47 protein-coding genes and 2 pseudogenes (2 of these 49 only partly in view) are annotated in these 57,671 nt (G+C 43.8%); 5 read left to right on the forward strand and 44 right to left on the reverse strand.

What is annotated here, in order from left to right:
* On the reverse strand, positions 1–18 hold the beginning of the coding sequence (locus NST45_RS19910; RefSeq protein ID WP_339823592.1) for an endo-1,4-beta-xylanase. It extends 4,560 nt beyond the left edge of the window; the window shows 18 of its 4,578 coding nt (coding positions 1–18); the start codon lies at positions 16–18; the stop codon falls past the left edge of the window.
* A 405-nt stretch (positions 19–423) separates the two neighbouring features.
* Positions 424–1,311, reverse strand: coding sequence for a LysR family transcriptional regulator (locus NST45_RS19915; protein WP_076098884.1), 888 nt, complete (start codon positions 1,309–1,311; stop codon positions 424–426).
* Positions 1,312–1,422: 111 nt separating this feature from the next.
* Between NST45_RS19915 and NST45_RS19920 the strand changes: the two genes are divergently transcribed.
* Positions 1,423–2,829, forward strand: a complete 1,407-nt coding sequence (locus NST45_RS19920) for an MFS transporter (protein ID WP_076098885.1) — start codon at positions 1,423–1,425, stop codon at positions 2,827–2,829.
* 60 nt (positions 2,830–2,889) lie between these two features.
* Here the strand turns inward: NST45_RS19920 and NST45_RS19925 are convergent, their stop codons facing one another.
* The 3 genes and pseudogenes from NST45_RS19925 to NST45_RS19935 form a co-directional block, all read right to left on the reverse strand.
* Complete coding sequence (locus NST45_RS19925; RefSeq protein ID WP_076098886.1) at positions 2,890–3,408, reverse strand: DUF6622 family protein; 519 nt, start codon at positions 3,406–3,408, stop codon at positions 2,890–2,892.
* Positions 3,409–3,639: 231 nt separating this feature from the next.
* Positions 3,640–4,307 (reverse strand): annotated as a pseudogene (locus tag NST45_RS19930) (response regulator transcription factor).
* 5 nt (positions 4,308–4,312) lie between these two features.
* Positions 4,313–5,494, reverse strand: coding sequence for a sensor histidine kinase (locus NST45_RS19935; protein WP_036675782.1), 1,182 nt, complete (start codon positions 5,492–5,494; stop codon positions 4,313–4,315).
* Positions 5,495–5,717: 223 nt separating this feature from the next.
* Between NST45_RS19935 and NST45_RS19940 the strand changes: the two genes are divergently transcribed.
* Positions 5,718–8,390 (forward strand): cation-translocating P-type ATPase, encoded by a 2,673-nt coding sequence (locus tag NST45_RS19940; protein ID WP_036675784.1) that lies wholly within the window; start codon positions 5,718–5,720, stop codon positions 8,388–8,390.
* 102 nt (positions 8,391–8,492) lie between these two features.
* On the opposite strand, the gene NST45_RS19945 is transcribed toward NST45_RS19940, so the two are convergent.
* The 8 genes from NST45_RS19945 to NST45_RS19980 form a co-directional block, all read right to left on the reverse strand.
* A complete protein-coding gene (locus tag NST45_RS19945; RefSeq protein ID WP_036675786.1) occupies positions 8,493–8,702 on the reverse strand; it encodes a helix-turn-helix transcriptional regulator in 210 nt (69 codons plus the stop codon).
* A gap of 1 nt (position 8,703) precedes the next feature.
* Entirely contained in the window at positions 8,704–9,030 is a 327-nt protein-coding gene (locus tag NST45_RS19950) for a DUF6442 family protein (protein WP_036675787.1), read from the reverse strand.
* Between the two features lie 129 nt (positions 9,031–9,159).
* Complete coding sequence (locus NST45_RS19955; protein WP_249267681.1) at positions 9,160–10,248, reverse strand: nucleotidyltransferase domain-containing protein; 1,089 nt, start codon at positions 10,246–10,248, stop codon at positions 9,160–9,162.
* 168 nt (positions 10,249–10,416) lie between these two features.
* Complete coding sequence (locus tag NST45_RS19960; protein WP_036675789.1) at positions 10,417–11,289, reverse strand: YitT family protein; 873 nt, start codon at positions 11,287–11,289, stop codon at positions 10,417–10,419.
* A gap of 28 nt (positions 11,290–11,317) precedes the next feature.
* Positions 11,318–12,622: an ectonucleotide pyrophosphatase/phosphodiesterase gene (locus NST45_RS19965; RefSeq protein WP_076141181.1), complete on the reverse strand. Its 1,305-nt coding sequence runs from the start codon at positions 12,620–12,622 to the stop codon at positions 11,318–11,320.
* Positions 12,619–13,878 carry an MFS transporter gene (locus NST45_RS19970; RefSeq protein ID WP_076141180.1) on the reverse strand — a complete coding sequence of 420 codons (1,260 nt, stop codon included), beginning with the start codon at positions 13,876–13,878 and terminating at the stop codon, positions 12,619–12,621. The genes NST45_RS19965 and NST45_RS19970 overlap by 4 nt, the downstream gene beginning before the upstream one ends.
* Positions 13,879–14,027: 149 nt before the next feature.
* Positions 14,028–14,474 (reverse strand): V4R domain-containing protein, encoded by a 447-nt coding sequence (locus NST45_RS19975; protein WP_036675792.1) that lies wholly within the window; start codon positions 14,472–14,474, stop codon positions 14,028–14,030.
* A 183-nt stretch (positions 14,475–14,657) separates the two neighbouring features.
* A complete protein-coding gene (locus NST45_RS19980) occupies positions 14,658–15,839 on the reverse strand; it encodes an ATP-binding protein (RefSeq protein WP_076098893.1) in 1,182 nt (393 codons plus the stop codon).
* Between the two features lie 284 nt (positions 15,840–16,123).
* On the opposite strand from NST45_RS19980, the gene NST45_RS19985 reads away from it, so the two are divergent.
* A complete protein-coding gene (locus tag NST45_RS19985; protein ID WP_249267680.1) occupies positions 16,124–18,055 on the forward strand; it encodes an ATP-dependent DNA helicase in 1,932 nt (643 codons plus the stop codon).
* Positions 18,056–18,121: 66 nt separating this feature from the next.
* Here NST45_RS19985 and NST45_RS19990 read toward each other — a convergent pair whose 3' ends face one another.
* The 18 genes and pseudogenes from NST45_RS19990 to NST45_RS20075 form a co-directional block, all read right to left on the reverse strand.
* Complete coding sequence (locus tag NST45_RS19990; RefSeq protein WP_076141178.1) at positions 18,122–18,892, reverse strand: ABC transporter permease; 771 nt, start codon at positions 18,890–18,892, stop codon at positions 18,122–18,124.
* A pseudogene (locus tag NST45_RS19995) lies at positions 18,893–19,650 on the reverse strand (ATP-binding cassette domain-containing protein). It lies immediately after the preceding gene.
* A gap of 76 nt (positions 19,651–19,726) precedes the next feature.
* Positions 19,727–20,593 carry a pentapeptide repeat-containing protein gene (locus NST45_RS20000; protein WP_076206819.1) on the reverse strand — a complete coding sequence of 289 codons (867 nt, stop codon included), beginning with the start codon at positions 20,591–20,593 and terminating at the stop codon, positions 19,727–19,729.
* A 14-nt stretch (positions 20,594–20,607) separates the two neighbouring features.
* Positions 20,608–20,937, reverse strand: coding sequence for a PadR family transcriptional regulator (locus NST45_RS20005; RefSeq protein ID WP_036675798.1), 330 nt, complete (start codon positions 20,935–20,937; stop codon positions 20,608–20,610).
* Between the two features lie 165 nt (positions 20,938–21,102).
* Positions 21,103–22,386: a DUF1963 domain-containing protein gene (locus NST45_RS20010; RefSeq protein WP_076179002.1), complete on the reverse strand. Its 1,284-nt coding sequence runs from the start codon at positions 22,384–22,386 to the stop codon at positions 21,103–21,105.
* 265 nt (positions 22,387–22,651) lie between these two features.
* Positions 22,652–24,385, reverse strand: a complete 1,734-nt coding sequence (locus NST45_RS20015; RefSeq protein ID WP_339823602.1) for a family 10 glycosylhydrolase — start codon at positions 24,383–24,385, stop codon at positions 22,652–22,654.
* A gap of 38 nt (positions 24,386–24,423) precedes the next feature.
* A complete protein-coding gene (locus NST45_RS20020) occupies positions 24,424–26,070 on the reverse strand; it encodes an extracellular solute-binding protein (protein ID WP_076141175.1) in 1,647 nt (548 codons plus the stop codon).
* A gap of 33 nt (positions 26,071–26,103) precedes the next feature.
* On the reverse strand, positions 26,104–26,994 hold the full coding sequence (locus tag NST45_RS20025) for a carbohydrate ABC transporter permease (protein WP_036675805.1): 891 nt from the start codon (positions 26,992–26,994) through the stop codon (positions 26,104–26,106).
* Positions 26,995–27,053: 59 nt separating this feature from the next.
* Positions 27,054–27,980, reverse strand: coding sequence for an ABC transporter permease subunit (locus tag NST45_RS20030; protein WP_036675807.1), 927 nt, complete (start codon positions 27,978–27,980; stop codon positions 27,054–27,056).
* 24 nt (positions 27,981–28,004) lie between these two features.
* Positions 28,005–29,303: a 6-phospho-beta-glucosidase gene (locus NST45_RS20035; protein ID WP_036675809.1), complete on the reverse strand. Its 1,299-nt coding sequence runs from the start codon at positions 29,301–29,303 to the stop codon at positions 28,005–28,007.
* A 43-nt stretch (positions 29,304–29,346) separates the two neighbouring features.
* A complete protein-coding gene (locus NST45_RS20040; RefSeq protein WP_076141174.1) occupies positions 29,347–30,327 on the reverse strand; it encodes a BadF/BadG/BcrA/BcrD ATPase family protein in 981 nt (326 codons plus the stop codon).
* Positions 30,328–30,348: 21 nt separating this feature from the next.
* Positions 30,349–31,350, reverse strand: a complete 1,002-nt coding sequence (locus tag NST45_RS20045) for a LacI family DNA-binding transcriptional regulator (protein WP_036675812.1) — start codon at positions 31,348–31,350, stop codon at positions 30,349–30,351.
* Between the two features lie 297 nt (positions 31,351–31,647).
* The gene (locus NST45_RS20050) at positions 31,648–35,451 is read right to left on the reverse strand and encodes a GH32 C-terminal domain-containing protein (RefSeq protein WP_339823605.1); all 3,804 of its coding nucleotides are present in this window, start codon (positions 35,449–35,451) and stop codon (positions 31,648–31,650) included.
* Positions 35,452–35,537: 86 nt separating this feature from the next.
* Positions 35,538–36,431, reverse strand: coding sequence for an ROK family protein (locus NST45_RS20055; protein WP_076141173.1), 894 nt, complete (start codon positions 36,429–36,431; stop codon positions 35,538–35,540).
* Between the two features lie 21 nt (positions 36,432–36,452).
* Positions 36,453–37,934 carry a glycoside hydrolase family 32 protein gene (locus tag NST45_RS20060; protein WP_076141172.1) on the reverse strand — a complete coding sequence of 494 codons (1,482 nt, stop codon included), beginning with the start codon at positions 37,932–37,934 and terminating at the stop codon, positions 36,453–36,455.
* Between the two features lie 57 nt (positions 37,935–37,991).
* Complete coding sequence (locus NST45_RS20065; RefSeq protein WP_051490876.1) at positions 37,992–39,605, reverse strand: ABC transporter substrate-binding protein; 1,614 nt, start codon at positions 39,603–39,605, stop codon at positions 37,992–37,994.
* 64 nt (positions 39,606–39,669) lie between these two features.
* Entirely contained in the window at positions 39,670–40,551 is an 882-nt protein-coding gene (locus NST45_RS20070) for a carbohydrate ABC transporter permease (protein ID WP_036675818.1), read from the reverse strand.
* Positions 40,552–40,568: 17 nt separating this feature from the next.
* Positions 40,569–41,489 carry an ABC transporter permease subunit gene (locus NST45_RS20075; protein ID WP_339826208.1) on the reverse strand — a complete coding sequence of 307 codons (921 nt, stop codon included), beginning with the start codon at positions 41,487–41,489 and terminating at the stop codon, positions 40,569–40,571.
* 465 nt (positions 41,490–41,954) lie between these two features.
* Here NST45_RS20075 and NST45_RS20080 point away from each other — a divergent pair, with 465 nt between their 5' ends.
* Entirely contained in the window at positions 41,955–42,992 is a 1,038-nt protein-coding gene (locus NST45_RS20080; protein ID WP_036675820.1) for a LacI family DNA-binding transcriptional regulator, read from the forward strand.
* A gap of 104 nt (positions 42,993–43,096) precedes the next feature.
* On the opposite strand, the gene NST45_RS20085 is transcribed toward NST45_RS20080, so the two are convergent.
* The 6 genes from NST45_RS20085 to NST45_RS20110 form a co-directional block, all read right to left on the reverse strand.
* Entirely contained in the window at positions 43,097–43,903 is an 807-nt protein-coding gene (locus NST45_RS20085; protein WP_170914189.1) for an ATP-binding protein, read from the reverse strand.
* Positions 43,904–44,225: 322 nt separating this feature from the next.
* The gene (locus tag NST45_RS20090; RefSeq protein ID WP_038569377.1) at positions 44,226–45,623 is read right to left on the reverse strand and encodes an MATE family efflux transporter; all 1,398 of its coding nucleotides are present in this window, start codon (positions 45,621–45,623) and stop codon (positions 44,226–44,228) included.
* Positions 45,624–45,904: 281 nt separating this feature from the next.
* Positions 45,905–46,774: a carbohydrate ABC transporter permease gene (locus tag NST45_RS20095; RefSeq protein ID WP_036675824.1), complete on the reverse strand. Its 870-nt coding sequence runs from the start codon at positions 46,772–46,774 to the stop codon at positions 45,905–45,907.
* Positions 46,771–47,694, reverse strand: a complete 924-nt coding sequence (locus tag NST45_RS20100) for a sugar ABC transporter permease (protein ID WP_036675826.1) — start codon at positions 47,692–47,694, stop codon at positions 46,771–46,773. Before NST45_RS20100 ends, NST45_RS20095 begins: the two co-directional genes overlap by 4 nt.
* 78 nt (positions 47,695–47,772) lie before the next feature.
* The gene (locus NST45_RS20105) at positions 47,773–49,173 is read right to left on the reverse strand and encodes a sugar ABC transporter substrate-binding protein (RefSeq protein ID WP_076098906.1); all 1,401 of its coding nucleotides are present in this window, start codon (positions 49,171–49,173) and stop codon (positions 47,773–47,775) included.
* Between the two features lie 567 nt (positions 49,174–49,740).
* The gene (locus NST45_RS20110; protein WP_076141170.1) at positions 49,741–50,790 is read right to left on the reverse strand and encodes an NAD(P)-dependent alcohol dehydrogenase; all 1,050 of its coding nucleotides are present in this window, start codon (positions 50,788–50,790) and stop codon (positions 49,741–49,743) included.
* A gap of 120 nt (positions 50,791–50,910) precedes the next feature.
* Between NST45_RS20110 and NST45_RS20115 the strand changes: the two genes are divergently transcribed.
* A complete protein-coding gene (locus NST45_RS20115; protein ID WP_036675831.1) occupies positions 50,911–51,327 on the forward strand; it encodes a MerR family transcriptional regulator in 417 nt (138 codons plus the stop codon).
* A 55-nt stretch (positions 51,328–51,382) separates the two neighbouring features.
* Here NST45_RS20115 and NST45_RS20120 read toward each other — a convergent pair whose 3' ends face one another.
* The 7 genes from NST45_RS20120 to NST45_RS20150 all read right to left on the reverse strand — a co-directional run.
* Positions 51,383–52,042, reverse strand: a complete 660-nt coding sequence (locus tag NST45_RS20120) for a hypothetical protein (protein WP_235219370.1) — start codon at positions 52,040–52,042, stop codon at positions 51,383–51,385.
* Positions 52,043–52,320: 278 nt separating this feature from the next.
* Entirely contained in the window at positions 52,321–52,797 is a 477-nt protein-coding gene (locus NST45_RS20125; protein ID WP_076141168.1) for a hypothetical protein, read from the reverse strand.
* 439 nt (positions 52,798–53,236) lie between these two features.
* Positions 53,237–53,887, reverse strand: a complete 651-nt coding sequence (locus tag NST45_RS20130; protein WP_076141167.1) for an ABC transporter ATP-binding protein — start codon at positions 53,885–53,887, stop codon at positions 53,237–53,239.
* A gap of 12 nt (positions 53,888–53,899) precedes the next feature.
* Complete coding sequence (locus NST45_RS20135; RefSeq protein WP_339823611.1) at positions 53,900–54,877, reverse strand: hypothetical protein; 978 nt, start codon at positions 54,875–54,877, stop codon at positions 53,900–53,902.
* The gene (locus NST45_RS20140) at positions 54,852–55,445 is read right to left on the reverse strand and encodes an RNA polymerase sigma factor (RefSeq protein WP_076125358.1); all 594 of its coding nucleotides are present in this window, start codon (positions 55,443–55,445) and stop codon (positions 54,852–54,854) included. The genes NST45_RS20135 and NST45_RS20140 overlap by 26 nt, the downstream gene beginning before the upstream one ends.
* 26 nt (positions 55,446–55,471) lie before the next feature.
* Positions 55,472–56,164, reverse strand: coding sequence for a hypothetical protein (locus NST45_RS20145; RefSeq protein ID WP_076141165.1), 693 nt, complete (start codon positions 56,162–56,164; stop codon positions 55,472–55,474).
* On the reverse strand, positions 56,161–57,671 hold the 3' portion of the coding sequence (locus NST45_RS20150; protein WP_076141164.1) for a hypothetical protein. The gene runs 949 nt beyond the window's last position; only the last 1,511 of its 2,460 coding nucleotides appear in the window; its start codon lies beyond the right edge, outside the window — the gene reads right to left on this strand; the stop codon is at positions 56,161–56,163. The genes NST45_RS20145 and NST45_RS20150 overlap by 4 nt, the downstream gene beginning before the upstream one ends.

The following is a 57,671-nucleotide window of genomic DNA, read 5'->3' on the forward strand; positions in this document are numbered from 1 at the left end:
TTTAAGCATTCTACTCATTTAATGCATTCCTCCTCTAGTGATTTTCATAAAAATCAGTTAATGACCTACCTTATTAGCACCAGCCCTATATTCCCACGCTAATTTCTTTACCTGCTAAATCCTCAATTTCAACAGTGGCACAATCATTCCGAAGAGCAGTAGAACATCATCACAAATGAATCTTTTTACTTACAGACCCCCTCCTTTTATGTAAACGCTTTCATGTGTACTCACACTATTTTACAGCCTCGCTGCTACGCACTACTACGCTAATATTAAAGGTGTTACCCCCCATAATTATAGGAAAACGTATGTATGATTAAAGATTCTACGTATTTAACCCAAAAGAAAACCCCACTTACGGACCGTTGAACGTAACGGAAGGTAACGGGGACTTGGTTTGTTATTTGTTCTGCGGTGTAATTAAATTGTCTGTTTGGATAACGCTCCAAAATATTCTACAACTACCTCCCGAAATTCCAAAGCAGCCTGAGAAATGTACCGGCTCCTGTGCCACAATAGAGCTATCTCCCTTTCCAATTCGTGATTCTCTACTTGGAGGTATTGGATATCTTCCCGTGAATTCCTTGCCGTGCTTGGTATGAAAGCTAAGCCAATTTCAGCTTCCACAAGAGTGCTAAGCCTTGCAGGTTCATCCCCCTCATACACATATTTAGGCACAAATCCAACCGATTTGCATACAGAGTCTATTAAATCGCGAGTACCATAACCACTCTTTACACCAACAAACCATTCATCCCTTAGCTCTGTCAAAGATACGCTGCTTCGATTAGCCAGCCGATGCCCCTTTGGAACAGCCACAAGGATCGGATCGATAAAGACAATTTGACATTCGATGTCATCCCCTTTTATTGGAGGTGAGGATAAGCAATAATCAACCTCTCCTCTATTAAGAAGTGTAACCATTTCCTGCGTGGTCAACATTTGCACATGGTATTGAATATCAGGCCGCTTTTTCCGAAACTCTCGCAGGATATTGGGTAATGTGCTTGCGGTCGTCACCGCTAATTCGAGTGTGCCCTGTTCAGGACTGGATAAATCGCTAAGCTCCTGTTTTCCCTGCTCCAATTCAAATAATGCCCTTTCAGCTCGGCGAAGAAACCGGCTTCCGGACTCATTCAGTCGCAGCTTTCTTCCTACCCGATCGAATAAAGGTACCCCCAGATCCTCCTCCAAACGCTGAATCGTTTTGCTTAGTGAAGATTGAGTAACGTGTAGATTTCGTGCAGCTTCAGTCATATGTTCCAACCGAGCTACCGCGAGAAAATATTGCAGTTGCAGAAGTTCCATTTCGCACCTCCATTCATTCCCTCAAGTCAATGAGATCATAACATAAAATGCGTTGGAATGAATAATCGATTTCAAGTACGATGACATTAATAAGCTTTAGGGGGATTTAAAATGAGTGTTCGCAACAGGTGGTTAATGATTTCAGTAGGTCTGGGGATTTTATTGAACCCTTTAAATTCTTCGATGGTGTCTGTGGCTATTCCAAGGCTGCAAAATGTATTCCAGCTTGACTATACAGGTGTTTCCTGGATTATTTTTTCTTTTTACATTGCAAGCAGCATCGCTCAACCTGTCATGGGAAAGGCCAGCGATTTATTCGGCCGGAGGAAAATATTTCTTACCGGGCTTGTCGTATCCTTCATTGCAGGTTTATTAGCTCCTCTCTCCCCAAACTTTGGCTGTCTCATCGTGTTCCGTATTGTGCAAGCCATTGGAACTAGCATGATGGTTGCCGTTGGAATGGCCATTGTGCGGATTCATATTACGGAGAAACAAGCGACCGCACTGTCTGTTTTATCCATCTTCCTATCCGGCGCGGCAGCAATTGGACCCTTTATTGGCGGGGTTATTATTCACTGGTGGGACTGGCCAGCTATCTTTTTCGTCAATATTCCATTCGTGGTGGCGAGCTTTCTATTATCTTGGAGGCATATCCCCAAGGACGAACCGTCAACAACCATTACCCGGGGAATGTCCCTGCGCAAATGGTTTGATTTGATTGATGCGTCAGGAATCCTGCTCTTCACTGTGGGGCTGGTTGGCGTGCTCCTTGGATTGCTTTCAGCAAAATCATCCGGACATATCTCATTAATACATGTCATTACCTTGCTAACAGGACTCATTCTGCTGGGGGCATTCGTCCGGCATGAGCTAAAAGCGGCGTCACCCTTTATTCCTTTACGTACATTTGCCAAATATCCGGCAATGACTTGGGTTAATGTTGAATTCATGCTCGTTAATGTACTTTTTTACTCACTCTTTTTCGGGATTCCATCCTACTTGCAAATGGTACGTCATGTCAGTGAATTCCAAACTGGGATTCTCATGCTAACGCTGGGATTATGCTCGCTGGTTACTGCTCCAATAGCAGGACGCTGGATCGATAGATCAGGACCCCGGCCAGCATTGCTGGTGTCCGGGGTCCTGATGACATTGGGATCAGTGTGGCTTGTGACCTTAAATCAGACTTCACCGGTGATCAGTGTATGTGTGGCTTTAGCTGCATTTGGTATTAGCAACGGATTGAACAATGTCGGCCTGCAAGCAGCCTTGTTCCAAAGTTCTCCAAAAGAAATCATCGGTGTTGCCTCCGGATTATTTAATACATCGAGATACCTGGGAACCATTCTCTCTTCATTGTTAATAGGTATCATAATGGGAGGTAAGTTTAGCTTCGCGGGATTTCAAGTCCTTGGGGTTATCCTCACGGTAATTGCATTGTCTTTGGTATTCATGAGTCGGAGGCACCGTGAGTCAGGGCAATTGCATGAGCCGGCTAATTCGGGCGCTAACAAATAGGAAAGTATAGACAAATAAGACCTGTCATCAGACAGGTCTTATTTTGTTCTTTTAACGAGATCAATTGATCCCCCTTCTGCCACTTATAGAGTTTTTAAGCTTACATTGCATATAAAAGGTATATACGATACCTCCAAAAAACAATCCAACAGTTAGCCCATTTGCTGAAGAATAAATGATATGAAATACGCTGCTATGGTAAAAAATCGACATCACATTCAGAATATATTTAACAATAAAATTCAGTAGGACAATAAATAATGGAAGATAACTTTTCTTTTTGAACACTACTGATTCTTTTCTAACAAAGGATTGGTACCTCTTATTTAAAAGATAGCCAATCAGGAAACCTGGAATGATAAAGATCATATAACTCGTCAACGTTAGACCTAATTGAGGAAAAGTAGTTGTTATTGTCCGTAATCCCCATGCCATAAAAATAAGCGGGGCAATAAACATCCGTGAAAAAATAACAGGCCGTTCCTGAGAATTTTTAATCCCCATTATGAACAAAAGAATGAATAATATCCACACCCATGATGGTGTGCTTGAAATTACTTGTGTGACTGTAATGTGCATTATATTTCCTCCTTGTATAGAGCGTTGCAGTTCCACTGTGTTGCCTTACTAATAATAAAAAATCATAGGGACTAACACATCTACACAGCGATTGATTTATAAGCAACGATACCTCTATCTAGAGATATACAATGTTTGAGCAGACCCCACAAACAAAACAAAAAAAGACCGGTTGTGGCCGGTCTTTCTAACTACATGGCTATTTTTTTTATAGAACAACTTCTCCCTCTGTTACTCTACCATCCCTGTCCGTATAGCCAATACAACAGCTTGTGTACGATCTTCGACCTCAAGCTTTTGGAGAATACGATGAATATGAGTCTTAACCGTGCCCTGTGAAATATTCAGAATTTCCGCAATTTCAGAGTTCCTGCGCCCGTATGCCATTTGTTGGAGTACATCAAGTTCACGTTCGGTCAGAGATTCAGAAAAATCATCTGATGCTTGCTCTGTTTTGTTTAGTTTAGCATCACTCGAATGGCTGCTATAAGCGCCTTACTTGCAGTAGGTGTCCTGTAAATTGCATTACCTTGATTCGCCCAGCGTATTCCCGCAAGAACTTCTTGCATATCCGTATCCTTCAACAAGTACCCTACTGCGCCTGCACGTATCCCTTCAATAACATAGGCTTGAACATCAAAAGTGGTTAGAAGTACAATCTTAATTTCTGGACTTACACGGAGAACTTTGCGAGTTGCTTCAAGCCCCGAGGAATTAGGCATTTGAATATCCATTAACACAATATCGGGTTTAGTTTCAAGTGAAACAAGGTAAGCTTCCTCCCCATCACAGGCTTCTCCTACGCATTCCATATCAGGTTGTGAATCTATAATGTACCTTAATCCTTGCCGGACGAAAGGCTGATCGTCAGCAAGTACAATCCTAATTATTTTATCCAAGTGAACTACTCCTTCTCTTCCACAATAGGTCTACATGCAACGGGAACGACTGCCTGCAGGCGAAAGCCATGAGGTTCTATAGACGAAAAAAAACAGTAGCCCCCCGATGCTTTACACCGCTTTGTTACGCCATTTAGACCATACCCTAAATTTAAAGGTTCTTCTTTAGCAGTTACTCCATTGTCTGTGACCGTAAGGTAAATCGTATCGTTTACTTCTTCAATATCAATGCTGGCAATAGTCGCATTTGAATGACGAAGCACATTGGTTAATGACTCCTGCAGAACTCGATATAACACGATACTTGTTTCAATAGGCCACTCTGTGACTTCCGATTTTTGATTAAGTTTGAACTGTATAGAAGATCTGCTTTGAGTTTGGGCTACGAGGCCTTTTAAAGCAACTAGCCCTAAACCCATTTCGTCATTTGACCATTCCTTTACCGCAACTCGAACTTCCGCCATAGCTTGACGAGCAATAGTAATTAACTGGCTGGTGGACTCAGCTGCTCTTTTAGGATCATTTACTTGCATAATCTGAAGGGCTTGCAATTGTACTATCAGTGAAGTCAATTGATGACCCAGTCCATCATGAATTTCGCTGGCAAGCCGGGTTCTTTCTTCTAAAGCTGCATAACGTACCGAATGAACCATAGCTTCTTGAAGTTCGTTATGCGTAGCCTCCAGCTCTTTATGAGTTTTATTTAACTCTTCAAGGTGGAGCGTTGTTAAGTAGTGAGCATCTCTTCTGATTTTTATACTTCGCGCTACGAGGATTACACAAAGCAGCCCTAAAAAACTGCTTAAGGACAATGAATAAATCAGAAAAACAGCAGTAAGTGTAGTGATTCCAACAATAAAAGAAACACGGGGATAAACTCGATTCATAAATAGGATAATAAAATAAAGCGGCCATAGTAAACTTGTATTCGGTGAGCCAAAAACATAATGAAGCACTAATATAATCAAAATCATTATAAAAGTAACAGCATAATATTTCACTTCAGTCCACCAAGCGTTTTTTGCCCAAATCAACACCATATATAGCAACAACACGATCAGACCACCTAGAAGGTTAATGAATCCTTGACCGCTATAATCTTTGTAATAGGAAATTGCTAAGAGCAATGACCCAACGAAACGAACCAGATTTACATATATTTTTTCTTCCTTGAATGTAAACTTCACGAGGTTCCTCCAAATTTCTATCTAGTTCAGAACTCAATTTATTACAAGATTCGACAGTATTAATACTATACGTCAAGCTCAATGCTCAGTCCAGTTTCAAGCTCAAAAGACACATTTATAATGTGAAAACAGTTTATGCAGCTCGATATTTTGAAACTTGTCCCGGCTTGAACCGTAATTTTTAAGAACAAAGACACAGCACAGCAGAGAGGAGCTATCATTAGTGGAATATTACCGCAACAATGTAGCCGACAGTTTACAGGATGTTCAGAGTTCAGCTAACGGGCTTACTTCGGCAGAAGTCGACAATCGTCTAAAAGATTATGGTTTTAACGAATTAAAAGGAAAGAAAAAAGATCCTGTTTGGAAGCTTTTTCTTGAAAACTTCAAAGACCCTATGGTAGTCGTACTGCTTATAGCCGCCATTGTCCAGATTGTTATGGGACAAGTTATGGAGTCGCTTATTATTTTCCTCGTGTTGATTCTCAATGCAGTTATAAGTGTCATCCAGACCCGTAAAGCGGAGAGTTCACTTGATGCCTTGCAGCAGATGTCAGCCCCCGAGGCCAAAGTGCTGCGTGATGGAGAATTAAAAACCGTCCCGGCAAGGGAACTTGTACGCGGTGATATCGTCTGGCTGGAAGCCGGCGATTTCGTACCCGCCGATGGCCGGATTATAGAATCGGAAAGCTTAAAAATAAATGAGGGTATGCTAACCGGAGAATCCGAAGCTGTGGAAAAGCATACAAATATCATCGCGAAAGAATCTCCGCTTGGAGACCGGCGTAATATGGCGTTCAGCGGTTCACTAGTTGTATATGGCCGCGGAACGCTAGTAGTAACGGGAACTGCACTCACTACCGAAATCGGAAAAATTGCTGAACTCATTGAAAGCGCCGAAGCCAAGCAAACGCCGCTGCAGCGCAAGCTCGAAACATTCAGCAAGCAGCTGGGGGTAGCAATTATACTCCTGTCCATTGTAATCTTTGCCATCCAGGCCGGACGTGTTTGGTTATCGAATGAGACTGTGGATACAACAGAAGCTATCCTGAATGCGTTAATGTTTGCAGTCGCTGTGGCGGTTGCTGCGATTCCCGAAGCTCTTTCCTCAATAGTAACTATTGTCCTATCCGTAGGTACTAATAAGATGGCTAAGCAACATGCGATTATTCGTAAGCTACCCGCTGTCGAAGCCCTTGGGTCAACCAGTGTCATCTGTACAGATAAAACCGGTACCCTCACCCAGAATAAAATGACTGTTGTAGATTACTTTCTTCCAGAAGGTGACCGTGATCAATTCAATCAAGCGCCTGAAGAATGGTCTGAAGAAGCCCGGCGGCTCCTGCATATTGCCGTGCTCTGCAACGACTCTAACATTAATGAGGATGGTAAAGAGCTGGGTGATCCTACAGAGGTAGCACTTATTGCCTTCAGCAACAGCAAGAATAAAGATTATAAGGAAATACGCGATAATTTCCCTCGCGAAGCCGAACTACCTTTTGACTCGGATCGCAAGCTGATGACGACCTTGCATACTTTTAACGGACAAAAAGCAATGATTACTAAAGGTGGACCCGATGTGCTCTTTGGTCTATGCTCGCATGTACTGTTAAGTGGAAAAGAAGTGTCGATGACACCAGAAGTTCTTGAACGCTTCTTCGAAGCCAATGAGGAGTTCTCCAGCAGAGCACTCCGTGTACTTGCCTATGCCTACAAAACCGTACCAAATACAGTTACTGAAGTCGGATTGGAGGATGAACAAAATCTAGTGCTCGTAGGTTTGACAGCTATGATTGATCCACCTCGGGAAGCTGTCTACGGCGCGATCGCAGAATCTCAGAAGGCTGGAATCCGAACCATCATGATTACCGGTGATCATAAGACAACCGCACAAGCGATCGGCCGCGATATCGGTCTGATGACTGAGAATGAAATTGCCGTAACCGGCCAAGAACTCGATGCCATGTCTGACGAGGAACTTGATCAAAAACTTGAACAGATCGGTGTCTACGCCCGTGTCTCTCCGGAGAACAAGATCAGAATTGTCCGCGCGTGGCAGCGGAAAGGCAAAATAACAGCCATGACCGGTGATGGTGTAAATGACGCGCCTGCTTTGAAACAAGCAGATATCGGAGTTGCCATGGGCAGTGGAACCGATGTTGCCAAAGATGCGGCTGCCATGATTTTGACCGATGATAATTTTGTATCCATTGTCAATGCTGTATCTGTGGGCAGAACGGTATTTGACAATATTAAAAAAGCGATCGCCTATTTGTTCTCAGGTAACCTGGGTGCAATTATCGCCATCCTCTTTGCCCTTATTTTCAACTGGATTAATCCTTTCACAGCGATTCAGCTTCTATTCATCAATCTGGCGAATGATTCTCTGCCCGCCATAGCTCTTGGGATGGAAAAACCTGAACCTAATGTGATGAACAGAAAACCAAGAGAGCTCAAGGAAGGAATATTCGCAGGAGGAATGATGCAGGCCATTGTCACTCGTGGTCTACTCATAGGTATAGCTGTTATCATATCCCTGTATATCGGACTTCAGGATTCGCCTGATATGGGCGTAGCTATGGCATTCACAACCCTGATCTTGTCTCGTACATTGCAGACCTTTGCCGCCCGTTCGAACAGTCAAACTGCTATTGAAGCTGGCCTTTTCAGCAACAAATACGTCATCGGAGCCGTTCTGGTCTGCTTTGCCTTTTACGGCATTGCGGTTCTGCCAGGAGTTAGAGAAATCTTCTCGATTCCGGCTTCATTTGGAATGTCAGAGTGGCTGATTGCAGCAGGCTTAGCCCTCGGCTCCCTCATCCTAATGGAATTAACGAAGGTTGTTCGAAGAGCTTTTACACCCAAATCTGTTGAACAGAACCCTGTAAATTCCTGAGTAAGCTATAATTGACTGAAAAAAAAAACAGCGATCTCCAATGATGGAGTATCGCTGTTTTTCTGACATCTAGAGTTAAACCCAGAAAAACTTCTGTTGATTTTAATCAAAATAAAATAATTCTTCGAATTTTTTATCCAACGCAATACATAAAATCAAAGCTAATTTTGCAGTAGGGTTAAACTGTCCGGTTTCAATCGAGCTTATAGTATTTCTTGAGACACCCACCATTTCTGCCAATTGTGCTTGCGATAATTTTTGTTCCGTTCTTGCTTCGCGCAGTTTATTTTTTAAAACCAAAGGTTCACTCATACTAATCACTCATCCCATAAAAGTAAATAAACAAAAACGAAACACTTATAATTAATCCTAAAATGAAATTGAGTAAATGCATCTTTTTCTTAGTTACAGAATACATCCCAAGACCTTCACAGCTCAAATATCCAAAAAACATGGCTATCAAGGCTTTTAATGCAAGATTTGTTTCCTGACTATGATTATATAAACTGAAGACACTCAGAATGCAAAATACAATCAACATTCCAATGAATCCGCTTTTTCTGCCTTTAGCAAATACAAATTCTTTTCCTTCGTCTCCTTTTTCATTTCTGCTTTTTTCTAATATTTCTTCCTTTTTCATAAAAATTTCTCCTTTCAAATTGAAAAGATGATGACAAGTTTTCTTGTCATCATTATTATAATACGCCAAGTTTTCTTGTCAAATAAAAAATAGCTCACTCCAATCCAAAGATTGGTAGTGGGCTATTTTCTATACCTTCATATATTGGTTATATAATTGCTCGAAAGTATTGTATCGTTCGACTTTCCTGCCTACCTTGTTGTATTCCTCCAGATATTCATCCATGACCTTCAGAAACTCATTTTTAAAGACTTGAAGATGGTCAGAATCAAAATACTGCATGATATCAAACTTTTTAGTTCCCTTCCATTCTGTCATTTCATCAAGAAAACCTTGTATGCCCATTGCTGCAAGATACGCATACGATCTATCACCCGATTCTACACTTGCTATAATCTTATTGCGGTAGTTGCACCATAATTCCTCATAAGTTCCGCCAAGATTATCATAACTTGGGACAGGCTGCACTACAAAATCCTTATACATTTTATTATATAAATCATTGATGTTTTTAAGGGCCTTATATGCTGCACTTCTGATTTCATCGATAGTCTTCGCCTCTATCACAGCCATATATGTCTTTTCAAAATCATCAGGAACATAACGGTACGTAGCTATTTCCTCTAAATATCTCTTAATTCCCCGTTTGAAATAAGTATTGTTCAAATGAGTTAGCGCATTTAACAAATTGTATAAAACTTCGCTTGAAGCATACCTTACTGCTCCTATATGTTCAGAAAGTAACGTATTCGCATATTCCTGTTTTGCTATGTCTATACACTTTTTCGCTCTACTGATACATTCTCTCCCTATAGGCATTGCCAGAGCATCGAGTGCTCTCTGTTTATATAAATTTAGCTTTTCCAAATATTCGGGTTTTGCACAGTATAACACCTGTAAATCCACCAGACATGAAATCATTGGACTCTCGAGATTGGCTTGATCTTCTATCCTTGTTTCCCATGGCGTACAATATAGATCGTATCCAATATCATCCAAGATAAAACACGAAGATATTCCCCAGCCTTGCTCTGTGTTATTAATTATGATTAGATCAAGATCGCTTTTTTCATGAAAATCCCCAGTACTAAAAGAACCTGTAAGCCCTATAATTGCAATATCATCAGAAAAATCTCTCTTAGCCCGTTCAATGACCATGCTAATAAGCTTTTCATTTTTGATTAAGATCTTTTCTTTATGAACAGCATCCATATCCATGTCCCCTCTCCAACCTTATTAATTCTATTGTATAAGCATATTGTTAGAGTAGGTATTCCAACTTTAATTATATTAAATCTATACCAAGCCTTTCCTCTCCTTCAAAGAAAACAAAAAAACGCGCTGGCAAGAGCATAATTAGCTTCTCTCCAACGCGATTTATAGTCATTAGTGAATATTTTTCTTTTTAAAACTGCCGCCCTTAACTTCTGCAACATCGTAGACTACTACAAAAGCATTCGGGTCAATTTCACGAATAATATCTTTTATTTTACTTTCTTCCAGACGGTTAATGACACAAGTGATTTCTTTGAATTGTTCATTTGAGTAGCCGCCATAAGCATCTGTATAAGTTGCTCCACGACCCAATCGGTCACGAATAGTCTCGACCATGATTTCCGGTTGAATAGTGATGATTTTAAACGTTTTAGAGCCACTCAAACCTTCTTCAATAATATGAATGACCTTAGAAGCAATAAAATAAGCAAGTGCTGATAGAATAGCCCCTTGTAGGCCAAATACTGTTGAAACAACAATAAAGACAAACATGTTTAGAAATAAGATTAAATCACTGGTCCCAAAAGGTAATTTTCGTGAAAGTAAGACAGCTAACATATCTATCCCATCTAATGCTCCACCATTACGTAAGGCTAACCCCATACCAAAACCGATAATAATCCCGCCAACAACGGTAATTAATAAGGTATCACCTTCTATAATCGTCGGTACATGATGCATAAGACTAGTGCCAATAGCCAGTGAAGCAATACCGATAACGGAATAAAGAGCAAAGCTTTTACCAATTTGCTTATATCCTAGCCACACAAAAGGGATATTAATTATGCCAATTAGCAGCCCTAGCGGTAAGCCAAACAGTTCAGAGCCAACGATGCTTAGACCTGTGACACCTCCATCTGAGACGTTGTTGGGTATCAATACGGATTCTAGACCATAGGCAGCTATTAGCGCCCCAATAATAATCATGAATACTTTTGAGAATATCTTGAGTTTATTTGATTTCTGTTTACGCGTTTCAATCATTGAATTTCTCCGTTTCACATTGCTTAATTTAGTCCATAAAAATTTCCTCTAAAGGTCTTCCGTCACCTGGATTAAAATCAATCCCTAAAATTTTTGCCATCGTGGGGGCTATATCTACCATTTCGATGTCCCCTATAGGATACCCATTTCTAATCTTTTCCCCGGAGACAACCAAGTTGCATCTATAGCCGTCTTTATCAGGAGAATAGCCATGCGTGGCAAATTTAACGCCTTGTTTGTCCAAATCAACAATCGTTGGTTCATCCATACTTTCGTCGAAACAATAACCTCTCTTAGCCTCAAGCATATACTTTGTGGTTTGGCCCACATGAACATAATCCAGTTCATCTCTAGCATACAATTTCTCTATACCTGAAGATTCATCTCTCATATTATCTCCAATAACAGCTAATGCTATTTGCTCAGCTTCTTCATCGCCCTGCCGGATATGCAAGTAAGCCGCTCCACCCCCACACTGAAAGTAAGCTCTCCACTTCATTTCGCCGTTCTCTTCATAGATCAGGCCCTTTTCCTGCAAAAGGTTGTTCAAATGCACTCTGTACCTAACATTAAACTGGCCATGGTCCCCCAAAATTAAAAAAATCGTATCATCCTTCATCCCCGCTTCATCCACTGCCTGCATAATATCGCCTAACCTTTTATCCATACGTGTGATTACCTGCTTCACTTCGTCACTGTCAGTTCCATAAGCATGTTTGGCATCATCCAGATCGATCAGATGCATCATTAGAAGATTAGGTTTTTTGCGCTTAATCGTGTCTATAGCACATTTGGTCGTGAAGTCATCCAGATAGGGCTGCTCAATCCCTTTGCGGATCCGGCCATATTTCAGCTCCATATCCACGCAGTATAAGGGGCTTCCGCTTTTTAATATCTTCAGTGCCTGATTTTCGTTTTTGATGGCTCTGATTTCAGGTATATTGTATTGGATGGAGGATTTACCCGATACTGGCCATAGGATTCCGGCTGTGCTCATCTTATGCTCGCGCGCAACATCGTAAATCGTTGGCACCTTGATCGCATTTCTAAACCAGAACCAATTCTGCTCCTCTTCCTTAATAAAAGGCTGAAACGGATTGTTGTGATGGATGCCATGCTTATCCGGATATACACCGGTTGCTATGGTCGTGTGCACTACATATGTGAGTGTCGGATACACACTTTTCAATTTATGGCTATGAGCTCCGTTTTTAATTAATTTACTTAAGTTTGGAAGCCGGCTGGCCAATGCCCAGTGGTCTTCTGAAAAGGCATCGTAAGAGATGACGATCAAATGCTTGGCCATAGCCGTTTGTGCTTTAATTGACTTCATAGAATAAGCCCCTTAGGTTCGTCATGTTCAGGCTGCTCTTTAGGTAAAGTTATAAATACGAATAATCCAATAATAAAAAGTGGGATAATCGCTAAAATACTAAATTTAGCATTACCTGTTAAGGTTGTTGTTAAAGACATTACAGCAGGACCAACAATGGCCGCGAACTTGCCAAAAATATTGTAAAAACCAAAGAATTCATTGGAATTCTCCTTTGGAATGATCTTCGCATAATAAGACCTGCTGAGCGCCTGAATGCCTCCCTGAGCGGAACCAATTAGCGCACCTAAAATAAATATATGCCACACTGAAGTGATAAAAAAAGCCGCGATGCAGGAAATGATATATGTAACAATCCCCACGATTATCAAAGTCCTGGCGGAGTATTTTTTGGCGAGATTACCATACAGGATTGCACAAGGAAAAGCGATGATCTGGATAACTAATAATATCCCCAGTAAGGTAAAGGTGTCAAAAGCATCCGCACCCAGAACCGATGTGGCATAGGGCACCACCATTTTAATAATCGTATCTACCCCATCAATATAAAGAAAGTACGCAATTAAGAAAACAAATACAACTTTATGCTGTCTAACATTCCTAAAGGTGTCTCCCAGTCTTTTAAAACTGTTGATTACAGGTCTTGGTTCAGGCTCAATATAATATCTCTGCTTCACATCTCTGATCATGGGTATGGTCAACAGCCCCCACCAAAGGGCAGTAATGATAAACCCAATCTGATAACCGATCGACTTATCCATCCCCATAAACAGAATCAATAGCAGGCTGATGCCAAATGGAATGACGCTGGCGATATATCCATAAGCAAAACCTTTTGTGGATACCTTATCCATCCTTTCATCAGTGGTTATATCCACAAGAAAAGAGTCATAAAAAATATTGGCTCCGGCAAAACCTATAACAGACAGGATATAAAACACAATCAATAACTGCCACTGCCCGCTCGCAGGTGCAACGAATGCCAACGAAGCCGTAGCCATCACACCTATCAAAGAGAAAAATAAGAAAAAGCGCTTTTTCTTATCCTTGTAATCTGCGATCGTGCCTAAAATCGGACTAAGGATAGCCACTAGAATACTCGCAATGGAATTAAAGTACCCTAAATCCATGCTGCTGTTAACATTTGAAAACATGCCAAATACAATAGGCAATAAAGCAGTTGTAACCGCCATCGAATAGGCCGAATTCCCACAGTCATATAAAATCCATGATTTTTCCTCTTTGCTAAGTTTCATCTAACAGCCACCTTTTCACCTATTTGTAACTGTTATATCATTTCAGCATAAGAGGCATGTTAAATGAATGTTAATTCCATCACAACTTCTTCATAAAAAAAACGACCTTTTAAAATCGAAAGGTCGCTTACTCGCATTTATATATGAATTTAATATTTGACGAGATATTCGCAATATTCATCCCCATTAACATTACATTTTATTTCCCGGACGGAAACCCGCTTTCCACGAATTTTAGTAAGTGCTCCTTCAATAATGGCCCCCTCCAGGTCACAAACCATTTTTCCTTCCATAATAGGTAACCCTTCGCAGAAACAATCGTGTACTGCAATCGTCATCCCCTTGTCATCTTCATGGGTTATTATAGGAATCCCTATCTTCAATTCTTCGAATAACTCGAATAGTTCATTAACCGAGGTAACACCAAATTCTTCCCCAATTTTTCTTCCTATAGTCAACGTTGTACCCTTACCATTCATGGGTAACGCTTGATATAAACCAATCAGTCTAATCGTTCTGAAAAGCTCTAAAGGTACGACATTACCTAAATTTTTTCTCTTTATTTTTTTCATATCTGTAAAAGTAAATTGATCCATGCCAGTAGCCTCCAATTGCTTATGTAATTTATATTTCAAATTTAATTGATATATTGAGTATAAACGTATCCAATAATTGCTTTGTGATCTTACGCACATCCTGATTTTTTGTAGAACTATAACAAAAAAAAGCAACTTCCCTATTGGCAAGTCGCTCCTTCATTCCTTAGATACAGCAGCATCTCAAATATGATAATCATAAACCCAAGGCAAAATAACCCTCACGCTAGTTCCAACCTGAACCTCTGAATCTACCTTAATATGCCCCCCATACATTTCGATTAGTTGTTTACAAATCGATAATCCAATCCCTGTCCCTTTTTGCTTGGTAGTAAAGAAAGGGTCAAATATCCGTTTTAATTTATCCTGTGGAATTCCTTCTCCATTGTCTTTAAAGAGTAGAATAATTTCGTTTGTCTCAGCAGCTGTGGTAACAGAAATATCTATTCTGCCTCTAAAAGCTGTGAAGGAATCGATACTATTTTTCAAAATATTAAGAATTACCTGCTCTAGCTGAGAGGCGCTTCCAAACGTTAGTACTTTTTCTAAAGAGCACTCTACTGAAAGTATAATATCATCACTAAGTATGAGTTGATTCACAATGTTATTAACTCTATGTATAACCTCCATAACGTTAAATACTACGCCGTTATTTTTTGTACTGTCACCTTTTCGAGCCAGTATTAGAAAGTCCGTTACTAATCCATTCAGAGCATCAATCTCTTTGATGGTGATATCCAGATATGCACGCAATTCATCCGCTTTGATCTCCGGCTCATTTAGCCTGATATTTACAAGCTGAGCAAAACCTTTAATCGAAGCTAGCGGATTTCTTATTTCATGCGCCATTCCTGCTGCCATTTGTCCCATAACAGCAATTTTTTGTTCATGTAAATTGTCAATCTGTTGATTTTTATTAGACAAATAACCTTGTGCAAAGCCAGTAAAACGGGTCCAGTTGCATTCCATTAAACGATTATAAAAAAACAATCGGATCGCGGAATCATCTACAAACTCTTCAATGATCTTAAACATAATATTCTGAGCGGTTAAATTTAAATCCTTGCTCATATCAAGTAAGATATCAAAATGATCACCGAATATTTCTGCAGTATAAACCCCTTGCTCAGCCCCCTCTTTTTCTAGCAGGTTTAAGTATTGATCGTAACCAAAAGAATCAAAAAACAAGGCTTCTACCATACTCATTAATATCGTACTGAATGATGAATCTAACAATTCCTTATGCGCCTCTACAAACCAGGAGAATTCGATGTTTTTCATAGTCATAGAATGATAATGCCTGTTTAAAATGATTGGAACTGCTAAGGTTAATGACGAACGCAATTCATTTTCTTTGTATGACATTTTCATCCTCCTTCTTTGTAGTTTGTATTCAAGATATGTGTATATTTTCCTGCTTCAAAAACACAGTAATTCACTTTGTTTTAATCACTATATTATATTCTGACACTTGACTGTTAGAGTAGCATCGAAGATAATTACAACCTCACCAAAAAAACTATAATTAGGAAGATCATTGATTTTGAAAAGGGGCGGTCGTCATTAGCTGGTTAAGTGATCTCTATAAATTACAGAAGCAGGAGCTAAAGAAGGACATCGAGCCCTCTTTAGTCAATGCTATCTTTCGAATGTATGATAAATTCCCCAGGATTGGACTTAAAGAGCGGATCGGCCAGCAGGATATGTCTCTAGATATCGCTGATGCCTATATAAATGGTCGTAACGCGATGATTGAAGCTGGAGTCGGTATCGGCAAGTCCTTTGCCTACCTCATTCCCAGCCTGCTTATTAACCAAATCTCAAGGCAACCGGTTATTATTGCGACATCCTCCATACAACTTTCAGAACAAATACATAAAGATCTGAGATTCATCGGAAGTCGTCTCGGATTTACAAGGGTACGTTCGGTAGTTGGAAAAGGCATGGGGCAGTATGCTTGCCGGTATAGGGCAGCAGATCTGTTCCAAGCGGATGATTCAAACACTCCTCTGTCTGCGCTTTCTCAACAGATTGTGAATTATGAAATTGATGAGCGGGCAGATATTAAGGGCGGGGTTAGTGATGCTGTATGGTCTAACGTTTGTGTGAATGATTGCAAATTTGAACGTTGCCATTATAAAAGTACATGTACGTTTTATGAGATGAGAGCTAAAATTAATGCCAACGCGAGCGACATGGATTTTATTATCGTAAACCAGGATCTGCTCATCCGTGATTTAATCAAGAAAAAGGAAGGAACGAAGGGGTTAATCACCGAACGGCCGGCTCTGATCGTAATTGATGAAGCGCATAATCTGGAAGCAAAGGTTAGAGATGCAAGAACGCTCGAATTTACTTACCGGGGAACCTGCCGTATTCTGGATGACGCCTTACAGATTCTCTTCAAGCAATCTGCCGATACGGAGCTTATGCCGCAATTTAAATTTATAAAAAGATGCGTTGGCCATATTTTTAAACAAGTAGAGGCAGACTTACTGCAAACAGCCAAGCAGGACAATGACCGTATAAAAATATCGCAGATCACAGGAATCCCCTTAAGACGAGCGGCACAGGTTTTAAAAGATTTTAATCTCAGCCTTTCCGTCTTAACTTCACGGCATGAACGGGAGATTGACAATATTTTTGAAGCCATGAACGGACTTATCGACCTCTTTGATGTACTCGCCGGAGTAGAGGATAACTATCTGATCTGGGCAAGTAATACCCAGCGGGAGAGTACCCTTAGTATCTGCCCTAAAGGGATAAGCCAGTTTCTGAAATATACCTTATTTAACGGGAAAACCTCAGTTATTTTAACGTCAGCAACCATGTGTCAAAGCGGAGAAACGCTGGAGGAACAATACGCTTATCTCACTGAGTCCCTCGGTTACAGGGGAGATTATATGGAGCGCCAAGCTTCACCGTTTGATTATGACAACCACACCATGCTGTATATTGCCAAGGACATCCCCTACTATAACCATCAGCGGCGGGAAGATTATCTTGAAGCGGCATACAAGGAAATGATGAGGCTCTGTAATTTAACAGACGGGCGGACATTGGTTCTTTTTTCAGCTAAAGAGGATATGAAGTATATTCATAAGAAATTAAACTCTGAGAAGCTTGCATGGGCATTACATGTTCAAAGGGAAGGTTCGTCCCAGGACGGGGTGATCGCTGACTTTCGGGGCAGTAAAGGCGTTCTACTTAGTACCGGTGTATTCTGGGAAGGTGTGAATATCGAAGGTTCCGATTTGTCACAGTTAATCATTTTCCGTCTGCCTTTCCCTGTTCCTGCCGATCCTGTCTATGAATATAAGACTTCGATGGCAAAGAATCCCTTGAAGGAGGTTTTTGTACCGGACATGCTGCTTCGGTTAAGACAAGGAACCGGGCGCCTGATCCGCAGTGAAACTGACCTTGGTGTACTCAGCATACTCGATTCCCGCCTGTCCATTGCCGCCAAAAAGGATTACCGGGATCAGGTACTGGAAGCCTTACCTTTTAAAAAGGTTACTGAGGATTTCAAGGTTCTGGAGAAGTTTGTGAAAGAAAAAGGGATACTGCTTAGTGATACGTAGAGAAATGAAAAAAAGCAACCCATCCGCAGACAAGTCGCTTCTAAATCCTGTAACGTTATCTGGCAATTAAACAACTTTATGTTTGTATACCCGCATCGCTAATAAATACGCAACTACTAGAATGGCTATGCACCATATGATGGCTCCCCAAATATCATTGCCGACAGGCTGCCCCATCAGGAGGGAGCGAACCGCCTCTACTATAGATGTAACGGGCTGGTTTTCAGCAAAGGCGCGAACGACTGGCGGCATCGATTCGGTAGGCACAAAGGCCGAGCTGATGAAAGGAAGGAAAATAATCGGATAGGAAAAAGCAGTCGCGCCGTCCACCGATTTTGCGGATAGTCCAGCAATTGCCGCGCCCCAAGTTAGAGCCAGCGTAAACAATATGAGGATGCCGGCAACCGCCAGCCATGAGAGCACTCCTGCCGATGAACGAAACCCCATAATCAATGCAACAAGAATGATGACGCTAACTGAAATCGCATTGGATATCAGGGAGGTCAGCACATGTCCCCACAGCATGGTAGAACGTGCAATCGGCATAGAATGGAATCTCTGAAAAATCCCTTTTTGCACATCGTTAAACAGGCGGTAAGCCGTATAAGTTACACCACTTGCAATAGCGATCAGTATGATCCCGGGCAACAAATAATTCACATAGTTATCCGTACCCGCCTGGATGGCCCCACCGAACACGTAAACAAACAACAGCATAAATGCAATTGGCATGATAGTTACCGTGATGATGGTATCCATACTGCGGAGAATATGGCGCATAGAGCGTCCAAGCATTACACTCATGTCACTGAAAAAGTGCTTCTTAATCATTTCCATTTACTTCCCCTCCTTTTTGCCGATGATTGCGAGGAATATTTCCTCCAGCGTCGGCTGCTTTTCAATGTACTCAACTTTTGCGGGCGGGAAACGCTTTTTTAGTTCTTCGAGTGTACCGCTCGCAATAATTTTACCTTCATGTAGAATGGCGATTTGATCAGCAAGCTGCTCTGCTTCTTCCAAATACTGCGTCGTCAAAAAGACAGTCGTACCGCCGTCGGCAAGCTCCTTAACCATCTTCCATACATCAATCCTTGCCTCAGGATCAAGTCCAGTGGTTGGTTCGTCGAGGAAAATAATCTGCGGTTTTCCAACAAGGCTCATCGCGAGATCTAATCTCCGGCGCATCCCGCCTGAATAAGTGGATACCTTGCGATCCGCGGCATCGGTCAAAGTGAAGCGTTCCAGCAGATCGTCCGCAACTTGACGCGGATGCTTCTCATGGCGGAGCCTCGCAATCATGATCAGATTTTCCCGGCCGGTCAGAATCTCATCCACGGCGGCAAATTGACCCGTCAGGCTGATGGACTGGCGTACATAATCAGGCTTTGTGGCGACATCGAATCCGTTCACTGCAGCAGTCCCACCATCTTGATTTAGCAAAGTGGTGAGGATTTTGACAATGGTGGTCTTGCCTGCGCCATTGGAGCCAAGCAGGGCAAAACGCTGCCCTGCTCCACTTCAAAATCCACCCCCTTTAAAACTTGAAGCTGTCTGTAGGACTTTTCCAACCCAACCACTTTAATGGACTTGTTCATTGCATTCCCTCCTCAAGGTTTTGTTAGCATATCTTCATGGAATTCTCCCCGCAAAACTCACTTCGGAAGCTCCGGCTTATAGGACTGTAACCTTTGTCAAATCAGCTTCCATGCCTTTGAGCGCAGCGAAGGTCAACTTATCCATCATTGCACCGTCAAAGTTGATCGTTTTGATTGCACGATAAAACTTCTTGGATAACGAAAACCCGGAGAGGAATGACACATTTTTTAACGTCGCACCTCTAAACGAAATATCGTTCAGCGCCGACTTTTCAAACTTGACCCCGATAAAGGTCTGGCCGTCAAAACATAATCCCCGCAGATCAGAGGTTTTAAATTCCACACCGTCAAAGATACAGTTCTCAAAGATTGTTTTCGTGAGATCAGTCGTACACAGCTTGACGTCAGTCAGTCTTGTATTGATAAATTTCGCCCCTGTAAGTCCTGATGAGCTAAAGTTGGTACGAACAAGAATAGATTTGTGAAAGCTCGCATTTGCCAGTTCAATGCCGGACAGATTGCAGTCGGTGAGATTAGCGCTGTCGAACTTGGCCTCGCCTACGTCACTGCCCGCGAAAGAACTGCCAGTCAAGTCAGCGCCTGTAAAATCCGAACCCCGCAACGCGCTCACTTTAAAATCCCCTTTATGGGCGGTAACGCCTGCAAAATCACTCTTCGATAAGTTGCTCGCCCTAAAGCTCGTCACCACCTGACGCTCAAGTGAACGGGAGAGATTGGCAACCTCCTGCACCGTCTGTTCAATGTCGCCGATGCTGTCTATCGTCATCTTAAACGCCGTTTCATCATCCTTGCCTTCAGCCTTGAGTTCACTGAACCGCTCCTGCAAATCGGAAAGAAGGTCACTCTTTAATTCAGCAACGCTTTTTATCCCGTCATAGGGTGCGAATACGCCATTTAAATACATGTTTAATTTCTCATTCATATTATCAAGTCTCCTTATAATAAGTTTTCAAGCACACGCTTTGCATACTCCCAATTAGTCTTGTTATTGGCGTAAACAGCTTTCCCCTTCTCGGTAATCCGAAAATACTTCCGTCGTCCCCCCTGAGACTCATCCCCCCAATACCATTCAATGTCACCGTCTGCCTCAAGCCGCCGGACGCTGGAGTACATCGTAGCTTCTTTTAATTCATACTCGCCTCCGGAACGCTCAGCAATCAATTTGACGATTTCATATCCATAACGATCGGCTTCGGACAAGAGCCGCAATACCATCGTATCGGTATGTCCTCGCAGCAGATCGGATGTGATTTTGTTCTCACTCATTTCATCACCTCATAATCGCATTGTATATCATACTACTGTGACAGTCAATGTACTTTGATCATCATGTTTATACAAAATAAAAAAATGCCGTCCTTAGTTGTCTAAGGCAGCATTTTTCTTTTTAAGTCTGAAGTTCCAATCTACGCTAACCAGAAATAAGTTGATTTACGTCTGCTGGTAATTCACAGCTACCTGCAGGCAACCCTCACACAAAAATGCATAATAAATCCCCTCGCTGTCCTCGGCCTGTTCCATGTCCATTTGGGCAATAAACTTCATCGTCTTCGAACAGCAAGGGCACACAGGATATTCCGCATCCTGAATCCAAGCCGGATGTCCTCCAATCTGCGACGCAGGCGCCTCAAGCATCCAATATGAATTTTCATAGGTTCCCATCTGTCGTTCCGATAGCTGCATGGCATGCCATGCTATTTCTTCCCTGTCTTCATTTGCAGGCAAAAAATCAGGAACGGTATTATATTCACTCCACGAATATTGGCCATCCAGCTCCGCTTTCATAAACACGGTGCCATAACAATTACAATGCATGCAAGCTGCAATCCTTAACCGCTGGCCGGAAAGCTTTATAAATTGAACCAGTGGATTCTGCAAATCGTAATCAAACAGCACTGTCAACTTACCGCCACACCAAGGGCAGGAATGCTCACCCGCCTGTAGCGCCGCTACCGCCGTATGATCCCGATCCATCCCATTTTTTCCGTCCCTGTTTACTTCAAAATGATAACTCTCGGGGTAAAAAAGCAGCCTTTTCCCACCATCGGGATCTAATTCCCATCCTGCTTCGTGAGCATAGGTTTCCGGAGGCACATTTAACTCCGATGTCCATCGAGGCGGATGCTGCCGCCATGTCTCGAACTGCCGAACAACCTCTTCATCGCCAATCCAGGCCAATGCAAGCAGCAAATGATTACGGTTTTCCGAGTCATGCTCCAACTGATGAATGATCTTATCACGGATCTCCTGACCCGCTTCTTTATAGAGAATACCGGGATAATACTTCCCGTTAAGAAAAAAAGCCTCCAGCCCCCGTTCAATGGAAGCACTTGAAAAACATATAAGCGACAGTAAAATAGTCTCAGCCTGGTCAAAATCATCTTCTTCCATCAATTTAATGGCGTAGGTTTCCAATCGCTCCCTTTCGCTTTCAGTCAGTTGACGATATAACTCTTGCGCGGTTTTGTGATAGGGAATTACGTGTTCAAGCGGGCTCAACCTCCGCGGTTTGTGCATGATTTTAAGAATTTCAACCGGATCATTCACACCTGCGTACAAATCAATGTCTTTTCGATTTTGTTCAATATAAGCCTTTTGCTCCAGCGTAAGCTTCCTTTGATGACAGGGCATGCAGATTCCACCTGTCTTTAAAGCAGTTGCAGGAAGTATGCTTCCCTTGCAGTCTGAGGTTTGGCAGGGTATACGCTCGCTCATCGTATCTCTCCTATTCTGTATAAGTTATTCTCAAAGACTATTATTAATAAGCTAAACTGCATTATAGAATTAGCTATATTATAAAATTAGCTGCATTAAATATACCACCAGATTTAGCAGCTTTATATTCATTTCAGATTTCAATTGGATTTATCCCCCACCATCACCTTATACCGAAATAAAAAAGGTTAACCAGATATTTCTGGTTAACCTGATAAACGAAAACTCCCCCGGATAAAGAAGAACCGGTGCCCTTGTATTAAGCTTAATCCGTAATCTTCACATTTCCAAACACAGCCTTATTCCTCGAGTCATCCCCGGGATTGCTAAGTGCTATGCCAATATACACCTTGCGGTTCATCGGAATCTGAACAGTTCCGACCGTTTTCCAGTTATTCCCGTTCGTCGAAATAGCCCCTTTGAAGGTATTTCCACTTCGGGTCAGCTTTAGCCATCTTGGAGCCGAGGCAGCCGCAGTCTGATCAACCATATTGCCGGCAGTCTCTGCACGATACTGGAAGGCTGCCCCATTTTCGGGGGTAAGCATCATATCTGCATGCTTCGAATTATGACCCAGCGACTCCCGAATCATAATGCCGGCCTTGGCCCAGCCGTCCAATCGGCTAGTGGACTGCACTTTAACAATAATCTCCGCATTGCCTCGCACGGATTGGTATATATAATTTAGTTGATCTCCATTTCCCCAAATATCCGTAGAGCTGCTGCTGAGTGTAAATTGCTTATTGGAAGAATTGTAGGTAACGTTCCCCGGCATGGAACCGATATTCCGCGCCTTCCATCCTGTTGGTAATTGAGCCGGATAGTCTTGTTCTACCGGAGGCGTCCAGCCTGGCGTAGGCCAGGTTTCACGTTCTTTGATATTAGCCAGCTCATCTTCTGGCCAGGCCCCGTAAGCAAAGAACGACAGACGCTTCACACCTGGATAATTCTCGCGGATTCCCTTGTAAATCTCCTGATATTGATCATCTGTCCAGTCATTATCCAGCGTCGCAACAATTTCCACGTCACTGCCGCTAATCCGGTCGCTCGTATCCTTCAGGATGCCGTAGGAAGTGCTGTATACCCAATCACTGTTGAACTCCCAGTCATCAAAGTACGCCATTGGTGCAACAAAGTCGATATCATCCTTGAATTTCGCTACATTCTGCCCAACTTCAATGAATTCTGGCGGCAAAATATACACACCGAGCTGCACATCCGGCTTCGAGGACTGGGTGATATCCTGACGGATATCGCCCACATACTGTCCGATTTGATCGGTCCTCCATTCATTCCACTGCTCTCTCTGAGGCGAATCCGTCTCGAAGTCAATGCTGAGCGGTGAATACCCGAACTGCGCCTGATACTTCGTAACCGTGTAATCACTGACGTCCATGTTGTAATTATCGAAGCGGATCCAATCCAGCACAACGCCATCCACATCATAATTCTCGATCACTTCCTGAATGATGGAACGCTCATACTGCTGCACTTCATGGTGAATTGGATTGACGAAGTATTCGTTGCCGTTAGAACCTGTAAACGGAGTCTGAACCCCGTCAACCAGCGCCTGCATCTGCCATTCATCGTGCTCCAGGAAGGCCTGCTGATCATGGAACTGTGGAATCCAGGCATGAACCTTGATTCCTGCAGCATGGGCTGCCGTAATGACAGCCTGCAGGGCGTCGAAATTCTGGTAGCCTTGTGCAATTGGTGCGATATCACTCTGATAAAATACACTTCCAGACGGAACCTCATCATCTTCATCCTGCTTCACGTTCATGCTAATAACATCGACGCCATAGCTTGTAGACAGCGCGATGAAATTCTGGACATCCGTCATGTTCTTAAACTGGTTTACGGTCCGTACAATAACTTCCGTTTCGAAAGGGGGGTTACTCTCCTCCTCGGCCATAACAGGAACGGAACCACCGGCTATCGAAGAAACCAACACGATGCTTAACAGTGCTATAAACCTCGATCTCAACGCAAATGCCATAATCTCGCCTCCACTAGTATAAGATTTTATAAATAGTCTTATTTCGTCGCGTTGATTTTCTTAACATTTTCCTGCCATTTTTCGGTTCTGAATTCAAGCAGCTTAGCCAGCCCCGCTTTTTCGGTGTTCTTTTTAGCTGTCTCCAGCGCCGACAGCACCGCTTCATCCGACTTCGCCTGAACCATCTGGGCGTAAGCAAGGGTATAAATATCCCCGATATTCTGTGCGATGATGCCGATTTCCGTATCCGGAATCGGATCGGTATTTACAAACTCCGTGATATCCAACGCGGTTTTCCAGGTCACCGTGGACTGCGCCACGGTCTCCCAGGATTTCTGGTTCGCGGAAAGCAGCGCCTCGAGGCTCATTTTCGCCGTATCAATAAAGGTTGTATTTCCCGCCCAGTTAAAGTCCTCGAATTTCCGCATCGTTTCCGTGCGCTCGTTAGCAGGAGTCGTCTTGTATTTCTCGTTCGGGATTGGCGCTCCGTCCGCATCCTCTTCATCCCAGTACAAGCCTTTAGGACCGAAGAAAAGCACCTTCTGTCCCTCCGGACCCGTAATCCAGTCAAAATAAGCGAAGATGGCCTCTGGATCCTTGGCCTTTTTCGTAATGACATTAACGTTCCAACCCAGCGTCTCAAAGCCGCTTACAAACACTTGTGTTTTGTCTAGACCGCCTTTATGAATCGGCCATATAATCTCATAACCGCTGTCCGGATTATTCGCTGTCAGTGCCCGGTGTCCCTCGGCTCCATACGTAGTGATATTGGATTCGACCATGACTGCTACCCGGTTGGTATTGACCTTTTCTTTGACCGCATCCTGGGTTTGCTGCAGAGCATCCTGCGTAATCAGCCGTTCACGATACAGCTTATTAATATACAGCACCATCTCCTCGTAAGCGGGATCGTCCAAGATAGATGACAGCTTGTCGCCATCCGGATATCCCATGAGTGAAATGAACTTACTGGTGGAGTTCTCCTTAAAACCACCATACATAATTTCCAGACCTGCCCCCTTCTCCCCAACCTCCAGAGGTACTACATCCGGATACTTTTCTTGCACCTTAAGCAAATATTGATACAAATCATCAAAGGTCTCCAGCAACGGTCTGCCGAGTTCGTTATAAATATCTTTATTCACCATCCATCCGCCGTTGCCGAATTGCCCGGATGTATACCAGTTCGGAATTTGATAGATTTTCCCGTCTTCTGAACGGAGCAAATTCAGGGTGGATTCCTTCACATATTTCTTGAAGTTCGGATACTTCTCATAGTAATCATCCAGCGCAACGAGTTGTCCTGCCTGCACCAGCCGTTCCACTGAGGATCCCCGGTCAGTAAAAATAACATCCGGTAAATCACCGCCGACGATCATCGTGTTGAGCTTTTCTCCGGCCGCTCCTCCGGATTGTATCGGTTCAACAGTAACCTTACGGTTCTCCTGAATCCATTTTGTCGCCTCATTATCCCCCCATGGTGATGTCGTAAGCCAGTCATAGTTTCCATAGAAGCTGAAGGTGACGGGCTTGATCCCGCTGCCGTCATCTGTGGCGGCCTCAGTATTCAGATTTTTCTCGCTTGTGTTTGGTGAAGTGTTAGAATTTCCTCCTCCGCTACAGGCAGCGAGAAGAAGCACCAGTGAAGTCAGCAAAAGAGATACCCATTTCATACGATTGCGCATCTTTTCCCTTCTTTCTACATAATATGGAGACTGCTATTCTTTCATCGAACCGATCATTACGCCCTTAACAAAGTACTTTTGGAGAAAAGGATACGTCAGGATAATTGGAATGGTAGCGATCATCATCGTAGCCATAGTCAGTGACTTCGTGGTAATCGTCCGATTTCGGTTCATATGATCCAGCGCGATAGCATTCGATGAGCCTATTTGGGTCATGATGTTGGAGTTCATAATCTGGCGCAGCAGGGTCTGTATAGGAAGCAAGTGATCCTTTGTAATATAGATCGCTCCCGTAAACCAGTCATTCCAGTAACCTACTGCGGTGAATAAGGCAATCGTGGCCAGCACCGGGCCGGAGACGGGAATGACGATTCGGAAAAAAATGCCGTAGTTGCTGCTGCCGTCGATTTTGGCCGATTCCTCTAACCCCTCCGGCAGAGCGTGGAAGAAGGTGCGGATGACAATCATGTTCCAGACACTGATGATGCCGGGGATAATCAGCACCCAAAAGGTGTCCAGCATACCCAAAGAGCGAACTAGTAAATAACTAGGGATGAGCCCTCCACTGAAGAACATCGTAATCATGAAGAACACCATATATTGTTTTCGAAATAGCAATGTCTTCTTGGACATTCCGTAGGCTAACAGTGCCGTGAAAAAGACAGACAATGCCGTGCCGCATAACGTTCTAAGAATGGTGATCAGAAAAGAATTCAGCAGGCGTTGATCCTGAAACACAATATAATAATTTTCCAGAGTAAAAGCTCTCGGTAACAAGGTTACACCACCGAGCGCCGTATCGCTCCCTAGATTAAAGGAAATGACCAGCGCATTCCAAAACGGGTATAGCATGAGTAACGCCAGCAGCGTCAAAAGGATATACATACTCCGCTGCATGATTTTGTCGCCTAGGCTTAGTCTCATTGTTCACCCCTCCTAAAAGGTTTATGGAGCATCGGAAGCATTCGCTATGAGTAGTAGTACTACCAGAGACTAACATCTGCCCGGCGAGCGATTTTGTTGGCCGTCACTAGCAGAATGACACTGATCACCGCCTTGAATAGCCCTACCGCTGTCGCATAAGAGAATCTGGCATTTAAAATCCCAACACGGTACACATAGGTGTCGATAACATCGGAGTAGGGTCGCAGAATTGGATTGGTTGCCAGCAGCAAAATGTCCTCGAAGCCCGCACTGAGCAGACTGCCGATGGCAAGAATCATAAAGATGATGATAATGGGGGTAATGCTGGGGAGTGTAATCAAGTGAATTTGCTTAAACCGGCTTGCTCCATCTATAGAAGCGGCCTCATATAGGGTTGGATCAATGCCTGCAATCGCGGCCAGGTAGACAATGCTCCCGAATCCGACCTCTTTCCACACATTTACGCTTACTAGAATCGACCAGAAGTATTTGGGTAACGCCAGGAAGTTAACTGGTTCCCCTACCAGATTGAATCGCTCCAGCACATAGTTCACCGTCCCGTTGTCAACGGATAACAGCGAAAATACAAAACCGGATACTATAACCCAGGACAGGAAATAAGGTAAATAACTGACGGTCTGGATAATACGTTTAAAGCCCATATTCCCGATTTCATTCAGCATCAGCGCAAGAAGAATCGGGGCAGGAAAAGAGATAATCAATTTAAGCAAGCTGATCACAAGGGTATTTCGCATCACATTCCAGAACTCCGGCGCCTCGAAGAACATTCTGAAATGCATAAATCCAACCCAGGGGCTCTTCATAATGCCGCCAAAAATATCGTATTGCTGGAATGCCATAACCACGCCATACATCGGAATGTAGCTAAAAATGAATACAAAGATAATTCCCGGCCAAACCATGGACTGCAAATCCAATTGACTGATAAATTTCTTCCATCTACGCGGTTTCTCGGCCGTGTTCATCCGCTTTTCCTCCTCTGGACGATTCTAGTGAAACAACGGCAACAACGATTTGTTCTTCTCCAGCATTTCATCCAGCAGTTGTTCAGCTACGGTGACCGAAGGCACGAGCGGATGATGAACCATAGCCTGCAGGGCTATATCCCGGTCTCCGTGCACAGCCGCTTCGATGGTGAGGCTCTCGTATTGTTTGACTGCAGCCAGCAAGCCTTTTACGGGCTGAGGAATTATGCGCAGCGGAATCGGCAGCGGACCTTGCTTGGTGACCATACAATTCACCTCAATGGAGGCATCGTCCGGCAAGAAGTCAATAATTCCGTTATTCCTTACATTCAACGTCTGGATATCGCGGGAATCATTATAAATGGAGCGCATCAGCAGCACTGCCGCCTCCGAGTAGTAGGCTCCGCCGCGCTGTTCCAACTGCTTGGGCTTTTCCTTCAGCTCTACGTTCCGGTACAGTTCAAACAGCTCTTCCTCCACCTTCTTCACTACCTCAGCGCGCGATCCAGTCGTTGCTGCTGCTTCCTTCTGTTCCGCAAGCATCGCGTCCGTCATATAGTAATAGCTCAGGTAATAAGAGGGAATCGCTTTCAAAGCATTCAGAAACCGGTAGTCCCAGGAATCAAACGGCACATTGCTCGCCTTGTAGCTCTGCGGGTAATCAATGAGCTCCTGCAGCTTGCTTTTACCGTCAATCACGATATCGGATACCCAGTGCAGATGGTTGATGCCGACAAACTCCGCGTAGATCTTCTCCATAGGAAGTCCGAAGAACTCGGAGAGCCACTTTTGAAAACCGATCGGTGAGTTGCACAATCCTACGCTTTTTACCGATGAGTATTTGTGAACAGCTTCAGTCACCATACCGGCCGGATTCGTAAAATTCAGCAACCAGGCATCCGGAGCCAGCTCCTCAATGTCTTTGCAAATATCCAGAATGACCGGGATGGTCCGTAGGCCTTTCATCATCCCTCCGGGACCTGTCGTCTCCTGGCCGATGACATTGTATTGAAGCGGAATTAATTCGTCCCATTTGCGCGCTTCCAGCATGCCTACCCGGATTTGCGTGCATACAAAGTCCGCTCCGGCAATGGCTTCCCTGCGTTCAAACGTCTGGACCACGGTAATCGGCAGTCCGGACTCAGCGATCATGCGTTTGCTCAGTTCTGCAATCGTATGCAGCTTCTCCCTTCCCTCCTCAATATCCACCAGCCATACTTCGCGGATGGGAAGCTCTTGGTGATGCAGGATGATGCCTTCAATAAGCTCAGGCGTATACGATGATCCCGCTCCGATGACAACCAGCTTCAATGTTTCCTCCATGATAGACCCTTCCTTCATCTTTTTCATTTTGGTCTTATAAAAACTAGCCTATTGTGTTCGGTACTTTCCCCTGTGATAGATTATCTAGAACCTTCTGATCTACACGCATACCGCTGCTTTCCATAGCCAGAACGACCGATCCTACAACCGGCTCCCGGGTCAAAATCCTTAAAGTGCCATTCGGAGCCGACAACTTCACTCTTCTCTCAATGGCCCGCCGGATGATGCCTGAGCGGTCTCCCTTTGTCAGCAGGCTGCCTGCAAGTACGATGTCGAAGAAGTCCTCCTCCATGCCCAAGCGACGGATGGCCGATACCGCGGCCAAACCCAGCTCATCCCCTTGCTTGACCAGCAGCTTGGTGGCAACCTGGTCCCCTTCCTCTGCCGCTTGAAATAATAGTTCAGCAATATGGGGAGGCAGGTCTCTGAAATGATCCAGGTAATCCTCTCTTAATTCCGACACATTGGAATAGCCCAACAATTGCGTTAAGCGTTCGGTTAGGACCGTCTCCTTCTCTCTTCCCTCATCCGCCCGAAGGACGCTACGGAATACCTCAATACTTAAATCATAGCCACCGCCATAATCCCCGAACCGGTAGCCGAAACCACCACATTGGTATGTAGCACCCAACGGATTTTTACCACTACAGTTCACGCCCGATCCGCAAATCAGTACGATCCCATAGTTCTTCTCTGTACCTGACCGCAAGGCAATCCAGGTATCGCAGGAAATCTCAGTTTGGGGAAGATCAAAGCTGCTGATGACCGGTCGCAAAATCCGGAAATCAGCCTCTCTGTCCGCTCCCGCTAAGCCGAACCAGGAGTAATCCAGCTGATCCTTGGTCAGCCCTGACGCCATAATTGCTTCCGATAGGGCCTGCTGCAAACTGTTCACCGCCTGCTCACGGTTTATTTGATGATTTCCGATCCCACCCTTGCCAACTCCGATGACCTTCCCTTGTTCATCTGCAATCATTGCGTGGGTTTTACTGCCTCCTGCATCAACTCCCAAAAAATACTTCACGGATGATTTCACTCCTAAAATTCAAGGTAATCTAACAGATGCGGTGGATTCACGAATGAGTAGCTGCGGAGCGAGCTTCGTTACAGCGGGCGGCATCACCTCCCCATTGATCATTTTTAGTAGTAAATCAACGCCTATATTGCCCATTTGTGCCTCAGGTTGTCTGACCGTCGTCAACCGCGGGTAAAATTCACCTACGAACTGCTGATCATCAAATCCAACAATTGAGATATCGTGGGGTACTCGAATTCCCTCTTCCCGGAGAGCCTGAACCATTCCAAGAGCAATAAAATCGTCCCCCGAAAAAAAAGCTGTCGGCAGCTTATCTTCGCGGATCCATCTCTTGGCCACCTCATAGCCGCCGCTTACTGTAAAGCTGCAGTATTCCGTTCCGAATGGCGTTAACCCGGCATCCTCGAGCGCTTGGACATAACCTCGCTTTCGCTCCGCTACACTTAGAAATACCGAAGGGCCGCCAATATAGGCAATTTGAGTGTGCCCAAGATCGATCAAGTGCTTTGTAGCCTCATACCCGCCTTGATAGTTATCGACCACGACGCTAGGCACATCCTCATGCTGAAACTGGTTATCCAGCAATACAAACGGAATGTTTTTTCTTTTCAGTTCCTCTACATATGCCTTTTCTTCAAGTGGGGACAACAGGATAATTCCGTCAACGCGATCCTTCTGAAACAGGAAATTGTCGCCCTCATCCTCATTCTCGGCGATCGATAGGGCTAAAAAATACCCTTGCGCTGCCAGCTTCCGGTTCACCACGCGAATAACCCGGTCATAGAAAGAGTCGTTAAAGTTGGTAATCGACATCCCGATGACTCCCGTTTTGCCCCTCACAAGACTCCGCGCTGCTGAATTGGGCTGATAATTCAATTCCTCCATAGCTTTCAGCACTTTCTGTCTATTAGCTTCCCGTACAGAGGGTAAATTGTTAAGCACCCTGGATACGGTCACTACAGAGAGTCCCGACTTTTTGGCTACATCATGTATATTCATCTTAGCTTCCATACCTCCGTCACCCGAAAGTTTAAACGATTAAACTTTTTAGGTAAATAAAAAACCTTACCTTTCGTGATATTTCTATGTTCTGATTGAAAATTGCACACTGAATGTCAGCTTTGCCTTTATCAAGAACACCAAAATTCTTTACAAAAGTTTTAAGGTTTTAACTAATTTACATTCTACTTACATTTCCAATATCCGTCAATACATAAAATGCAGCCAAAACAAAAAGCAACTCATCCGCAGACAAGTTGCTTTTTAGACACGCTATTCCCCCCTTCCCTTGCTTCTATCTTCCTCAGGTTAATTGGTAATTACCCATTTTTGTCGATCAAGAGTAGGATCAAGCTCGCTTAGAGACAGTGTCGTCCCATCCGCCGATACTTCCAGCGCTTTCTTATGATGAGCAGAAATAATACTTACGGTACCATCATCATTCTTGTGAAAAATCCAACGCTGATTGTTATATCCAAGATAAGGGTATAACTGGATTTTATTTTGCCCTGTGTCGAGATCAAGCGCCTGACCGGCTGTTGTACGAATAGAATAAGAACCTGCATCGTCCCCCGTCGGCACGAATACCCACTTCTGATCCGTAGAATCATTTGCATCCTTCAGTGTAACAGCTTCACCATTTGCGAGATTTGCTGTATAAAGGGATTTCTGTAGTTCTGCATTTACTAGACTGGAAGTGGTTAAATTGGCAGGTGTTTCTCCGCTCACGTTAACGTTTTGATATGAAGCATTTCCGCCAAATACATGTAGTCCAAAGCGGCCTTCGGCAAATGTGCCGTCCTGGAGGTCGATGACTTTCTGCCCATCCACATAAACCACGATATGCGGGCCCTTCGCTTCGATTTTCACTTTATAGGTTTGACCCGGCTGAATGAACGTCGGAACTTTTGCTAGAATCTGACGCTCTTCAATACGGCCGTCGATTTTATAAAACAGACGGATGGACTTCATATTCGGATCCAGATTTAAGTAGTATCCGCTGCGTCCATCTTCGCTGGCACGGAACAACATAGAGCCTGCTCCTCCGGATTTCCCTAACATCATATCTGCTTCATAAGTAAAATCTCCTGCCTGCTTCTCTGCGATATAATTCGCGTCACTCAAGTAATTTCCACGAATCCCATTTTCACCAATGACCCAGGAGGCTGCAGATAGATCTTTAGTCCACCCACTTAAGTTCGTATGAAATTCACCCCCAGATACCTTAACTAATAAGCTAGCTGATGTCTTCCCATTTGGAGTAGAGACGGTAATGATAGACTCGCCTTCTTTTTTAGCTACAAGGGTTGCCTGGGATTTATCCACCACGTTTAGTTCAACTACATCCTTGTTACTGGAATTCCATTTAAGCGGCTGTGCCCCATTACCGGTACCATTCTCTACCATCGCCAAAAGTATGTCGCTTTGCCCCTTGCTCAGTTCGCGATCACTTGTATCCATCATTATCTTGGTAGCTGAGCCCGTCTCCTGATTCCATACAGAGCCTAACTGATTCACCTTCAGAGATACGACTTTTACGTTGCCTCCTTTGGTGTAAAAACTCAAAGCTCTGCTGGCTGGATCCGGAAAAATGACGTCAGAGAAAACAACTTTACCGTTGTTGCCAAAAACCTCAACAGAAGACTCATCTACAAGGATACGCAGCTTAACTCGCTTGTTCTCCGTTTGCATTGCCGCTTCATGTCTTTTACTAAATAGATTCGAAAAATCCGTCAAACCAGATGCAGACCGATCCACGAAAATCCGACCCTCACTAGGTTTATATCCAACAACCGTTTGCTGACTTCCCCCTACACGAACGTTAAAGCCAAATTCACTAACCTGACTACCTGCTGGAATTTCTACTTCAGCTTCAATTTCGTATGCACCAGAGGTAACCCCTTTCAATAGATTCTGAGAAGAAGGACTCACCTCTTTGTTAGCAGTAGAATACAGCTGATTACGCAGCGATTCCAACTCCTTGATCGGACTTTGAGCGAGCTGAATCCCATCTTTTGTCGTTACTAATGAGACTTCTCTTGGGATTGACAGTACGCCTTTCCAATGGGTTGTTGGAAAAGCAAACGGATAGTCCCAGTTTGTCATCCACGCCATCATTACGCTGCGATGATCTGGCATGTTCGAAAAAGACATTGAAGCGTAGAATTCTTTTCCAAAATCTGTTCGCAAAACTTTCCCTGCCGGATTAACATTAACGAATTTACCTTCCGCTGTTAAATGACCCACAAAATATTCAGCATCTGATCCGCCTGTTTTTGAATTCGCTCCTGTACTAATCATCAAAACCCATTTTTTCTGTGATGTTCCGTCTACCGAAAGCTGAAGCAAATCCGGACATTCCCATACACCGCCGCGAACATATTCCCCGTATCCCCAGCTATCTGTTAGGGTCCAATCAAGTAGATTTGTTGAAGTAAAGAAACGAATATGATCTCCACCGGATACAACCATTACCCATCTGTTATTGTCGTTATCACGAATCACTTTCGGATCACGGAAATCCCAGCCTCCGGGCTCCCCTCCATTATCGCCTGGATTTCCGATAACCATAGGACGCGTCTTGGAATATTCCCAAGTACGACCTTGGTCCTTGCTGTATGCAAGACCGATACGCTGATTCCCATTCGGGCCATCGGGATTATAGGAAGTGTAGTAGGCAATCAGCCCCTTGCCTCCTGAATCCCCGAACAAACCTGATGCATTCGTCAAATCTGCCACAGCTGATCCAGACCAGACATGCCCATGATCATTCCACGGCAGCGCAATCGGAAGGCGCTTCCAGTTCAGCATATCTTTACTGACAGAATGTGCCCATGTGCCTCCGTCCTGATGGAATAGATGATATTCTCCATCGAAGTAGACAAGTCCGTTAGGATCACTGGCAGAACCACGAATTGGCGTATAGTGGTATTGAGGACGATATTTTTCATTATAATAACTGCTGGCATCCGTCACATAGGTATCCTGGAAGTAAGCCGTTCCCTGTTTAACGACGATTCCTGTATATCCATCGGTATAGGTTTTATCTGTTAGATCGATCGCAGCCGGGGTGTATCCGTCTAGGAAGACCTGAATTCTGTTTCCCTTCGCCTTTATCTCTACATGATGTTTTGCTCCGGTCTGACTTGGATAGGTTTGCTGTGAACTTGCAATTGTTGCTCCGTTAGCTTTCGTCAAACTTACACGAACCTGATTTCCTTCCTTTGTCAGGGATGCTTCATATCCCTTTGTTCCATCAGCCGATGAACGAAATGCGAGCGCTGCAACAGAATCAGGACGAAGAGATATATTTCCTTCATATACAAAATCAGCAGCTTGTTTATTATAAATTTGCTGTGACTTCATCTGGTTTACTGCCATTCCTTTTTTGCCGTTGATATTAGGCTGCCATTGTCCTTTATTTGTAACCACAGCACCCAGATTTCCTTTCAGGTCGCTTACGATAATATTTTGGAACAAAACAGAACCATTCCATACATTGAGCCCTAGCTTACCAGTACGATACGCATGATCGTGAACCTCAATCACAGATTTATATTCGTTGTCCCAATATACTTTCAGTGATGAACCCTCTGCTTTTACCTTGAGATGATAGATCTCTCCTGCCTTAACAGTAACCTTCCGCTCCTCTTTTAATTTCCCTTCACCATCACTTGCGTCTCGTAAGCGGATCATACCTGCATTCGGAACAATTTGGAGCATGTAGGAACCCCAGCCATCTTCATTAGAACGGAACAATAAGGTCGCGTCAGCTTGCATATCCTTGATCATGACATCAGCTTCATAGATAAAATCCTCTGATACCGTTTCGGAGTTTGCCATTACATTTTCTTGTGGATCAGAAGTCAGTAAAATCCCTTCAACAGTATCCGCCAACTTACCTTTTCCTTTTATTTGCCAACCTGTCAAGTTTGTGTTTGTTTTGGTTACGCTTTCAAAAATAGAAAGCCCCTCCTTAGCTTGTTTACTTACCTCCTGATCAGCGGGCGCAGCCCACCCAGTACCGGGATTTGCTACATAAATGCCTGCTGAAGTCATAACAAATCCTGTTGCCATGAGAAAGGACAAAACAAATTTTCCTTTATTTTTCATCTTCTTCAGCCTCTTTTCTATCATTAATATTGAAAAACAAGAAGGAGGCCAATCCATTACTGCACTGACCTCCTCTCTATATTCTTTTACAATTGAGCAGAAATCTGACTTTCCAGTGCTGTGAGTCCAAGAGCCAGAGCACCACATAATCCCGCCTGTTGGCCTAGACCTGGTGGAACGATATACTCATCTATGTGTTCTAAAATAGTACTTGAGCTAACATAACCGTTCAGGTTTTGAAGCACGGCCTGCCGAATAAGTGGAAACAATTGTGATTGCTGCATAACACCACCACCCAGAATGATTTTCTGAGGAGAGTTAAGCAATATAGCACCCGTAATCGACTGCGCAATATAAAATGCTTCCATTTCCCATGCAAGGTGATCTATAGGAAGTTCATGTCCCTTCTTCCCCCACCTTGCTTCAATAGCAGGACCTGCCGCCATCCCTTCTAGGCAGTCCCCATGATAGGGACATCCCCCTGGGAATTCATCTTCAGGATGGCGTCTTGTAAGAACATGCCCCCCTTCAGGATGCACAAGACCATGAATAAGTTTGCCTTCTGAATACACTCCCACACCAACACCCGTGCCAACTGTATAGTATAAACAGCTGGATAACCCTTGGGCAGCGCCCCATTTGGCTTCACCAAATGCCGCTGCATTGACGTCCGTGTCCCAGCCAAAGGGAACCGAAAAGTATCTTTTCAAAGTGCCCAGCATATCGTAATTTCCCCAACCTGGTTTTGGTGTTGTTGTAACGTAACCATACGTCGGGCTATCTGGGCGTATATCGATTGGACCAAACGATCCAATTCCGATAGCTTCTACTGGTTTGTCTTGAAAATATTGAATAACTTTGGGCAACGTCAACTCAGGATGTTCTGTAGGGAAACTGATCTGATCTTCAATGGTCCCATTTTCATTCCCGATGCCACATATAAACTTCGTCCCGCCAGCTTCAATCGCTCCTATACGCATATACAAGACTCCTCTCGGTGACTAATTCTTGTCTTGCTCAGCAGAGAGAGTAAGCTCATAGATATCCAGGGAAATCAGCAAGTCATTCTCATTTTCTGCAAACACAGCAATACCTTTAGATTCTAGTCCAGGGAATATAAGATCCGTAATTACTGCCTGACCTCCATTACTAAACACCTCAACGGAAGAGCAATCCACATAAATACGGAGATCATTTGACTCATCAAGCGCTGCGAGTTTGGCTGAATGATGTCCTACGAAATGTTCATGGAAATCATGCTGGCCCGAAGCCTTCCGGTCTACATAAAGTTCCTCTGTGTCACCGTTGATACCGATCACTGTTTGTTCATCCGCACCAATTCTTACTTTGAAACCTACAGATTTACCCCGAGTGAACTCAGCTATAATCTCATAAGATTCCAAGCGAATCTCTTTAAGAAGAGTATTGATTTCTTGCACCGTTGCATTTTTTATAGAAAGGACTTGTACACGAGCTGATTCCAACTCTTGTACCGGCTTCTGCACAAGAAAAGTTCCCCCTTGTCTTGATTCGAGCTGAAGTTCTCTTGCAATTGTCATCGCACCACGGAATTCTTCTGCTGGCGTCTTGTTAGCATACATCCAGTTGCTCATCCAGCCGATAAATAGTCTTCTTCCATCCTCAGCCGGTATATCGGACCAGCTTACACCTGCATAGTTATCTCTTCCATAATCAAGCCAGCGAATTTTAATCGAATCTTCATCTGGCGTGAACACTTCTCCATCAAAATCCCCTGTAAAATACTGTGTTCTTGATCCTTCCACAAAAGCGGGATCCGCACCGATGCTCACTAGCATCACCCATTTCGTGTTCGAAGGATCGCCATCAATGGCCAGCGGGAACAAGTCCGGGCATTCCCATACCCCGTCATGAGAACCGATTCCTTCTCCGAATTCACTGGCAAATGTCCAGTTCATCAGATCAGGAGAATGATATAGACACACCGTTTGACCACAAGCTACAATCATCACCCATTTATTAGTATCTTTATTCCAAAATACTTTCGGGTCACGGAAATCAATGAATGTATCATGTTCAAGTACCGGATTCCCATCATATTTCGTCCAGGTTCTTCCGTTATCTTTACTATAGGCCAAGCTTTGACGCTGAATGGCTGGCTTGCCTTCCGGCATATCCAAATGGTGTGTAAAAATTGCTACTAGACCTGGTTTATCTTCAAAAAATCCAGTCGTATTGTTCCAGTCGACTACGGCACTGCCGGAAAAAATCATACCTAATTCATCTGGAGCAAGAGCGATAGGCAGCTCCTCCCATGTAACAAGATCCTTACTGACCGCATGGCCCCAGTGCATAGCGCCCATAGTCATTCCACCTGGATGGTGCTGAAAAAACAAATGATATTCATCCTCAAAATAAACCATTCCGTTTGGATCATTCATCCACTTTTCCTTAGGGGAAAAATGATACACTCCGCGGTAATTTTGTTTCGCAATCGTAGACATTATTGTTTTCTCCTTTACTCCCGAACACGGTCTTTACCGTATATTATTTATAGTTTATTATTTGCTTGCTCTGTCATAGCCGCCTTGTTTAATTTCAAGCCATTCTTGCAAGCCCAGACGGTCCAATTCTTTCAGGTATTCATCCCACTGCGCTTCAACTTTACCATTTTGGTACCATTCAGTACGCATTCTAAGCACGTAGGCAAAAAGATCCGTCTCAATTGTCGTTAGGCGATCAAGCTCTTGAATGGAGTGGAATACACTCGGCATTACGTTTTCTGCTTTCATTTTTGGCGCCATGATGTTCTTGATAATATCCATTCTGCCTTTAGCATCATCCGGCATGGTTGTGAATTTGCCATAATAGGAATCAAGGATAGCTAATGGTCCACCGACACTTGTTTTCTCACGTAGTTCTACAGGAGCTGCACCCTCCAGCGGCAAATGCTTCAGCATTTCTTTTTCTTTATCAAATTCGAAGATATTTTGCTGTTTATCGTCTCCATACGTTCCCCAGTTGTTCTGTACAGATTGAATCGGATCGTAGAGTTGATCAACCCATTTCGCTGTCGTTTCTAAGTTCTTATTGGCGCTAGTAACAACCATCTTGCCTCTGCCCAAACCAAGCGCGTTCGTTCTTGTTACGTTAACTTCACCATCTGGTCCAGCAAGCGGAGGCATAACCTCGTAAGTGTCATTTGCTCCAGTGATATTGGCTTTATCCCATGAGAAGTAAAGTCCGTATCTCTGATCCTTCCCTTTTGCAAGGTAAGTACTCCAGTCCTGTGTATAGGCTTCAATATCAATGAGTCCTTCTTTATACAGCTCGTTAATAAAAGAAACGGCTTCTTTGTAGTCATCTTGTGACGCCGTAAATATTACCTTTCCATCATTGCTCACAACCGCATGGTCAGGGTTCTCACCCAATCCGAACGAAGCAAATAGGAAAACCAGATCTTCTGCTCCAGGCTTGTTAATAAAGGACAGAGGAATTTCGTCAGCCTTACCGTTGCCATTTGGATCTTTTGTCTTGAATGCAATTAATACTTCTTTTAATTCTTCTGTTGTTGTAGGCATATCAAGGCCCAGCTTCTCAAGCCATTCCACATTGATCCAAGGCATACTGTCTACCGCCTGGATTCTTTCCTTGCCATTGCCCAGCTCTTCGATCCACGGAAAGGCATAAATATTACCGTCTGGTGCCGTAATCATACTCTTGTATTCCGGGGCTTCTTCCAGCACCTTTTTGAAGTTGGGCATATTGTTCTCGATGAGATCATTCAGCGGAATAATGGCACCGTCTTTAGCAAGCTTGAGCAGCTCATAGTCGCTATAGTCCGCATTAAAAATCGCATCAGGAAGATCACCGCTTGCCACAGCCAAGTTTCTTTTTTCAACAAATACGTCTTTCGTGAAATTCTTCCAATTAATATGAACATTCGTCTTTTCTTCAAGACGCTTATTAATCAGTTTTTCATTTGGATCAACTGGTGCAAGTGGAGAGCTTTGCGTAATAAAGTTCAAAGTTACTTTACCGCTGGCGTCCTGTTCTTTACTAGCCGCACTTCCCCCTCCTCCTCCGCCACCGCATGCAGTAAGGAACATAAACGAAGCAAGTACAGATGCAGAAGCTACTTTCGTTGATACTCTTGATTTCTTAATTCTTTTCATAGGGTATGACCTCCAAATTATTAGATATGAATGAATTAATCTTTATCTATGTGCAGCCTGTTTCCTACTTAAGGGAACCGACCATAACACCTTTTTCAAAGTACTTCTGGAAGAACGGATACATAACAATAAGTGGCAAACTGGAAACAACGATGGCAGCGTACTTGATGATTTCAGACAATCGTTTCATTTCCGCCATGGCGAGTTGATCGCTGATCATGCCCGGATCTACCTGATTCTGGATCAAGATGGAACGCAACACGAGCTGCAGTGGATGAAGATTCGGATTATCTAAATAGATCATCGCGTCAAAATAGGAATTCCATTGGCCCACAAAGGCATAAAGAGCGAGCACGAAAACAATCGGTTTGGAGAGCGGTAATACGACACTGAAGAAAATCCGCATCTCCGAAGCTCCGTCTACATTAGCGGCTTCCTTCATTTCATTCGGTACTCCTTTGAAGAAAGTTCTAGAGAGAATGATGTTCCATACATTAACTGCCCCTGGAATAATCACCGCCCAGACTGTATCAAGCAGACCAAGATTCTTAACGAGCAGATAGGTTGGTATAAGCCCACCCCCAAAGAACATGGTGATAATAAACAAGGTCATGAAGAATCCTTTTCCTTTGAGCCTGTCATCAGACAGTGCGTACCCTGCACAGATAGAGACGAGAACGGTAAGCATAGCAAATGAAACAGAGTATAAAACAGAGTTTCCAAAACCTCGGATCATGGCCGGATTAGAAAGAATTTTTATATACCCTTCTAATGACCAATCCGAAAGGTTGAATGATAATCCTTTACTGAGCAGAACTGATGGATCCATAAAAGATGCAATCACTACATAAATCAAAGGAAGTACAATGATAAGTACGGCCAGTGTCAGGAAGATCGCGTTAAGCACGACGATAAAGCGATCTAATCCGGAATGTTTAATGGGCATAGCTTGTTGCTCCTTTCTTAGTAAAGACCTTCGCCCTCATTCAGTTTCTTCACGGTGAAGTTAACGGTGATGAGCAGGACGATGTTGATGATAGAGTTAAACAATCCTACTGCGGCTGAATAGGCATAATCGCCCGACTGCAAACCAATTTTATAAACGTAAGTCGGAATGATTTCTGAGGTTGGCAAGTTCATCGCCGTTTGCATGAGATAGGCTTTTTCGAAGCCAATGGACATAATCCCACCAGCTGCAAGGATAAATACAATAGCCATAATTGGACGAATGGTTGGCAAATCGATATGGCGGATTCTTTGTAGAAGATTAGCGCCGTCAAGATTGGCTGCATTATGTAACTCAGGATCGACATTAGCAAGCGCTGCTACATAAATAATGGATGCCCAACCGGCTCCGGTCCAAATATCGGACAGAATGTAGATCGAACGGAAGTACTCCGGACGAGACATGAACATGATTGGTTCACCTTTAAGCCAGGTAAAAAACTGGTTAATCGGTCCCGTTGGGGACAAGAAGATAAACAACATCCCGACCACAACGACAACAGAAATAAAGTTAGGTGCATACAAGAACAACTGAATGTTCTTTTTGACGCCTGCACGGCGAATTTGATTTAACATCAACGCAAGCAGGATAGGAATTGGAAAACTCAGAATTAATCCGAAGAAACTTAATTTAAGCGTATTCATAAAGATAACTTCGAAGTTGGGGGATGACAGGAATTTCTCGAAGTTGTACAAGCCTACCCATTCACTTCCCATAATCCCTTTGATTGGGCTGAAATCTTTAAAGGCGATAATCGCACCATACATAGGACCGTATTTAAAAATCAGGGTCAGGATCACAGCTGGTGCGAGCAAAATATAAAGAAAGTAGTACTTCTTTAGATAGTCTAGTAAGGAGCTCTTATGTTTGGTCACCATTGTTCTGTGTTCAGCTTCTATTAGGTTTTGCAATGCCTTTACCTCCGTTCTTATCAATGTTTATATCTTGATGCAGTAAGGGCTTTCAATTGGCTTATGTCCTGCTGCTTTTACAATTTACCAAACACTTAATCGTTCGTCAATACATTTTGTAAAAATATTTATGTGCATATGACAAAGCATTATGTTCATAAATGATGCATATAATTTTACATAATTACAAATACAGCCAATTTAAATAGGATTATATACTTTAAAGTCAACATATTCTCATGAAGATGAAAAGAATAATACCTTTTTTGCACACTTATACGCCGATAAAATGTAAACTAAATTGTGCATTTGTAAATATCATATTGCTATTTTGAGTAAACTAATATACATTAAAGAGAGTTGGGATCATGCCAAATAGTACACTATTTGTGGCGAAGGTTAAGAACAAGAATATAGAGGTGAATTACATAGATGGCCAGGGAAAAAGTAACCATACAAGACATCGCGGATGCTTTAGGAATCTCCAGAAATACAGCTTCCAAAGCCTTAAATGGAACGAATGGTATACCTGATGAAACTAGAAACAAGGTTATAAAGAAAGCGATAGAGTTAAAATATAAACAATTTGCTTTTATGGACACCGAGAGTGTTCAACCAAGAAACTCTGGAAATATCGCTTTATTAACAGAAAACTTACCTAACACTTCCCACTTTGGATCGAAACTGATCAGTGGCATGGAGAAACGAATCAGTGCAGAAGGATATAATTTATCCATGCACATTATAAGAGACATTGATCAGGCGTCCCTGTCTCTTCCAAATAATTTTGATGTCGCCAATGTAGACGGAATTATTTGTATTGAGTTGTTCAATTCGGAATATAGTAAGCTGATTACAAGTCTTGGCATTCCAACTATTTTCATCGACTGTTCTGCAGATATCTGCTACCCTGAATTCCAAGCGGATGTACTTCTCATGGAAAACGAACATAGCACATATCAACTTACAAAAAAGTTAATTGATGGCGGTTACACATCACTGGGGTTCATCGGGGACTATAATCACTGTAGGAGCTTTAATGAAAGATGGGTGGGCTTTAATCGCGCATTGATAGAATCTGGCATCCAGCTTGATCTCTCACAATGTATTCTCGATGACGATCGACTATTTTTTTCGAATCCGGAGTGGGCAGATACTAGGCTGAGTCAAATCAATGAGCTTCCTTCTGCTTTCGTGTGTGCTAACGATTATATTGCGGTTACCTTTATGAAGTCACTCAAAAACATGCTTTCCATTCCTAATGACATCGTCATTTGTGGTTTTGATAATGGTCCTGAATCAAACATTGTTGAACCCCATCTCACTACTGTTCATATTTATAGTAATCAGATGGGTGTCAAAGCAGCCGAAATGCTACTTTCCCGAATTCATGATCCGAAGCAACCCTATCAGGTTTCTCATATTTATACCAAACTCATCATAAGAGACTCTACACCTAATATCAGTTGATGAATTTAAAAAGAACCCAAGCGATTAAAAATTCCGTCGCTGGGGTTCTTTTTTTTCGTTGAATTGTTCCAATTACAATATCCTGTATATATAATCGCCCACAATTAGTTTATGGAAGGATTGTATTCTTCATAGGATAGAACAATATGCTCTCGTTTTAGCAGACAATGCTCTATGATCGCCTTACGTTTCGCTTTCAGGACAATTTGTTCAATATCAGCAAAACTGCAACCGGAAAGACGTTCGCATGCCTCCTCCATCAACCCAGCTTCACTTTCAAAGTCATTAATTAACAGTTCAACATATTGACGCCTACTTGATTCATCCGGGTTGGAATAAATCATTTTTGTATCAAACCTTCGCCAAATAGCTCTATCCAGTTCATTTTCTAGGTTCGTCGCTGCTACAAAAATGCTATTGTCACCAAAATCATCGAGACATTGCAGCAGTGTATTCACCGCACGGGCCATTTCTTTAACCTCGTCATTACTCTCCCGTGTTCTTGCAATGGCATCAAACTCATCCAGGAAAAGAACACAAGGAGATGCTTTGGCATACTCAAATATTTTCCGGATATTACTTCCAGTCTCACCCAAATGGCTGTGAATAATTGCATCAAGTCTAACCAGGATAAGTGGAAGCTCCAGCATTTGCGCCATATAAAATGCCGTAAGTGTTTTCCCTGTGCCCGGTGGACCATACATAACCACTTTATTGGGAATGGGAACTTGATGTTCTTCAAATCTTCCCCTCATACCTAAGATCGTAATGAATTCTTCGACAATCTTTCGATTCATATCGGGTAGGACGAGATGTCTAACCTTTTTGGCACATTCTTTGGGCGTATAATAGGTACCCATATCAATCCCTTTTGCTCTGGGTAGACGTTGATTGTTGCTGCTTTTGTTCATTATTTATTAAAGCTCCTTTAAAATGGTTATTTTCAAGAAATCCAAAAGATCCTTTCTGAATCCAGTTCAACCTGCTCTAATTGCCGCTCGAAGTCCTCGTGAGGAACGATAGAGCCGGCTTGTGACCATTCATTATGCACAAATCAATTCAACTTCCAAATTATATTTATTCGTAATTATTACGATTTAAAATATCATACTTTCTTTTTGTTTATAATGTCAACCAGTAGCACAAAAAAGAGCCTTATAGTTCCAAGGCTCTTTCGGGGTATATCTATTAAATCGTCCATCCAGGCAAAGCAGAGGTTCCAGCATCCTGCCTTCACATATTGTAAGTCCTGGCTAGCTTGGACTTAGCTCTGAGCCGGGTGAATTCCTTAGTTACCAGGATTACCGTCCACACTACAACCACAGAATCAATCACAAGCGAACCCCAATATACTCCGGAGACGCCTAACCATCTTGGCAAAACAAGCATCACTGGCACATAAAAAACAAGTTGTCTGGTGATGCCGATAACGGCCGCCGGCTTCCCTTTATTAATCGCAGGGAAAAAGGTCATGGCCATAAAAATGAGCGACAATAACGGCAGAACCGCCATGTTCAACCGGAAATATAACATTTCGCTGGTTTTAAAGATTTGATCCGGCAGCATTAGTCCCAGAATGGAAGCCGGCGAGATCATGGAAATTATCCAGAAAGGCAAAGTCAGCAGCATGGAGACGAGTGTGAATATTTTATAGGCTTTGATGGCGCGCTCATACTGTTCTGCTCCAAAATTAATGCCGATGACTGGCTGCAAGGCGCGCATTAATCCGAATATCGGCGTCAACAGGAAGGTGAATACACGGAAAACCACACCATAAAATGCAATATCTGCTGTAGTCCCGTATCTCGACAGTGCATTAAATACTACAACAGCCTGTACCAGATTCATAAAGTTCATAATGAAAGAGGACATTCCCAGTCCAACTATGGATTTGATTGTGGCAGCATCCCGATAGATTGCAAAGACATTCGTTCGGAATGAGGCAAATCCTTTGCCAAAATAAATCCATCCCAGCAAGGTGTAGACCAGCATCCCGATATTTGTAGCCCAGGCAGCACCCTCTACTCCAAAATCCAGCCAGGCTACCAGAATATAATTGGACAATACATCAACTGCCAGTCCAATGCCCATTACCACGGCTGCCGATTTCATTTTCCCTTCGGCACGCACAATCATGTTGGCAGCCAGTCCATAAATCCAGAAAAATGAACCGATCACCGTAATTCTAAAATAGCTGTCTCCAAGAGCCAGAGTTTCCCCTTCTCCTCCCATAATTCGCACCAGCTGTGTGGAGAAAAGTAAACCTAACACCATATAGACAAGCGTTACAAGGATGGACAGATAATTAACATTCCCCATCAAACGTTTCTGCATTTCTTTGTCCTGCCTGCCGAGGGCTAAACTTAAAGCAGAACCGGCACCCACCCCGATCAAGGAGCCCAGTCCCAAGCTGATCTGGGTTAAAGGATAAGCTACCGAAACCCCAGCCAGTGCTTCCTCTCCGACAAACCTTCCCACAAATACAGCGGCAATAACCGCATTTAAGCCATAGAGAACCATTGCGATGATAGCGGGCCATGATAACTGGACCATAATATTCCATAGATTACCGTTGAGAATAAAATGCGTCTGCTTGTCTTTGCTGTTGTTTATCTGTGTTACAGTGTTCATAATGTGGATTTTCTCTCCTTCTTTTGACTGAATATGCGAAGTCCTCGTTCAAAGATTTACGGGACTCCTTACATTAACAAGTCTATAAGACAGGATGGCTAGCAACTACCGCAAAAGGGATTGTTTCTATCTCATAAAGGATTTTATCTTTAAATTTATATTTTCACAGCACAAATAAAGGGCACCTTATACCGCCAGGCTCGGAACTTAAGCCTTAGCAGAAAGGTGCCCCCATTAACACTTCAGAGCAGATTACAGTGCGCTATCTTTAGCCATTGGAGCTAATTTTTCAGTCCTGTCAACGTGATTCCTTCTACGAAATATTTTTGACCAATCAGATAAAAAATGACGCCCGGCGCAAAGGACATACACGTAGCCGCCATCGTCAGCGACCAGTCCTGCTTTAGTTGGCCTCTAAAAGCGGTTAGTCCCAAGGCTATCGTATACTTATCGCTTGAGTTTATGTAAATCATCTGTTGAAGTAGATCATTCCATAAACCGATAAAGATAAATAATGCCACAACGATCATTGCAGATTTAATGGCCGGCATAATAATGCTGAACAAAATGCGGTAATATCCAGCACCATCGATCGTTGCTGCTTGATCAAGCTCTCTTGGAATAGACATGATAAACTGCCTAATCAAAAAGATATTAAAAGCGCCACCACCACAGAAATAAGGCAAAATCAACGGCAGATAGCTGTCATGGATTCCTAAGCCTCTCGTCCACCCAATATATAGCGGAATAAGAGTAACCATGGCAGGTAGAAGCATCGAACCGACACAAAGCGCCCAAATCAATTTTTTGCCCCGAAAACGCAGTCTTGCAAAGGCATAACCGCATAAGGTCGCTGTAAAGGTTCCTGCCAAACAAGCGGGTACAATAATAATCATGGTGTTCCATAAATATTTCCAAAACTTAAATATCTCTAGTGTTTCTGCATAGTTTGAAAACAACCAATTTCCTGGAAGCAGTGAAGGCGGATATTTGTATATCTCGGCATTCGACATGAGCGACGTGCGAAATATCCACCAGATTGGAAAGAGCACGAGTATAGTAAAAAAAATGACAACGACAAACGAGATCAGGTTCATCCATTGATTATTACGTTTTTTACTCTTTAATCTTCCGTATGTGGCTACACTCATTTGTCATCGCCTCCTTCATTAAAGATCCATAGATTGGAGGTTTTGAATAATACACCAGTAAAGCCTGCAAGAATAACAAAAATAACGGCCGTTGTTGCACAAGCATACCCTAATTTATAATTTACAAAAGCTTGATCATACATCAGATAAGTTAAAAATCGTGAAGAATTACCCGGGCCGCCATTCGTTAATGAAAGAGCCGGCGTAACAATTTGGAGATTGGCAATCAAGCTCATTAGCAAATTATAAAAGATAATGGGCGACATGCACGGTAAAGTGATATGCAAGAATCGTTTCCATCCATTCGCACCATCCATTTCAGCCGCTTCATGGTAGACGACCGGAACATTTTGCAGCCCCGCTAAGAAAATAACAATTAAGTTACCTGACAGCCAAACTGAAATCAAGGATAGAGATGGAACAACATAGCTGGAATCCGCGATAAAAGAAACTTTGTTCAAACCAATCTCAGAGAGAATAAAGTTAAAAAATCCAAAATTAGCTTCGTATAACCAAGACCATCCTACATATATCGCGGCTGCCGGCAAAACGTACGGTACATAGAAAACAGCTCGGAAAAACCCTCTTGCCGGAATTTTACGATTCAGTAGCATCGCGATAAAAAGTGAATAAATCATGCCTCCAACTACCGATAAAACGGCAAAGTAGACCGTAGCTATAATAGAATCTTTAATATAAGGATCAGTGGTAAATAGATTAATATAATTCTCGAAGCCAATAAATTTGGGGTCTGAAAGTCCCGTCCAATTCGTTAAGCTGATCCCGAGCACCCCAATAAGAGGTAAATACGTTAGAAAGATCAGCCCAATGAAGGCAGGGATCAATAATATATACGCGGCTCGTGCCTCACCTGCATGAATACGTGAACGACGTTTCGGAGATCTATTAATTATTTCCATCTCTATATCCCCACCTGAAGATCATAATATGGCCGCCGCGGGTGTGAGCTTGGCAACGGCCATTCTTTGCGGATTTTACTAATTGCCTAAATGGGCTGCTTTCAACGCATCCAGATTTTTAGAAATAGCATCCTTAGCGGTCGTCTTTCCCGTCCATACATCCCCTAGAACCGACCCGAGTAAGGTGTTAAACTCCGTCGTATGATTCGTATAGAACCACGCTGCGGGCTTCACAGCAGGTGATTGCGCATAATCGACTACTGCAGATTTATATTCGTCATAAACAGGGAAGTTAGGATTTTCGACCCATTTACGGGTAAGGGTCTCATCCGTGTACCACTTCTCCAGTGTCGGCATCCAGATTCCCGAGCTAATGAGGCCCCAGTTATTTTCTTCTGAGTTGTACCATTTCAGCCATTCCATCGCTTCTTTTGGATGCTTAGTCTGGGAGAACACGACATTGGCGCCACCCGTGTTGAGGGTAACCTTATCCTTCATGTAAGGCAATACTGCAACGCCATAGTTCAGGCCTTCATTCTTAGCCGTATTGAGACTAGTTCCCACGTTCCACGCACCGTTAGTAGCCATGGCAACAGTTCCCGCGATAATGGTTCGTTGAATGCCATCATCAGTCTGTCCGACAGACAACGGAGCAACATGATCCTTCAAGTAAAGATCTGCAACCTTCTGAATTCCCTCTATACTGGCGTCTTCTCCAATTCTCACCTCAGTCCCATCACCCGAATAGAACCCCCCACCATTACCAAGCGCCCAGGTCTCAAGCTGCCATGGTAGGTTTTCAACGGATGCGCCAAACTGAACGATACTCTGCTCATTAAAGCCACTCTCATCAGGATGTTTACCATTTTTATCAAGGGTCAGCTTCTTTGCTGTTGTTACAAATTCCTCCCATGTCCACGCTTTATCCAGAGCGGCTGGGGGATAGGGTACATTGGCTTTGTCGAACATATCTTTGTTGTAATAGAGGAGTAAGATTTCATTGGCAGCCGCGTAGGCTACGGTTTTCCCTTGATATTTGTAGGCTAGGCTATCCAGTGGTTTGCTGTCGCTTCCTTCGTACATTGTATTTACATCATTCAGCATGCCTTGGGTAGACCACTGAACGACCCCATCTTCTCTGAGCATCCCTGTATCAGGTAATTGCTCTGCCGTAGCCATTGTATTCAGCTTGGTCATGTAGTTTTCCCAAGGAATTGCTTGTACTTCTACTTCAATTCTGTCTTGAGAAGCATTAAACTTATCCGCCACTCCCTGGGTTACATTTCCCTCTTCCGCACTTCCCCACATCGAATAGATAATTTTGACCTTCTCCTCAGGCTTGGAGGTGGCGTTCTCAGATGCTTTGGGTCCATCAGTTGCCTTGGTTGCTGTGTTTGTCTCATCTTTCGCGCAGCCAATGACACTTAATGCTAGTGCAGTTGAAAGAATACCTACCCCGAATGCTTTACCTACCTTCATTTCCCTCTCCCCCTTCATAATCACATAGATATGTCCAACCGTTTGACCCCCTAAGTTATTGAGTTAAACGTTTAGTACCAATTTTTTTTAATAATTCCAACCTTTGCTTGGAATCCGAAATTTCGGCCAGCCGATACGACTTTTAATATCGTAAATATTTTCAAAAAGTGGTATAGAGTCTTCATGAACTTGGGATGTTTTAATGAAGTAAGCGCTTTATTGTTATTGTGTCATGATTTTCTATTAGGGAAAATAGCATTTTTCAACCTGATTTTTAAAAATTCCAACCTTTAAAGAATCATCTTTTTTATAAAACAGCAGAATCAGCTGATCCAAAATATTCACTTGCAGTAACGACAATAAGCAGAGCCGCCCTCCTACCCCAATGGTAGAAGCACTGCTCTGCCTATTTAGCATTTATACACTACGCTGCTGTATGAAGCAACGCCGTTTTTCTATTCTCGAAACACAACTGTGTGAGTTTTCCAGCTCCTTGCGATTTCCCGCTATGTTATCGAATTTCTTGAGGTTGTGGACACGAACCGACGTCAAGAAAGAGGACGTCTCTTATTGGTTCCCCATCGTGCTGATGTCGATGACAAACCGGTAACGGACATCTGAAGCAAGCACACGCTCCCAGGCTTCATCTATCCGGTCAGCAGAAATGACCTCGATTTCAGATGCAATATTATGTTCAGCGCAGAAATTAAGCATTTCCTGCGTTTCACGGATTCCGCCAATCATCGATCCGGCAAACGAACGGCGGTGGCCGATCAGCGAGAATACGTTAACTGCCAATGGATCAGCAGGCGCACCGACATTGACTAATGTACCATCCAGCGCCAGAAGTGAAAGATAGGCATCGATATCAATCTGTGCGCTTACTGTATTCACGATTAGATCGAATGAACCGGCAAGCTGCTTAAATGTCTCCGGATCGCTTGTGGCATAATAATGATCCGCTCCTAATTGCAATCCGTCTTCCTTCTTCTTCAGTGACTGTGATAACACAGTAACCTCAGCTCCCATAGCATGAGCAATCTTCACAGCCATGTGTCCAAGCCCGCCAAGACCCACTACAGCTACTTTTTTGCCGGGAGCGGCTCCCCAATGGCGCAGCGGTGAATAGGTGGTGATTCCTGCACACAAAAGCGGTGCAGCCGCGTCAAGCGGAATAGCGTCAGGAATCCGGACCACGAAGTCTTCTGTTACAACGATGTGCGTGGAATATCCGCCCTGTGTATAGTGACCGTGCCGGTCGATAGCTCCATAGGTGCCCGTATTTCCACTCAGGCAATACTGCTCCTCACCTTTCTGGCAATTACTGCACTCTCCACAGGAGTCAACCATACAACCTACCCCTACACGATCGCCAACTGTGTACTTTGTAACTTCGGAACCGACCTGGCTGACAATACCGGCGATCTCATGCCCTGGAACAAGTGGATACTTAACCGGTCCCCACTCCCCGCGGGCTGTATGAATATCCGAGTGGCAAATGCCCGCGTATTTAATCTCTATAAGAACATCGTGCGGCTGCAGATTCCGGCGTTCGATTGTAGTTAGCTTGAACGGGCCTTCCTGACTGAATGTAGCGCGTGCATTAACTTTTATCATAGTGAAACCTCTCTTCTAGTTAATATAAAAAACTGTAATGCCGACTTTACAAAACCTATGTTATTACTTAAAGTTAACTCTAAGTCAAGCACAAAATATAATTAAGACTGGAGATAGATGATGAAGACATACTCCATAAGTGAAGTTGCAGAATACTTTAATATGACATCACATACCCTGCGTTACTATGACAAGGAGGGGCTTTTGCCTTTTATAGAAAGAACCCCCAGCGGGAAACGCGTTTTCAAAGAAACGGATATGGACGCTTTAAAAGTAATTGAATGCCTGAAGTCATCCGGGATGCCGATTAAGGAAATAAAACATTTCATTGAGTGGTGCTCTGAGGGGGACTCCACCTTGCAGCAGAGATATGACATGTTCCTGGAGCGAAAAGCTTCCGTAGAAGCACAGATGGAAGAATTAAGAAAAACGATGGAAGTCATAGAACATAAATGCTTCTACTACAAGACCGCCTTGGATAGCGGCACGGAAGATGTTCATAAAAAAAATAACATTAAGAGTGCATTTACTCATTAGAAATGAACCTTCAAATTACAGTAAAGGCGGGGCAGATTGATCTGCCCCGCCTTTCTTAATTTGGACGCTTTTTTGCCAGCAGCTTCTCCGTAAAATTCACATCAAAAAAATGAATAATGGGTCCCAGACCAAGTGCGGACACTAGAGTTCCTAAGCCTATAACGCCTCCTGCCAGGAAGCAAATCAAAGCACAAAGCGCATCCGTAAACATCCGGTGCCAAAAATAAGATATTTTCGGGAAGTTATCCCTCATAATCAGGGACAGGCTGTCGTAAGGAGCTACTCCCACAGCCGATGTCTGATACAAGGATACCCCAAAACTGCATACCACCACGCCAATCGCTACGACGACCACCCTCTGCCATAACAGCTGAGGTTCGCCCAACAGAGATAGCCAAGTACTATGAAAGAACGTAGCGATATATCCCAAAAAGATTGCGTTTACAAAAGTCCCGGCTCCAATAAACCTTCGTCCGGTTATGAATTCGATTACAAACAATACCAGGTTCAGCAAGATCAGAAAATTTGCATATGTTATACCGACGCACTCTGCAAGTGCCATTACCATGCCGCTAAAGGGATCATTCCCCATGCCGGACAGCTTAAAAATACTGATTCCCATGCCCAGAAATACATTGCCGATAACCATAATAATCAATCGTTTTTTATCAACGTTATAAAGATAACCCTTCATATTGCCCATCCTATTTTTCATATTAAAATTGCACCTTGCAACAACCACGTCATTATATCATATATTCTATTGTTTGACGGTTATCTTTATTGATAGTATTCAATGATTTGGATAAGCAGATCGGTCAGGACTATATTGTTTTGATGGGAACTGAAAAAACAAAAGCAACCCGTCCGCAGATAAGTCGCCTTTGTAAAACTTTAGTGTTAACGGATCTAACTTATGACTTTAAGCTCAGCGCTTAGCCTTTTAAAAATCATGATAAAGCTTCATAAGAGTATATTTCATTCCACCGGGTTCTATAAGTTAATTTCAGACTTCTCTACTTCATGCCATTGAAAAAGCATTAACACAGGAGGAATATAAATTGGCTGGCCCCAGCAATAAATCAAATCAGGTGTCAAATTCGCAAGCCATAGCTCCCCATTCTCATCTAGTTGCATTCTCCACTTTCCGCTGGCAACAACTTTTTCCTGCTCCATAAGGAAACGAGCCTCATCATATGAAACTTCAATTCCTTTATTGCGCTCTATGAAATCAAGGGCAGCTTGGTAATTACGTTCTTGCTCTTCTTCTTTTTCTGCAGTAAAAGCTGAATCGTATACCTCTGAGAAATCTAAGCCCTTAAGGTCATGGAGTTCCACTAGTTGTTTAAATGCGTCCGTTACAAAAAATTGAACGATAGCTGTTTCCTTTATTTTGAACAGTCTATAATCAACACTATCAATTACATTTGTGGTGTTAAGCAAAAACAACATCAAATCAGGATGAGCCAAGGGAAGTGTTTCGTCTTCTTCCGCAACAATTAGCTATCCAGGTAAATATCTCGAAAAATCATTGTACTTCCCCTTATTCTTGGTGTGCATGATTCTGGGTTCTCCTCCTTTTTTTGCTCTGTATGATTGTACTGACAATAAGGTACCAAAAAATCTCCAATCAAAGAGAAAATCACGCCATTGATTCCATCGGCTGGTTCGCCAATTATTGATATTATCCCAACACTACCCAAGCAATCTGTCACTTCTCATTATTTTATTTGTGTTCAAAACTCCCCGTTCTTTGCCAATGATAAGAGTAGAAGAGTCTCCATTGCCAGCCAGCTAGAGGCCGACTCTATCCACCCCTTCAGCAAATGGTTCAAACAAATGTCTGGCTATCCGCCAGGCAAGTTTCGCAGCCGCAGCAGGATGATTTAATATAGAAAACGGCGCTGCATCAGTGCAGCGCCGCTGTACCATTTTCAAGTTTGATCACAGCATCCAACCAACCTCCCTGTAGGCCCTCCAAAGCGCCTGAAAAGATTGCGACTGTGCCAGGTGTCATTTCGTACAACGTGTCTAGCAGCAGGAAACGAATCTCGATATCCACGCCATAGAGAGGCTCATCCAGCAGCAGAAACCATGGATCAGCAAGCATCGCCTGAGCAATCATAAGCCGTTGCTTGTTGCCGCCTGACAACCGCTGAATGGGCGTCTTCCACTCGGCAGTAAGCCCGAGCCGTTCACATAGCTCACGAGATCGTTCTTCAATGGTCGCCCGTGGCATCAGCTTCATCTCACCCACATAACGCAAGTATGCCTCGACATTCATATTGTCATAGTACGCTGCCTGCTGTGGCTTGTAGCCCAGATAAGGCTTGAAAGCATTGCCTGACAACGTCACGCCATGAAGCTGATAGGTAATCAGGCCGCGTACAGGCTGGTATAGACCAGCTATCGCTTTGAGCAATGCTGTTTTTCCACTGCCATTGGCGCCCTCCAGACCATACCAGCCTGGCGGCAATGCCAAATTCACATCCCCTAGCAGCAGGTGACCATTATCTGCAAGAAGTTCAACCGCGGTAAGTTTTAGTTCAGCTCCTCGCACCACTCTTCCCTCCTATCCATATTGCTTGTAATAATGCCGATGGCGCAGCAAAATACTTGTTATAACACCAAGCGCTATTGCCAGACTAACAGCAACAAGCTTGCTTGCAAGCCAGTGTTCGGACCCGTATTCGCTGAACAATTGAAATACGCCAAGCCTCTCGCCAGCGGAAAACTGGATGACGCCCACTGCGAGGACAACCGCGGTACCAGGCCATGTCCCGAAACGAAGCATTGCAGCCAGCGCTGCAAAAGCGCTCAGGCAGATCGGTAGTAATAGATCTGTGATCAGTAAAGTAGTGTTAGATCCGAATTCACCGCTGGTACCCGTCATAACGAGTATTCCATAAAACAACAGCGCTAGAAGGAGGTCATATAGCAGTATGGTTCCTATTCTGGCTACCATAAGCTGTACGGGTGTAACAGGAAAGGTCGCCTCAAGCTCACTCATTGGCGTATGCATGGATCGGAGTGAATAGGCCACACTGGCTACAGGAAGCAACAGAATCGTAAATAAAAATACATCCGGCTTGGCAGAGCTACTGAACCATTCACTTGCTACCAGCCCCTCAACGACTGCTCCTATGCCAATCATAAGCGCTGATGTAAGCCAAAACAGCCAATGCATCGTCCTTACCTGAGCTGCCATGCGTTGCATAAGCCTTACTGGTAAAGATATAGCGACAGTTGGTTGCCGCCCAGGCCTGTCATGTCTTGGCACTCGCCTGGAAGAGGGTACAGCAACCGCCCACTCAGGCTGTGTGGCATATGTGGCGGCAAGCGCCAGCAGAGATTCCGTCTGCTGGCCGCTGGGACCATCGACGGTATAGCGATCCAGTTGGCTGAATACGGCTCCGATCTGGTCATGCTCCCATCGATCCGCTGCTGCTTCACCCTTTTCCTCTAGTTGCCGCTGCTCTTGCAATTCCCTGTGCAGTTGACTGTCGCGACTAGCCTTATCGGCGCTACCGGCTCCGGATATGTAACTCATCCTGATCCTCCCCTTTCTGCAATGTATGGGCCAGTCGCCTGAACGCCCGATACAGCTTGGACTTGACCGTTCCAAGCGGCAGTTCCAGCAACTCGGCTATTTCATCCAGCTTGAGCTCCTCATAAAAACGCAAAATAACAATTTGCCGCTCCTCCTCAGGCAAAGCGCCAAGGGCAGCAATGACTGCTTCACGCTCATATTGCTTGTCTAAAAAAGACGCTACCGTATCCTTACCGCCATCTGCCGCATCATACACTCCGGTATCCTTAGCCGCTACTTCATAACGATAAGCTCCGGACTTCCATACATCACGGCACAGGTTCGTCGCAATTCGATAAATCCATGGTCGAAACCGTTCAGGCAACCGACCAGCTTGCAAAGCCGTGAATACTCTGACAAAACACTCTTGCACCAAATCTTCTGCGAGCTGACGCTTGCTGGTCAGTCGGTATAAATACGCATAGATGGTCTGATGATACCGATAGACGAACAACTCCAGCACGGCTGTATTCCCTTGCTTGTATTGCTCGAGCAGTTGCTCATCCGTAACAACAGCCCTGCTGTTCACTTGACTCTCTCCTTTCTCGCTCAGCACTATTGCCTGCACACGAGCCAACCTCTGCCTTTCCCCAATAGAAGCATACAGCAGAAAAGCAGTATTCCAGCTGCTGCAAATAATGCGATAGCGTTATGCGATTTATCTGTGAACCGGCTCACCGGCCAGACGGCTTGAAATAAATAGTACCGATTGAGCGGCATACTGGACATAAAATACTCCAGCAGCCACACCGTTGCCCCCACTCCTAGCCCGACAGCCATATTGCGCCCTAGCAGACTGCCCAATGCCGCCAGACCGCCAAGGAACATATTCACACTGAGGCTATGTTTAATTATGTAAGCTAGTTGTGCCGTACTTAAAACGATCGCCCAGCGGTCAATTGCCCAGAGCAACGTTGCTTCATAGATAACTAGCAATAGCGCAGCGACCGCTCCTCGCTCGGCGAACACGAGTAATTGTGAATATGGATAGCTGAAATGATGGGCAAAAGTACCCTCACTGAAATCATCGGCGAACAAGGCAGCACTCAAGGCAATCGCAAGTAAAGGCAGCACAAATATAAAAGCCACTTTGACATGATAAAAACCAGGAGAGGGCATCATCATTGGCAGCATGAGGCAACCAGCTGCTATCAGCGCCGCAATAATAGCTATAGCTAGCAAGTAGCCGCCCCATAGGATGCGCCAAGCATATTTTGTACGGGACAAAAGAATGAGGGCAACCTTCATTGTCCTCCCTCCATTTTCCTTTGCAAATAGCCTCGCAGAAGCGCTTCCATTTGTTCATCACTGTCCTCGATTAGCTGCTCTGTGCCAATACTGTCATAGACAAGCTTGATGACATCGTAGACACTTTCAATACCGTACTGGCTGTATATGGTATTCATAAGGTCATAAACCTGATTCGGTGTACCGTTCAAAAAATAGCTGCTAACAGGTTCGAACAGTCGATCTGGCAGTTCCTCTCCGACCAGCTTGAGCTCGTTATAAGCCTGAAAAAAGTTGTTCAGTGTAAATTGGGCGTTTAAATTTAACACTCTCGCATTTCTAATTTCTCTACGTTTGGCACTGTAATCAAGCCAGTATTGCCCCGTTCTCAGTTGAATGTTCCCATTCTTCCCTCGCTCAATTTCCGTCCCAAAATAACTTAACTCAGACAACTTAGACAAAAAGTGGATATCGCGAGCTTCCGGACCTCCAACTGCTGCATCTACCATGCCCAGGGTACTCATACTCACCATATTCAAACTATAATACGGATAATCGGCAAGTGCCATAGTAACCGTCTGGGGAAAGCTCGTTGCAGCTTCTCCATCCAACATTTTCAAAGTACGCGCTGCTTGGGCGTAATGCCTGGCTGCGAACTGTGCTGCTTCTTCGACAGAACGGGTAGGCAATTGACCAGATGCCAACAGACGCAACGTCTTGCCGTCTGCCGTCGCTTCTGCAAGTTGCAGATCGCCCCCAAATAATGTAAGTCCGCTTGCTTCATCCAGCTCCAGGCGCGTGATGGTCGCTCCCTTCTCTCCAGCCATCTTACTAGTAATGACAGAGGCGTTGGAGAACAGTTTCAAGCCACTTGGCCCTGTGATAGAAACTTCAAAGCCCGCCATAGGGCGCGGCAGTTGTGTGTCCAGAATATCTGTAGCGTGACGCCCCCATTCGTAGTGATCGGTAAGCAATTCCGATAGCCGGCTATTGCCGATAACAGGGTACCAGCCATAGAAAGCTGGCAGGAAAATCCTGTTATCGTCGACAACAGCGATCTGCTCCCATCTATCCCTGCTAGGAGCGACGGAATAATAATGCCGCCAATCATTTAGGGTACCTCTATATGTCATCTCGATCTCCAGATGCTCCCCTGGCATAACATCCGTTGCAGGCTTGATCCAAAGTACATCTGTAGCCTCTTCCCACTTATAGGCAGCAGCAGCACCGTTCACCTTCAGTTCCTGTACATCAAAGATATGTCGCAGCATGATTGGGAATCGCTCTAGTGTTGCCGCTTGTCCATTGCTTGCTTGCATCGTCGCCTGTATTTCTAACCCATGCCGCGGCAGTAATTCCAACTTCAGCTTGTAGCTGTTAATGTGTAGATCCTGGAACTTCATTCCGACAAGCAGATCTTTAATATGCGATACCGAGAGCGGATTGCTGGTATTCCCGTTTGTGTTAAGGGTGATCCGAGACATTTCCTCAATATCCGCCTCCGAATATTTACCCGCTGCAATTCCAG

The organism is Paenibacillus sp. FSL R7-0163, from assembly GCF_037969975.1.
GTDB classification, from domain to species: Bacteria; Bacillota; Bacilli; order Paenibacillales; family Paenibacillaceae; genus Paenibacillus_AQ; species Paenibacillus_AQ odorifer.

Bases quoted from the DNA above. Each gene is read 5' to 3' on its own strand.
- NST45_RS20070 (WP_036675818.1), bottom strand. From the start codon at position 40,551: ATGCCCATTAAACATTCCGGATTAGATCGCTTTATCGTCGTGCTTAAC.
- NST45_RS19955 (WP_249267681.1), bottom strand. From the start codon at position 10,248: ATGGATATGGATGCTGTTCATAAAGAAAAGATCTTAATCAAAAATGAA.
- NST45_RS19970 (WP_076141180.1), bottom strand. From the start codon at position 13,878: ATGAAACTTAGCAAAGAGGAAAAATCATGGATTTTATATGACTGTGGG.
- NST45_RS20105 (WP_076098906.1), bottom strand. From the start codon at position 49,173: ATGAAGGTAGGTAAAGCATTCGGGGTAGGTATTCTTTCAACTGCACTA.
- NST45_RS20045 (WP_036675812.1), bottom strand. From the start codon at position 31,350: ATGGAAGCTAAGATGAATATACATGATGTAGCCAAAAAGTCGGGACTC.
- NST45_RS20010 (WP_076179002.1), bottom strand. From the start codon at position 22,386: ATGAGCGAGCGTATACCCTGCCAAACCTCAGACTGCAAGGGAAGCATA.
- NST45_RS20065 (WP_051490876.1), bottom strand. From the start codon at position 39,605: ATGAAAAGAATTAAGAAATCAAGAGTATCAACGAAAGTAGCTTCTGCA.
- NST45_RS20030 (WP_036675807.1), bottom strand. From the start codon at position 27,980: ATGAACACGGCCGAGAAACCGCGTAGATGGAAGAAATTTATCAGTCAA.
- NST45_RS20115 (WP_036675831.1), top strand. From the start codon at position 50,911: ATGAAGACATACTCCATAAGTGAAGTTGCAGAATACTTTAATATGACA.
- NST45_RS19980 (WP_076098893.1), bottom strand. From the start codon at position 15,839: ATGTCATACAAAGAAAATGAATTGCGTTCGTCATTAACCTTAGCAGTT.
- NST45_RS19960 (WP_036675789.1), bottom strand. From the start codon at position 11,289: ATGATTGAAACGCGTAAACAGAAATCAAATAAACTCAAGATATTCTCA.
- NST45_RS19975 (WP_036675792.1), bottom strand. From the start codon at position 14,474: ATGGATCAATTTACTTTTACAGATATGAAAAAAATAAAGAGAAAAAAT.
- NST45_RS20095 (WP_036675824.1), bottom strand. From the start codon at position 46,774: ATGAGTGTAGCCACATACGGAAGATTAAAGAGTAAAAAACGTAATAAT.
- NST45_RS20135 (WP_339823611.1), bottom strand. From the start codon at position 54,877: ATGAGTTACATATCCGGAGCCGGTAGCGCCGATAAGGCTAGTCGCGAC.
- NST45_RS20100 (WP_036675826.1), bottom strand. From the start codon at position 47,694: ATGGAAATAATTAATAGATCTCCGAAACGTCGTTCACGTATTCATGCA.
- NST45_RS20035 (WP_036675809.1), bottom strand. From the start codon at position 29,303: ATGGAGGAAACATTGAAGCTGGTTGTCATCGGAGCGGGATCATCGTAT.
- NST45_RS20120 (WP_235219370.1), bottom strand. From the start codon at position 52,042: ATGAAAAATAGGATGGGCAATATGAAGGGTTATCTTTATAACGTTGAT.
- NST45_RS19985 (WP_249267680.1), top strand. From the start codon at position 16,124: ATGTATGATAAATTCCCCAGGATTGGACTTAAAGAGCGGATCGGCCAG.
- NST45_RS20025 (WP_036675805.1), bottom strand. From the start codon at position 26,994: ATGAGACTAAGCCTAGGCGACAAAATCATGCAGCGGAGTATGTATATC.
- NST45_RS19920 (WP_076098885.1), top strand. From the start codon at position 1,423: ATGAGTGTTCGCAACAGGTGGTTAATGATTTCAGTAGGTCTGGGGATT.
- NST45_RS20080 (WP_036675820.1), top strand. From the start codon at position 41,955: ATGGCCAGGGAAAAAGTAACCATACAAGACATCGCGGATGCTTTAGGA.
- NST45_RS20005 (WP_036675798.1), bottom strand. From the start codon at position 20,937: ATGAGTGAGAACAAAATCACATCCGATCTGCTGCGAGGACATACCGAT.
- NST45_RS19990 (WP_076141178.1), bottom strand. From the start codon at position 18,892: ATGGAAATGATTAAGAAGCACTTTTTCAGTGACATGAGTGTAATGCTT.
- NST45_RS19950 (WP_036675787.1), bottom strand. From the start codon at position 9,030: ATGAAAAAGGAAGAAATATTAGAAAAAAGCAGAAATGAAAAAGGAGAC.
- NST45_RS20075 (WP_339826208.1), bottom strand. From the start codon at position 41,489: ATGGTGACCAAACATAAGAGCTCCTTACTAGACTATCTAAAGAAGTAC.
- NST45_RS19965 (WP_076141181.1), bottom strand. From the start codon at position 12,622: ATGAAGTCAATTAAAGCACAAACGGCTATGGCCAAGCATTTGATCGTC.
- NST45_RS20090 (WP_038569377.1), bottom strand. From the start codon at position 45,623: ATGAACACTGTAACACAGATAAACAACAGCAAAGACAAGCAGACGCAT.
- NST45_RS20060 (WP_076141172.1), bottom strand. From the start codon at position 37,934: ATGTCTACGATTGCGAAACAAAATTACCGCGGAGTGTATCATTTTTCC.
- NST45_RS20020 (WP_076141175.1), bottom strand. From the start codon at position 26,070: ATGCGCAATCGTATGAAATGGGTATCTCTTTTGCTGACTTCACTGGTG.
- NST45_RS19925 (WP_076098886.1), bottom strand. From the start codon at position 3,408: ATGCACATTACAGTCACACAAGTAATTTCAAGCACACCATCATGGGTG.
- NST45_RS20055 (WP_076141173.1), bottom strand. From the start codon at position 36,431: ATGCGTATAGGAGCGATTGAAGCTGGCGGGACGAAGTTTATATGTGGC.
- NST45_RS20050 (WP_339823605.1), bottom strand. From the start codon at position 35,451: ATGAAAAATAAAGGAAAATTTGTTTTGTCCTTTCTCATGGCAACAGGA.
- NST45_RS20015 (WP_339823602.1), bottom strand. From the start codon at position 24,385: ATGGCATTTGCGTTGAGATCGAGGTTTATAGCACTGTTAAGCATCGTG.
- NST45_RS19945 (WP_036675786.1), bottom strand. From the start codon at position 8,702: ATGAGTGAACCTTTGGTTTTAAAAAATAAACTGCGCGAAGCAAGAACG.
- NST45_RS20085 (WP_170914189.1), bottom strand. From the start codon at position 43,903: ATGAACAAAAGCAGCAACAATCAACGTCTACCCAGAGCAAAAGGGATT.
- NST45_RS20145 (WP_076141165.1), bottom strand. From the start codon at position 56,164: ATGAAGGTTGCCCTCATTCTTTTGTCCCGTACAAAATATGCTTGGCGC.
- NST45_RS19915 (WP_076098884.1), bottom strand. From the start codon at position 1,311: ATGGAACTTCTGCAACTGCAATATTTTCTCGCGGTAGCTCGGTTGGAA.
- NST45_RS20000 (WP_076206819.1), bottom strand. From the start codon at position 20,593: ATGAATGAGAAATTAAACATGTATTTAAATGGCGTATTCGCACCCTAT.
- NST45_RS20110 (WP_076141170.1), bottom strand. From the start codon at position 50,790: ATGATAAAAGTTAATGCACGCGCTACATTCAGTCAGGAAGGCCCGTTC.